This is a genomic window from Pseudomonas sp. GZJR-8 (assembly GCF_002916705.1).
GTDB lineage: Bacteria > Pseudomonadota > Gammaproteobacteria > Pseudomonadales > Pseudomonadaceae > Aquipseudomonas > Aquipseudomonas synxantha_A.
Map to the genome: position 1 here is coordinate 169,357 of NZ_JXSI01000012.1, position 55,178 is coordinate 224,534.

Below are 55,178 nucleotides of genomic sequence, written 5' to 3' on the forward strand. Positions count from 1 at the left end.
GGGTACGATCGATGAGCAGGGGTTTGGCGAGTTCATCGCGCAGGGTTGTCGAGGTTATGTCCAAGCCATGGTGCAGCAACAGATCACGCCAGCCGGTGGGAGCCAGGCGTGTGCAGGCGCGTTCGACAGCGTTGATCAGCGACATCCCGAGTGCTCCGACAGGTTCAGAGGCCAGGGTACGTTAAAGGGGGCGGCGCGGTAACTGACCGAACGGCTAGGTAAGCGGGAAAGGAACCGTTGCACCGGGCCATCACGCGTTCAGCGCCTATCCATCGCTTTCATAGCCTGCGCCAGCCGTTGTGTTGCGTGATGGATCTCATCCCGGTCCAGGGAGGCAAAGCCCAGGCGCAGTGCGTTTTCCGCTTGGTCGCTGGGTGAAAACTGACGACCGCTGCGTACCACCAGCCCATGCTCCAAGGCGGTGTGCACCAAGCGATCCACGTCCAGGCTATCCTCGAAACGAACCCAGAGCGCCAAGCCACCTTCGGGCTCGCGTATCTGTATGCGCTCACCGAATGCCTGGTCCAGGCAGTCGCGCAGCACGGTGCGGCGCGCCCTGTATTCCTTCGAAACGCGGCGCAGGTGTTTTTTCAACTCACCGTGATTGATCAAGTCCGCCAGCATGGTCTGTGCGACCGCATCGGCATCGCCCAGCATCAGTGCGGCATTGCGCTGCAGGGCTTCAATCACTTGCGTGGGGGCCACGATGTAACTGCAACGAAACGTCGAGCCCAGCACCTTGGATAACGAGCCGATATAGATCACATGGCGCTGGCCGCGGTCACTGGCCAGCGGCAGGTAAGGGCGGCCGCTGAAGTGATATTCGTGGTCGTAGTCTTCTTCGATCACGCAAAAGTCATGTTGCGCGGCCAATGCCAGCAAGTGTTGTCGACGTGCGGCATGCAGGCTCACGGTGGTGGGAAATTGGTGGTGGGGCGTGAGGTAGATCAGGCGCACCGTGTGCTCGCGGCATAAGCGCTCGACCTGGTCGGTGCGGCAACCTTCATCGTCGATGTCGACCGTGACCAACTGCGCGCCGAGCTTGCGGAAAATTTCCCACGCCGGCGGGTAGCTCAAACGCTCCACCAGTACCACGTCGCCAGGCTTGATCAGCAGGCTGGCGCTCAGGTACAGGGACATCTGCGTGCCTTGGGTCAGGCAAATATTTTCGGCAGTCACTGTCAGCCCGCGGTTATTGCGCAGCATCTCGGCCAGGGCGCAGCGCAACTGATAGCCGGTGCCCTCACTGCCGTAGCGCACCGTGTTGGAGGCGAAGCTGTTACGCAGCGCATGGCGATAGTAGCGATGCAACACGGCCTGGGGCAGCAAGCGGTGGTCGCTGGTGCCATTGTCGAAGAACAGCGCACTGTGCCGATGTTGAAGCGCGACCACCTGGGCGTTATGGGTGAAATACGGTACCACCGGCTGGTCCAGCAGCAGTGGGGCGAAAGACGGTTGCACCGCACAGGGCAAGGGCTTTGGCGCCAGTTGCGCATTGACGAATGTGCCACGGCGCGGCTCGCTGATCAGCCAGCCTTTGGTCATCGCTTCTTCATAGGCCAGGATCACCGTCTTGCGGTTGACGTCGAGCATTTGTGCCATTTCCCGTGTGCCCGGCAGCAACGTCCCAGGCGGCAGGCGCCCTTCGACAATCGCGGTGACCAAGCCTTCGGCAATCTTGCGATAGGACGCCTGGCGGGTGTCGTCGTCAAGCTTGAGCAGGGGGCGCCATTTACGCAACTGGACCATCTGAAGTATCCAAATCTGGAGGTTTTAATGGTCCTAGTCTAGCGTAACAATCCAGGCCTCACTTACCCCGAGGTCTTTATGAACACACGCCATGTCATCGAACTGTCTCCCTCGGGAAAAACTTTTGAGACCGGCGACGAACTGTTGCTCGACGCCATGCTTGCCAGCGGCCTGGCCGTGCCGTTCTCGTGCCGCCGCGGCGCGTGCGGCTCCTGCAAGGTGGTGGTCGCCGCAGGTGAGTACCGGGCCAAGCGCCTGGCGCCGGATGCGCCGGCGCCGTGTTACCCCCTGGCCGCCAATGAAATGTTGCTTTGCCAGAGCCATGCCTGCACCGACATGCGCCTGGAGATTCCCGGCTGGTCCCTGGATACGCCTGCGTTGGTCGTTGGCGCTCAGGTTATTGGCAAGCGCGCGCTCGGGCCTGATGTCATTGAGTTAATGCTCAAGCCCGATACACCGTTGAAGGTGCGAGCTGGCCAATACCTCAAGTTCCACCTGGCAGACGGCGACACGCGTTGCTTCTCGGTTGCCAACCTGCCAACAGAGGACGAGGGGCGTTTGGTCTTCCAGATTCGTCGGGTGCGCGGCGGGTACTTTTCCGAGGGCGTACTGGATGGCTTGGCCGTGGGGGCGCGGATGCAATTGGAAGGACCGTTTGGCGCCTGCACCTGGCAGGACGATGACGCAGCGCCCGTCGTGCTGTTTGCCACGGGTACCGGTTACGCGGGCATCAAGCCGATCCTGTTGACCGCGCTCAAACGCAATGTCGAGGTGACGTTGTATTGGGGCGGCGCGCAGTCAACCGACTTTTATGACGGCGCCTTTCTGGATGAATCGATGCTCGAGCACCCCCGTTTTCGCTGGCATTCGGTGCGATCATCCGAGGGGCGGGTGCAGGAGGTTGCATTGAGCCACGGGCATCATTGGGAGGCGGCCCAGGTCTATGCGTGTGGTAACGGCCCCATGCTTAGCCAGGTGCGTGCCCATTGCGTTGAGGCGGGGTTGCCGAGCCATCGGTTTGTCGCGGAGGCGTTTGTCGCCAGTGGCCGGTCAAGCGCGCAGGCGGTGTCGCTGTCGTTCGACCCGATCTGGGAAAAAGTCGGCCCGCGCTATTCCCTGGACGGGATGTTGGCGGCGCGAGAAAAATCCATACGCGCCCTGGCGGCCATCGCCAGCCGGTTGACGGTCGGCATGACCACCGGCGAAGCCCTGGAGATGGCCGCCCAGCAACTCACGGCCATGGGCGCCTCGCACACCTGGCACCCGACTTACATTCGCTTTGGCCCCGACACCATCCGGCCCTCCCGCGAAGGTGTTGATCGTCAGCGCAAACTGCGCGCCAGCGATATCATCGTGGTCGACCTGGGGCCGGTATGGGACGGCTATGAAGGCGACTACGGCGACACGTTCATCTTCGGTGAGTTGCCGCTGCATCTGGCGTGCAGGACTGCGTTGCATGAGGTGTTCGATGAGACCCGCCAAGCGTGGCTGCGTGGGCTGACCGGGCGCGAGCTCTACGACTTCGCCGAACAGAGCGCCGTGTCGAAAGGCTGGAGGCTGGCACGCAATCTGGCGGGGCATCGCCTTGCGGATTTCCCCCATGCCTTGTTCGAAAGCAAGGAGTTGGCTGACCTGGAGATCCCACCGAGCGAAATGGCCTGGGTGCTGGAGATCCAGTTGTGCCATCCCACTGAGCCAGTGGGTGGGTTCTTTGAAGACATGCTGATGTTGCAAGCCTGAAGAGCCTGCCATTGCTGCCGAGAATTGTGCTTGGCGCGATGGCCATGCCAACCGAGATCAACCCAACACCACCAATCCCCTGTGGGAGCTGTCGAGCTTCAGCGAGGCTGCGAAAGCGGTGGTTCAGGCGATGAAAATGTTGCCTGTGCCGCCGCCATCGCAGCCTCGCCGGGGCTCGACAGCTCCCACATTTGTGCGGTGTTGTTGTCGGGAGTTGTGCTTGGCGCGATGGTACTGCCAACCGAGATCAACCCAGCACTGCCGATCCCCTGGGGGAGTTGTCGAGCTTCAGCGAGGCTGCGAAAGAGGTGGTTCAGGCGATGAAAATGTTGCCTGTGCCGCCGCCATCGCAGCCTCGCCGGGGCCCGACAGCTCCCACATTTGGGCGGTGTTGTTGTCGGGAGTTGTGTTTGGCGCGATGGCCCTGCCAACCGAGATCAACCCAGCACTGCCGATCCCCTGTGGGAGTTGTCGAGCTTCAGCGAGGCTGCGAAAGCGGTGATTCAGGCGATGAAAATGTTGCCTGTGCCGCCGCCATCGCAGCCTCGCCGGGGCCCGACAGCTCCCACATTTGGGCGGTGTTGTTGTCGGGAGTTGTGCTTGGCGCGATGGTGCTGCCAACCGAGATCAACCCAGAACTGCCGATCCCCTGTGGGAGCTGTCGAGCTTCAGCGAGGCTGCGAAAGCGGTGGTTCAGGCGATGAGCATGGGTCAGAGCTTCGGCAACTGCCCGACGCGGCCCATCATTTCAGTGACGATCTGCAGGTCCAGCAGGAACTGCTCAACCGTTTTGAACTCACTGTCGGTGTGCCCGGTGTACTTCTCTTCCGGACGGGCCAGGCCAAACTGCACCCCATTGGGCAAGTCGTGCACCGAGGTTGCACCGGCCGAGGTGCCGAACTTGTGCGGCATGCCCAGGTTTTCCGTGGCGACCGCCAGCAAGGCTTTGACCCACTCACCTTCAGGGTTGCGGTACATCGGTGTATCCAGCGAATAGGCGAAGCTCACGTTGACCTTGGCTTGCTGGTTCCAGGCATTCAGTTTCTGTTCGATCTGTGCCTTGAGTGCCTCCGGGGTTTTACCCTTCGGCGCCCGCAGGTTCACCGCCAGCTTGAAGGCTTTGTCATCCAGGCCGACAAAGGTCGGCGAGGTGGTCAACGGCCCCATGAAGTCATCGGCGAAGCCCACGCCCAATTTGCCGCCCAGGTAATCCAGGCCCCAGTTGTCCGCTGCATAACGCGCCGCATCAGTGATGTGGTTGTGCTTGAGGGCAATCTTGCCGTCGACGCCGTGGATCAGTTCCAGCATACGAGCCACCGGGTTGACCCCGGTTTCGGGTTCGGAGGAGTGGGCGGATACGCCGGTGACAGTGAGTTTGACGTCCTTGCCATCGACCTTGGCGCTGACCTGGAAATTGCCGCCGTTGCGCTTGGCATAATCATTACCGGCCTGCTGCAGGCTGGCCGCTAACTCAGCAGGCTTATCGCTGACCAGCGTAGCGACCGAAACCGATGGAATCTGGTTGGTGGCCTTGCCGCCGGTCATTGCGATGATTTCTGCGCCTGTGCCTTCACCTTTGCGCACCGGGAAGGTCGCCATGACGGTGCCCGAGCCTTTCTCGGCGATCACCACCGGGTAGCCGCCATCCAGCGCCAGGTTGTATTGCGGCACGGGGTTGCGTTCGAAGTAGTAGGGAATCGCGTCACCGGCGGTTTCTTCGGTGGTGTCCACCAGCAGCTTGAACGTGCGCGCCAGCGGCAGTTTTTCTTCCTTGATCACCTTCATGGCATACATCGCCACGACGATGCCGTTCTTGTCATCTTCGGTCCCACGGCCATACATGCGGTCGCCGATCAGCGTGACCTTGAATGGGTCGAGCTTGGTGCCATCTTGCAGCACCCAGTTTTCCGGCGTGACCGGCACCACATCGGCATGGGCATGTACGCCGACGACTTCATCACCGCTGCCTTCCAGGGAGATTTCGTACACACGGTTATCGACGTTACGGAAGTTCAGGTTGAAGGATTTGGCCAGGGCCTGGATCTTGTCGGCGATCTTGAGGAATTCCGGGTTTTTGTACTGTGGCAGCCCGTCTACGTTGAAGGTCGGAATCTCCACCAGTTCGCGCAAGGTTTCCAGGGCAGCCTTGCCGTACTTCACACGGGTGTAGATACCGAGCAGGCGATTGATCTCGTTCTGTTGCTCGGCGTTCAGGGTTTTGTTGTCGAGAAAGGCGCTGATAGCCGGGCCGACGTCAGCCGATTTACCCAGCTCGCCCTTGGCCAGGTTGCCGAGGAAGCTGCGGAAATCGGTGACCGATTTCTCGCCGAAGCTCTTCACAATCGCCGCGCTTTGGTCTGCGCTGATGTTGGCGAAAGCGGGGGTTGAGAGTGCCGAAAGGCTAGCCGCGAACAGGGTGGCAACGGTCAATTGCTTGAGTGGAAAGTGCATTGTTTAAGGCATTCCTTTGCAGGTAGTGAGTAGGGTGTTTCTGACAGGCAAGTCGGAAACATTTCCACACACTACCACTACTCAGGTGCCCAAGGTCAATGCTGGCCAGGATGGGGCTCAGGGTATTCATCCGTCACGCTCAAGGCTCTGGCGTAGGGCCCGTCCCACAGTTGCTCATGCAATTGCCCTACACGCCTGGCCATCGCTTCACTGCGCATCACCACCTCCAGATTGCGCGAGTTATCCAGGTAACCGCCCAACCAGTTGCTGGTGCCGATCCACGCCACTTGCCCGTCGATCTCCATGGTCTTGCTGTGGATCACTCGGGCATAAGGGATAAAACCTTGCTTGGCTTCGGGCAGGGTGACGATCTTGATTTCGACGTTGGGCAATACCGCCAGGCTCTTGAGGTAGGGCAGTTCCAGCTTATCGGTGTTCCAGTTGGACACCATCAGTTTGATCGACACCCCACGGGCAGCAGCGGCACGCACGGCGTTGTCGATCACCGCGTAGTACGGGCGGGTTCGATCAGGCCCGTAGGACAGTGGCGCGTAATCGAGCAATTGCACACGCACTTCTTTTTTGGCTTCGCCCAGCAGGCGTGGCAGTTCCAGCTGTGAGTCGCCTACGCCTGGCGGGTTGTAGCGTTGCGGGCTGGCCACCAGGTAGTTGCCGGTACGCAAGGGAACCTGGCCGGGGGCGGGCAGCGGTACCGGTTGTTTATCGGCGAGCGCGGCCTGGGCTTGCCAGTCTTGATCGAAGATCGCCTGCACCTGGCCCACGACGGCTGCGTCACTGATGCGCAGCCCGGTTTCGTGGATATGTTCCAGGGAGCGCCAGTCGAAATTCTGGCTGCCGATAAACGCCTGCGTGCCATCCACCAGCAGGTATTTGGCGTGGATGATGCCGCCGCTCAGTTGCCCGTAGGGCAGCACCCGCAAGGTCAGGTTGGGGATCGCACGCAGGCGTTCCAGGGTGGCAGCTTCCGACAGCCTGAGGCCTTTTTCTTCCAGCAAAAAACGAATTTTCACGCCGCGCTTGCCGGCAGCCTCAAGGCGTTCGATGACCGTGTTCATCACCGAGCCGGGATGATCGACGGCGTAGAACTGGCCGATATCAATGCGGCTCTTCGCACTGTCGAACAGCTCGATCCATACCGGGCCAGTCTGGCGCAAATCGGCGGTGACCAGGGCGGTATCCACCGGCACGGTGTGCACCAGCTCAAACCCCGGAATGGAAAAGTCCGCCTGGGCCAGCGGACTGAGCAACACGCCGGCGAGGCTGGCGATACGCAACTTCATCGAAAGGGACATAGGCGTCTCATCGGACAAAACAAAGGGGCGGGCGTATTACGCGCCCGCCCGACGGGTCACGCTGTGCGGCTGTGCAAGGAGGTTGGTACAAGGTGCGGTACTTCGCCTTGTACGCGGGCTCCGCTGGCCGCGCGGATCAACAGGATCTTCAACTGGTCGTTGATGCGTTCCAGGCTGTCCTGGAAAAAGTTGTGGAACACCACGCAGAACAGCGCGATGGCAATACCCAGGCCGGTGGCGAACAACGCCGTGCCGATACCACCGGAAATCTGCCCTGGGTCGGAAACACCCGCCGTGGCCAGCGCCTTGAAGGTGTCGATAATGCCGAGGATGGTACCCAGCAAGCCCAGCAGCGGGGCGGCGGTGGTAATGGTCTCGATGATCCACAGGCTGCGGGCCAGCGGGGCGCGTGTCTTGAGGTATTGGGTGTCGATTTCGTCGTCCAGGTCCTTGCGTGAACCGTTGGAGGCTTTCTGCGCCAGCACCGGCAGGATCATGTTCAGCGGCAGGCTGTCGCGACGGCTCAGGTTTTCCGGCAGGTCACGCTCGCTGTGCACGGGGGCGCCGAGGGCGTCGATCAACGCCCGAGCCTGGCGGCGCACGTAGGCGAAGTAGATACCGCGTTCGATGGCGATGAAGATCGCAATGGCCATCGCCGCGTACATCACATAGAAGGTGACGTCGTGGAGCAGGTTCATATCCATGCTGGTGTTCCTCTTGGGTCAGTCTTAGAAATTCGCTTCCAGCGAAACCGTTACGGTGCGGTCCAGGCCAACGATGTAGGCCGGGTCGCCATCGCGAAAACCGCTGTAGCTGGCCGCGTTGGTCTTGGTGGTGTACACGCCGTCCAGGTACTTCTTGTCGAACAGGTTGTCGACGTTCAGGCGCAGGGTCGCGTCCTTGACGACTTTCTTGTCCACCGGCAGGTAGATACCGGCGCCAAGGTTGAACACGGTGCGTCCGGAAATGGCTTCGTCGTTGGTCAGGTCGCCATAGAGCTTGCTGGTGTACTTGCCGCCGAAGGTGCCGTAGAAGCGCCCGTCGTCGTAACCAACGTTGGCCGCCAGCATGTTCTTGGGCACGTTGGCGAACTGCTTGCCGCTGGTGGGCAGCACGATGGGCTTGCTGGCGTTGTAGACGGTCAGGTCATCCTGCTGCTCGGCCTTGGTGTAGGTGTAGGAGGTGTAGTAGTTGAAGTGGTGGGGCAACTGGCCACTCCATTCCAGCTCCAGGCCTTTGTTGACCACGGAGCCCGCGTTGATGTCGGCAAAGTCGCCGTTGATGTCCCGGGACGAAACCTGGCGGTTCTTGAAGTCCATGTAGAACAGGGTGGCGGCCAGGGTCATGTCGTCGCCGCTGTAGCGCCAGCCCAGTTCATGGTTCCAGCTGGTTTCCGGTTCGGCGTCGATCGAGCCGGCGCCTTTGTCGTAGAGCACGTAGTTCTGCGGTACCCGCATGTTGCGCGACAGGCTGTAGAACAACTGGTCACGCTCGTCCAGCTGGTATTTCAGGCCGGCGTTGGGCAGCAGTTTGTTGTAGGTCTGGTTACGTTTTTCCGGGCGTTCGTTAAGGCTGCCATGGTTGGTGCCTTCACGCTCGACGTTCATGTAGGCCAGGCCGGCGATGAAGGTCCAATCCGGGTTGATGTACCAGGTGTCCTGGGCCCAGACCTTTTGCGCCGGGGTCACGGTGAAGCGGTCGCGCCCCTGGACCTGGTTGCCGTTGGCATCGACGATGGCACTGTTGGAATCCGGCCAGGTATCCACTGGCTTGCCGTTGCTCTTTAGGGGAATAAACGGCTGGGTCTGGCTCTGGCGTGCGCGCTCGTACCAGTAGCCGAATTGCAGGCTGTGGTCGCCCAGGTCCCAGGTCAGTTTGGTGGTGATGCCCGGCCGCCAGGTTTGCGTGCGTGAAGGGCGGTAGTACACGCCGCTGTTCGGTGTGCCATCGGCGTTGTACTGGGCGGCGGTGGGCAGGTTGCCCAGATCGAACACGCCACCCTGGTTGGAGCCACGGTTGAGCGCATAGGCGGACGAGCCGACGCCGCTGCCGTTGCCCCAGTAGTAATACGGGATCACCGACAGCGCCAGGTTGTCGGCCAGTTTGAACTGGGTGTTGAGCACGGCGGTGAAGGTCTGGAACGGGTTCTGCGCCAGGGCGTAGTAGCTGTTGTACTTGCCGTTGCTGCCCACGCTCGGCGTGGCCGGGTAGGGATCGTACTTGCGGCCGTTCTGCTGGAACTGCGCCTTGGTCAACTGGCTGTAACTGTTGTTGTCCTGCTCGTGGTACTTGAGGATCAGGTTGGCGGTGTTGCCGTTGCCGGCGTCGAAGAAGCTGTTCCACTCCACCTTGTCCGCACGCACCGCGCCTGAGCCACGCCACATCTGCCCTTCGGTATGGGACACCGACAGCCAGTTGCTAAGACCGTTGATTTCACCGGTATTGAGGCGGGCGAAGGTCTTGCGCGTGGCGTTGCTGCCGACCACCTGTTTGACGAACGCGCCGGTTTCCTTGGTCGGGCGAATGGTCACGATGCCGATGTTGCCGCCGCTGGAACCAATGTGCGGGCCGTCGGATTCCGAAGCACCCTGGGTGACGAAGATCTGGTCGATGTTTTCCGGGTCGCCCAGCAGGTTGGAGTACAGCGCGTAGTTGCCGGAGTCGTTGATCGGCATGCCGTCCACCGACATGCCCACCTGGTCGGAGTTCATGCCGCGCATGGTGAAGCGAAAACCCGAGAGGCCGGTGTTGTCTTCACTGGAGATGTTCAAGCCTGGGGTGTACTTGAGCTTATCGATGGCATTGCCTGTTGCTGCCTGCTTGTCCAGTGCTTCCTTGGTCACCGTGGAGCGGCCCTTGATGCTTTCTTCCGGGACCATGTAACCGCCCCCTGCGCTCGCCTTGCCTTGTACCCCAATGGTGCCGACATCACTGTCGCTGGTCTCTGCCATGACCAGTCCCTGGCTCATGCTGGTCGCGGCAACGAGTGCCAGATGAATGCGGGTGAACTTCATCACTGTCGTCCTGATGTCGGGTGCTTATTGCACGCTGTAGTTGAAGGTGGCGGTGAAGCGCTGCTCATTGCGGCCCCCGAAGGCTTGTTCGGGGAACGGTTTGACTTGCTTGATGCGACGCAAGCTGTTGGTGGCGGCCCGGTTGAGCAACATGCTTGAGGCCTGAGTCTGCAAGCCGGAATCGAGCACACGGCCCTGGCGGTCCACCAGCAACCACACCACCACCTCGCCGCTGGGGCGTTCGAGCGACGCCTGGCGCCCGGTGGGGTACTGCTTGTAGGTGTCCAACTCGTTGCGCAAGCCTTTGAGGTAACCGCCTTCCAGGGCCTGGCCGTCGACCTTCGGTGGCGCCGGTGGGGCGGGCGTCGGTGCCGTTTGGGCGACGGCGACCGGGGCTGGCTTGGCGGCCACCGGTGGCGGCGTTGGCGCGGGCTTGGCGACCACGGGCGCCGGCTTGGGCACAGGTTTTGGCTTGGGTTTGGGTTCGGGTTTAGGCAGCGGCTTGGGCGGTGGCGGTGGCGCCAGCGCGGCCTCTTCCTCTTCTATTACCGGCGGTGGCGGTTCTTGTTCCACCACCGGTTCCGGTATGACTTCCGGTTCCGGCTCGACCAAGGCCAATTCGACCGCCGACTCGTCATACACCGGCTCGACCTTCAAGGTCTGGGACTGGATACCCAGTGCAATCAGCACCAGGGCGATCAGGGCCGGGACACTGCCCAGCAGCTGACGCGCACGAAACAGAACGTACATGATCAAGACTTACGCGTAGCAATGGACACGGAGGTGAAGCCACCCAGGCGCAGGGTGTCCATCACTTCCACCAGGCGCGAAACCTCTACGCCTTTGTCGCTGTTGACGATGATCGTCGACTTGGTGTCGGGCTTCTCGGCCGCCTTCAAGGCCGGCACCAGGGCATCCACCGTCAGGTCCTTGCCGTCCAGTTGCAACTGGCCTTCCAGGCCCAGGGTAAGGATGAATTTGTTTTGCGGTTTGAGCTGCTGCGAGCTGCTGGCGCTGGGCAATTGGGTCTTCATGCCGAGCGCGGGAATCACGTTCAGGCTCACCAGTACGAAAAACACCAGCAGGAACATCATCACGTCGATCATCGGGATCAGTTCGATGTGCGCCTTGCGTTTCTTGGGTTCGTCCCAGGTTCTCATTCCGTTACCCCGTTATTGAATTAGGGGCAACACGCTAGCAAGCAAAAATGACCGAATGGTTAACTTTAATTGACGGTTTGAAGGCTCTAGGACGGGTCTTTCAGAAAACTTACCGGTCAGTTTTGGCACGTAATGAAACTGACACTCGGGGCGTACATGCTTGAGAAATTTATCTTGAGAGCCAGCTTCCATGGACACAGCATTGCCTCAATTGACTACCGCACGCCTGCTGTTACGAGCGCTTGAAATGCGTCAGACCGAGGTGCTTTTTACCCTTGCCGCCGTGCGTGACGACTGGGAGCGCTGTCTGTGAGCGGCGGGGTAGACCACGACCGGCGCCGGATACTTGGCGGGCTGGCGGTCGCTACCGCGTTTTCGATCCTCAGCCCGTTTGCGCGCAGTGCCGGGGTGGATTATCCGTTCACCCTCGGCGTGGCTTCCGGCGACCCGTTGCCGGATGGCTTTGTGATCTGGACGCGCCTGGCGCCGTTGTTCAACGCCGCGGATGGCCGTGGCGGCCTGAGTCGCTCGGTGCCGGTGCGTTGGCGGGTGGCCAGCGATGCGGCGATGACGCGTATTGTTAGGCAGGGGGAGGTGCTGGCGACGCAGCGTTTCGCTCACGCAGTGCATGTCGAAGTGGCGGGGCTGGCGGCGGATCGGCCGTATTGGTACCAGTTTGAAGGGCTCGGTGCGCAGAGCCCGGTGGGCCAGTCCCGCACGATGCCGCCGCTGCAGGCCATGGCATCGGCCCGGCTGGGGTTTGTGTCGTGCTCGCACTGGGAGCGCGGTTACTTCAGCGCCTACAGGCACCTCGCCGCGGAGCAGCCCGACCTGGTGTTTTTCCTCGGCGACTATATCTATGACAGCTCCTACGCGGCGGATTCGGGCAAGGTTTTTCGTGCCCACGGCAGTGGCAATGCGCAAAGCCTGAGCGACTATCGCAACCGCTACGCGTTGTACAAGACCGATCCGGACCTGCAAGCCCTGCACGCCGCCGCACCCAGCGTGGCGACCTGGGACGATCATGAAGTGCAGAATGACTATGCCAACCGCTGGTCCCAGGATCCCAAGGTTGCGGTGGCGCAGTTTCTCCAGCAACGGGCGGCGGCTTACCAGGCGTTTTACGAACACATGCCCTTGCGCGCCAGTAGCGTGCCCAAGGGCGCGGACATGCGTATTTATCGACGTCTGGACTACGGTCGGCTTGTACGTTTCCATGTGCTCGACGGGCGTCAGTATCGTTCCGAGCAACCGTGCATCGCAGCCAATGGCAGCCACCAGGGGCATGTTGTCACCACCCCTTGCAGCAACTTGCGCGACCCCGCCCGCACGTTGCTCGGCTGGCAACAAGAAGCCTGGCTGGACCAGGGTTTTGCCCAGTCGAAGGCGCAATGGAATGTGATCGCCCAGGATTTGCTGGTGGCGCCGCTGATCCAGCGCGATCTCACCAACCACAAGCCGGGGCGCTGGACCGATGGGTGGGATGGCTACATGGCTAACCGCTCACGGATGCTGGCGTCGATTGTGCGCAATCGCGTGAAGAACCCGGTGTTCTGGGGCGGGGACATTCATTCGTTCTGGGCCACTGACCTGCATGCTAACGCCGACAATCCGGACTCGGCGGTGGTTGCCACCGAGTTCGTTGGCTCGTCGGTGACCTCTGACGGCCCGCCCTATGACGCGTTCATGAAGATCATGCCGCTTAACCCCCATGTGAAGTTCTTCGACAGCCGCCAGCGCGGGTATGTGTCGGTGGAGTTGGCGGCCGACAGCATGTTGACGAATTTTCGGGCGATCAGTGACCCGCGTGACCCGGCGGCGACGGTGTCGACGTTGAAGTCGTTCGTGGTCGAGCCGGGCAGGGCAGGGGCGATTGCCGTCTAGCCTATTTCTCTGTGGCGCATCGGTCCACTGTGGGAGGGGGCTTGCTCCCGATAGCGGTGGATCAGTTACAGGTAAGCTGACTGACACCCCGCTATCGGGAGCAAGCCCCCTCCCACATTAGTTTCAATGTCATAGCGCACCGACAATGCGCCCTTTTTCTCCGATAGCGCCAGGATCGTCACCTGGCCCAGCTCGCTCAACGCTTGCACATGAGTGCCGCCACAGGCGTAAGCCGGCAATTCACCGAAGCCGACTTCGCGGGTGCCTTCATCCAGCGTCATATGCCGTGGATAGTCAGCGGCGATCCATTGGTTGACCCATTGCTGGAGCGTTTGCGCATCCATGTCTTGCGCGCTTTGGCCACGGATAAAGGTGATCTTGCCTTCGCCCGGCCAGTGGTGGGCCTTGATCGGCATCCAGCCCAGACGTTCGCCGGCGTTGCCGATCAAATGGCCCGCCGAATGCAGGCGGCTGTGCAAGGCTCGACGCTGTGCGTCGACTCGTGCAATGACCGGTCCAGGTTCCAGAGGCCGGTCGACGTAATGCACCACCTGTTCGGTTTCCTGCACGACCCGCAGTACCTGGCTATCGCCGAGCCAGCCGGTGTCGAACGGCTGGCCGCCGCCTTGGGGATGAAAAATCGTCGACTGCGCAATCACGGCGAATTGCTCTTCGTGCGGGGTGCAACTGAGCACTTCCAGCTCGGCTGTCAGGTGGTCATGGGTAAAAAACAGGCGCTCGGTCATGGTCTACATCCGCATCAGGGTTCTGTGGGCAGTATAAATAGTGCGCAGATGAGTGATAATCCGCTCAATTATCAATGGACCTGTGCGTCATGAGCATCAATCTTCCTTTGCCGTTGTTGGGTGAAATGGCGATTTTCGTCAAGGTCGTGGAAACCGGCAGCTTCTCCGAAGCGGCGCGGCAACTGAGCGTCTCCCCCTCGGCGGTGAGCCGCAGCATTTCACGCCTGGAGCAGGCCCTGGCCACGCGCTTGCTGCAACGCACAACGCGCAAATTGCGCCTGAGCGAGGGCGGTGAAGAGGTATTCAAGCGTTGCCAGGAGATGGTCAGCGCGGCCCGCTCGGTGATGGAAATCAGCGGCCAGTTCACCGATGAAGCCGAGGGCCTGGTACGGGTCAGCGTGCCCAAGGCCGTGGGGCGGTTCGTGGTGCATCCGCATATGCCGGAATTTCTGCGGCGCTACCCCAAGGTGGATGTGCAATTGATCCTTGAAGATCGGCATGTGGACCTGATCGACGACAATGTCGACTTGAGCATTCGTATCACTGACAGTCCACCTCCCGGCCTGGTCGGGCGCCAGCTATTGCCCATCGAACACCTGCTGTGCGCGACGCCGCAGTACCTGGCCGAGCATGGCACCCCAAGCCATCCTCATGATTTGCTCGAGCACAGTTGCATTTACTTGGGGGAAACGCCCGGCGATTCACGTTGGAAATTTCGCCAGGCCGGCAAGGCGGTGACGGTTGGCGTACGCGGGCGTTATGCAGCGAACCACACTGGGGTGCGGTTGGATGCGGTATTGCAGCATGTGGGGATTGGCAGCTTGCCGTATTTCACGGCGCGGCATGCGTTGGCGGCGGGCCAGTTGGTGCAAGTGTTGCCAGCGTGGGACTTTATTGCGTCTTACCATGGCGAGGCGTGGTTGCTGCATTCGCCAACGCGGTACTTGCCGCCGAAGTTGCGGGTGTTTATCGATTATCTGGTGGAGTGCATGGCCAAGGAGCCAAAACTAAATGTGGGAGGGGGCTTGCCCCCGATAGCGGTCTGTCAGTCACCTTTACATTGACTGACCCACTGCTATCGGGGGCAAGCCCCCTCCCACATTTGAATCTCAGTGCTTGAAAAGTCAGTGCTTGCTCTGGTCCTGGGGCATGGCCAGCAGTTGCTTTTCCTGGTTCCAGTCGAACGGTTCGTCGTTCTGTTCGGCCTCATAGCGACGTTCTTCCAGGGCCTGGTACAGGTCCAGTTCTTCGTCGGGCATGAAGTGCAGGCAGTCGCCGCCAAAGAACCACAGCAGGTCGCGTGGCACCAAGTGGGCGATTTGCGGGTAGCGCAGGATGACCTGGCTCATCAGGTCCTGGCCCAGGTACTGGCTTTCGATCGGATCGATCGGCAACAGGGCGCGCAGTTCGTCGAAACGCTCCAGGAACAGCGAGTGGCTTTCCTCGGGTACCTGTTCGGCTTCGCCGACGGCAACCAGGATGCTGCGCAAGTGGTCGAGCAAGACGAGATGATCGGCAACGACGTTGGACACGAGATAAGGCCTCTAAAGCAAAAACGGGCGCGAGAGTATAAGCCTCTCGCGCCCGTTTTTATATGACCGCTCGACTCAGCGGACTTTACCTTCTGCCTGCATCAGCTCTTCCTTGCTGAAATCATCCACGTCGATCACCTTGCGTCGCGCTGCTTCGGCATCGCGCAGGGTTTGCGCTTCACCTGGTTGCAGCACGCCGGCGTGCAGCGCGGCATCGATGGCAGACTCACCGGCAGTCGGTTTGACCTGCCCGCTTTTAAGCGCGGTATGCAGTTTTTTCTGCAACGGATGGCTGGCGCCGAGCAAATCGTAGGCATGTTGCAGAGCGCCTACTGGATCTTCCGCCGCTTGCGGTCGATAGCACCCGGCTAGCAGTTCTTCCAGGGTCGGGTCGCCCTTGGCACGACCGATTACTGCCGCCACTTCGGCATCCAGTGCATCGGAGGGCCCGGTATGCCGACGCCCGAACGGAAATACGATCACCCGCAGCAGGCAGCCGAGTACCTTGTTCGGGAAGTTGCTCAGCAGTTCATCCAGTGCGCGTTCCGATTCACCCAGGCTCTCTTCCATGGCCCAGGCAAACAGCGGCTCCAGATGGTCTGGCGAATCCAGGTCGTGATAACGCTTGAGCGCTGCGGACGCCAGGTACATATGGCTCAGTACATCACCCAGGCGGGCGGACAGGCGTTCGCGGCGCTTGAGCTCACCACCCAGCAGCATCATGCTCAGGTCGGCCAGCAGGGCAAATGCAGCCGCCTGGCGGTTCAGGGCGCGGAAGTAGCCCTGGCTCAAACGGTTGCCGGGGGCTTTTTCGAAATGGCCGAAGCCCAGGTTCAGCACCAGGGTGCTGGCGGCGTTGCTCACGGCAAAACCGATGTGTTGCATTAGCAGGCCGTCGAACTCTTTCAACGCCTGGTCATGGTCTTCGCGACCGGCCAGGGCCATCTCCTTGAGCACGAAAGGATGGCAGCGAATTGCACCCTGGCCGAAGATCATCAGGTTGCGCGAGAGAATATTCGCGCCTTCCACGGTGATGAAGATCGGCGCACCTTGCCAGCTGCGGCCCAGGTAGTTGTTAGGGCCCATGATGATGCCCTTGCCACCGTGCACATCCATGGCGTGGCTGATGCACTCGCGGCCGCGCTCGGTGAGGTGATATTTGAGGATCGCCGACAACACCGAGGGCTTCTCCCCCAGGTCAACGGCATTGGCGGTGAGCATACGCGCGCTGTCCATCAGCCAGGCATTGCCGCCGATGCGCGCCAGGGCTTCCTGGATACCTTCGAAGGCTGACAGTGGCACATTGAACTGCTCGCGCACCTGCGCGTATTGCCCGGTCACCAGGCTGGTGAACTTGGCGGCGCCGGTGCCGACGGCAGGCAGGGAGATCGAGCGGCCTACCGACAGGCAGTTCATCAGCATCATCCAGCCTTTGCCGAGCATTTCCTGGCCACCGATCAGGTATTCCAGGGGAATGAACACGTCCTTGCCGGAGTTGGGGCCGTTCATGAAGGCAGCGCCGAGGGGCAGGTGACGACGGCCTATTTCTACGCCGGGCGTATCGGTTGGAATCAGCGCGAGGCTGATGCCCAGGTCTTCTTCTTCGCCCAGCAGGTGGTCTGGGTCATGAGCCTTGAACGCCAGGCCGAGCAAGGTCGCGACCGGGCCAAGGGTGATGTAGCGTTTTTCCCAGTTCAGACGCAGGCCGAGGGTTTCCTTGCCTTGCCATTCGCCTTTGCAGATCACCCCGGTGTCGGGCATGGCGCCTGCATCGGAACCGGCCAGCGGGCCGGTGAGGGCGAAGCACGGGATGTCGTCGCCACGCGCCAGGCGCGGAAGGTAGTGGTTGCGTTGTTCTTCGGTGCCGTAGTGCAGCAGCAACTCGGCCGGGCCCAGGGAATTGGGGACCATCACGGTGGACGCAAGGTCACCGCTGCGGGTCGCAAGCTTCATCGCAACCTGAGAGTGCGCATAGGCAGAGAAGCCCTTGCCGCCATACTCCTTGGGAATGATCAGGGCGAAGAATCCGTGGGTCTTGATGTGCTCCCAGGCCGCTGGCGGCAGGTCCATGGCTTGACCGATCTCCCAGTCGCTGACCATGGCGCAGAGTTCTTCGGTGGGGCCGTCGATGAACGCCTGTTCTTCTTCGGTCAATTGAACCTTGGGGTAGGCCAGCAATTTATCCCAGTCGGGGCGCCCGCTGAACAGTTCGCCGTCCCACCAGACGGTGCCGGCATCGATCGCATCGCGTTCGGTCTCGGACATCGGTGGCAGTACTTTCTGAAACCAGCTGAACAGCGGCTTGGTGAAGTATTGGCGGCGCAGGTCAGGCAGCAGCAACGGCGCGGCCACCACGGCGATGAGCACCCAGAAGATCAGCAGCAGCCAGCCCGGCGCGTGGCTCCAGGCGCCCATCGCCAGCAGGTAGACGGCGACCACGCCCAGGGCGGGCAGGGGGGCAGTTCGGCGGTGTGCCAGGTAGGCAATGCCGACCACCAGCACCAGTATCCACAACAACAGCATATGCAATCCTCCGTGAAACCAGGGGCGAAACCACCAGGGAGCTTAGTCCGCATCCGAACAAGCCGGGTGATCAGGGTGTTACAAGTTGTACTGGGGATACCCATCAGCAGGCGCCGACATTTGGCGTAATCGTCGTTATCTCTGTGGCAGGCCTGTCGTTAAACTCCAGGCTCACTTCGGAGATCAAGCTTATGAATGCGTACTTGAGTCCCAGCCGCTTCATCGATAGTGACCACCCTGCGGTGGTGGAGTTCGCCGAAAAACATCGCGGAACCCGCACGGATTTAAGTGACCAGGCAGTCAGTCTTTATTACGCCGTACGTGAGGCGATTCGCTACAACCCCTACACCTTCAGCCGCGACCCCAACACATTGAATGCCAGCTTCGCACTGGCTGCCGGCGAAAGCTATTGCGTGCCCAAGGCCACCTTGCTGGCCGCCTGCGCCCGTCACTGTGGCATCCCCGCGCGCATTGGCTTGGCAGACGTGCGCAACCACCTGTCCACACCGCGCCTGCTTGCCCTGCTCAAAAGTGACGTGTTCGCCATGCACGGTTATACCGAACTGTACCTGAACGGCCGCTGGGTCAAAGCGACTCCGGCGTTCAATCAGCAACTGTGCGACGTGTTTGATGTGCCGCCACTGGAATTCGATGGCTTGCATGACAGTGTCTTCCACGCGTTCAATCGCCAGGGCCGTCGCTCAATGGAATATGTGGTGGATCACGGGCAATTTGCTGACGTCCCCGAGGCATTCTTTTTCGCGCATATCCGCCAGTGTTACCCGCACTTGTTTGCCGACAATGCACCGACCCTGCTGGGCGATCTGCAGGACGATTTAAGCCGTGGCTGATCCGGCGTATGCTGCTGCCTTCATCCAGCCAAGTTCATCCACAATAAGGCGCGGTCATGCTGAAAATCTGGGGTCGTAAAAATTCATCAAACGTCAGGAAGGCACTGTGGTGCGCCGAGGAACTCGGCCTGGACTATGAGGCAATTGATGCGGGCGGGGCTTTTGGTGTGGTCGACACCCCGCAATATCGGGCCCTGAACCCCAATGGCCGGGTGCCGATGATCGAAGATGGCGATTTTGTGCTGTGGGAATCCAACACCATCGTGCGCTACCTGTGCGCCAAACAGGCATCGGACTTCTACCCCAGCGACCTGCAAGCCCGGGCCAATGCCGAAAAGTGGATGGACTGGACCACCTCCACGCTCGCCGACCCGTTCAAGGCGGTGTTCTGGGGGATCGTGCGCACCCCGGCTGACAGGCAAAACTGGGACAGTATCAATGCCGGGCGCCAAGCCTGTATCGACGCGCTCAAAACCGTCGACCAGGCCCTTGCCGAGCAACCCTACCTGTCCGGTCAGGCGTTCGGCATGGGTGATATCCCTCTGGGTTGCTTCATCTATGCCTGGTTCGAGATGCCCATCGAGCGGCCGGCAATGCCCCATCTGGAGGCCTGGTACCAGCGCCTGCAACAGCGCCCGGCGTATCGCAAAGCGGTGATGACCGCGTTGACTTAATACACACTATTAATACGGGTGACTGTACTTGTGCGGCATGGGCAAGCACCATGCACGCATTGCATCGTCGGTTGAACTACCTGCGCTGCGCCCTCATCTATTCTTTCTATTCCCTTCTTTGGTGCGTATTCCGATATGAGTTCCGCTCTGTCCATCCGGCAGCTAACCAAAACCTACGGCAACGGTTTCCAGGCCCTGAGTGGTATCGATCTGGACGTCGCCGAAGGTGATTTCTTCGCCTTGCTCGGCCCCAACGGCGCCGGCAAATCCACCACCATCGGCATTCTCTCCACCCTGGTCAACAAGACCAGCGGCACGGTGAACATCTTCGGCCACGACCTGGACAAGTCCCCGGCGGCGCTCAAGCGCTCCATCGGTGTGGTGCCCCAGGAATTCAATTTCAACCAGTTCGAAAAGACCTTCGACATTGTTGTGACCCAGGCTGGCTATTACGGCATCCCGGCGAAAATCGCCAAGGAACGCGCCGAGCAGTACCTGACCCAACTGGGCCTGTGGGACAAGCGCGATGTGCCTTCGCGCTCGTTGTCCGGCGGCATGAAGCGGCGCCTGATGATCGCCCGTGCGCTGGTGCATGAGCCGCGCCTGCTGATCCTCGACGAACCCACTGCAGGCGTGGACATCGAACTGCGTCGCTCGATGTGGACCTTCCTCACCGAGCTGAACGAGAAAGGCATCACCATCATCCTCACCACCCATTACCTGGAAGAGGCTGAGCAGTTGTGCCGCAACATCGGCATCATCGACCACGGCACCATTGTCGAGAACACCAGCATGCGCAACCTGCTGGGCCAGTTGCATGTGGAAACCTTCCTGCTCGACCTGAAGAACAATCTGTCGGTGGCGCCGCACCTGCTGGGTTACCCAAGCCGCCTGGTAGATAGCCACACCCTGGAGGTGCAGGTGGACAAAGCCATGGGCATCACCGCGCTGTTCACCCAGCTGGCGACTCAGAACATCGAAGTGTTGAGCCTGCGTAACAAAACCAATCGCCTTGAGGAGTTGTTTGTGTCCCTGGTGGAGAAAAATCTGGCGAAGGTGGCGGTATGAGTTCCGAACTGCAACCCAACCTTGTCGCGCTGCAAACCATCGTTTATCGCGAAGTGAAACGCTTTACCCGGATCTGGCCGCAGACCCTGCTGCCGCCGGCGATCACCATGGTTCTGTACTTTGTGATCTTCGGTAACCTGATTGGCCGGCAGATTGGCGACATGGGTGGTTTCACCTACATGGAGTACATCGTGCCGGGCCTGATCATGATGTCGGTGATCACCAACTCCTACGGCAACGTGGTCTCCAGTTTCTTCGGCAGCAAGTTCCAGCGCTCCATCGAAGAACTCATGGTCTCGCCGGTGTCACCGCACACCATCCTGATCGGCTATACGCTGGGCGGTGTGCTGCGTGGCCTGATGGTCGGGGTGATCGTGACGCTGCTGTCACTGTTCTTTACCCACCTGCAAGTGCATCACCTTGGGGTCACCATTCTGGTGGTGGTGCTCACGGCGACGATTTTCTCGCTGCTGGGCTTTATCAACGCCGTGTTCGCGCGCAACTTCGATGATATTTCGATCATCCCGACGTTCGTGCTGACGCCGTTGACCTACCTGGGCGGGGTGTTTTATTCCATTACCTTGCTGCCGCCGTTCTGGCAGACCGTGTCGCTGGCCAACCCGGTGCTGCATATGGTCAACGCCTTCCGCTACGGCATTCTGGGCGTGTCGGATATCAAGATCAGCGTAGCGATCACCTTTATGATCGTGGCGACCGTGGTGCTGTATATCGGTTGTGCGCGGCTGCTGGTGAGTGGGCGCGGGATGCGTACATAAGTACTGAGCTTAATGCAGTAAAAATGTGGGAGGGAGCTTGCTCCCGATAGCGATCTTTCAGTCACTGCATGTTTGACTGAACCACTGCTATCGGGAGCAAGCCCCCTCCCACATTTGGTTTGTGTAGGTTTTTAGTTTTTCAGGGCCAGCTCTATCAGGGCATGCAGTTCTTCAACCGCCAAAGGCTGGGCCGAAAACAGAATACGAAACACCGTCGGCGCCGCGAGCAGGTTGATCAGCCGGTCCACGCTCGGTGGCGCTGATAGCGGATAGCGATCAACCATCACCTGCAACTGCCCGCTCAGGATGCTCACGCAATACCCCGGCGTCGGGCTGCTTTGCACGTCGCGCATCATATTGCGCCCAACGTCCGAACTCATCTCATCCAGATATTGCTCAGCCCAGGCTTGCAGGTCGCCGCGCAGGCTACCGGTGTTGGCCGGTTCGGTATCGGGGCGCATACGTGCCAGGGCGACGTCGGCGAGCAGTACTGACAGGTCGCCCCAGCGCCGGTAAATGGTCGACGGCGTGACGCCTGCGCACGCCGCAATCATTGGCACGGTGACACCGGAACGCTCATGGGTTTCCAGCAATTGGCGCACCGCCCTGTGGACGGATTCTTGTACCCGGGCACTACGGCCCCCCGGGCGGAGGCCTTCTTTGATTGCCATGGGTAAAACCTTAACACAAAGAATTTGCTTTAAGCGCCAGCGAGTAGCACACTCCACAAAAGCAAAATATTAGCTTTAGCGGAGTGTGCCATGATCAGCGTCAATTCCCAGCGGTCCAGCCTGACGTTCCTCGTGATCACAGTGTTGACCTTTCTCGCCGCCTCCAGCGCGCCGACGCCGTTGTACCAGGTGTATCAGGACAACCTGCATTTTTCGGCCGCGATGCTGACGGCTATCTTTGGCGTCTATGCCCTAAGCCTGTTGGCGGCGCTGCTGACGGTGGGTTCGCTTTCCGATTACCTGGGGCGCAAGCCGGTGATCTTTGCCGCGTTGCTGCTGAATATCGTAGCGATGCTGCTGTTTATCAACGCGGACAGTACGGCCTATCTGCTCGCTGCACGTGCATTACAGGGTTTTGCGACCGGTACTGCCACAGCGGTGCTGAGTGCGACGCTGCTCGATACTGACCGGGTGCGCGGCCCGATGCTCAACAGCCTTGCGCCGATGCTGGGCATGGCCAGTGGCGGGCTGGGTAGCGGTTTGCTGGTGGAGTACGCGCCACGGCCGACGCAATTGATCTATCTCACTCTGCTGGGTTTGATGGTGCTGCAGGCCGTGTATGTCTGGCGGTTGTCCGAGACGGTCAGTCGTATACCGGGGGCCTTGAAGTCCCTGGCGCCCACCCTGCATGTGCCACCGCAAGCGCGTCGGGCCTTGTGGTTGGCGATGCCGTTGAATGTGGCGGTATGGGCGCTGGGTGGGTTCTTTTCTTCTTTGGCGCCTTCGCTGGTGCGGGTCGCCACCGGGTCGACCTCGCATTTGATCGGCGGGGGGCTGGTCGCGGTGGTCACGTTAAGTGGCGCGGTCATGATCTACAGCCTGCGCAACCGTGCGGCTGACAAGGTCATGCGCCTGTCGGCGGCGCTGCTGGCCGTCGGCATGGGGCTGTTGCTGGTTGCCGTACAGACGGCCAGCCTGCGGTTGTTCTTTGTCGCCAGTGTGATCGCCGGTTTTGGTTTCGGCGGCGGCTTTATGGGCAGCGTGCGCAGTATCGTCGGGTTGGCGTTGCCCCATGAGCGCGCGGGGTTGATGTCGGCATTCTATGTACTGAGCTACCTGGCATTCTGCGTACCGGCGTTGGTGGCGGGCAATCTGAGCCGGGAGTTTGGCCTCGTCGTCACCACCGATGGCTACGCTGCGGTCCTTATTCTGTTGGCGTTGGGGGCTCTTGGCGGGCAGTTGTGGCAGGGCTCTGCCCGGGGCCGGGCAGCTGCGTAGATATGGCAAATATCTATAAAGTAGATAACAGTTAGAGATATTACCCGTTATATAGATATTCATTCAGGTTCTACCATGACCTCAACCTCATGCGAGGAAGAGGATCAAATCATGACCTGCTCGACCACCCACCGTTACAAACCTTTCAGTCACCTGACCCGTCCCCGGGAAGTGATTCGCCAGTTCACCCCGAACTGGTTTGCCGCCACCATGGGCACCGGGGTGCTGGCGCTGGCCCTGGCTCAGTTGCCGGTCACTTTGCCAGGCTTGCACGCTGTCGCTGAAGGCCTGTGGATGTTCACCATCGGCCTGTTCGTGTTGTTCAGCGTGTTGTATGCCGCCCGTTGGTTGATGTTTTTCCACGAGGCGCGGCGCATTTTCGGGCACTCCACGGTTTCGATGTTCTTCGGCACCATCCCCATGGGGCTGGCGACCATTCTCAACGGATTGCTGTTGTTCGGCCTGCCACGTTGGGGCAGTGATGTCATCCCGTTGGCCGAAGCCCTGTGGTGGCTGGACGTGGCCATGTCCCTGGCCTGCGGCGTACTCATCCCGTTCATGATGTTCACCCGCCAGGAGCACAGCATCGACCAGATGACCGCCGTCTGGCTGTTGCCCGTGGTGGCGGCCGAAGTGGCGGCGGCCAGCGGCGGCTTGCTCGCGCCGCACCTGGCCGATGCCCATGCGCAACTGGTGATGCTGGTGACCAGCTACGTACTATGGGCGTTTTCCCTGCCGGTGGCGTTCAGCATCCTGACCATCCTGATGCTGCGCATGGCCTTGCATAAATTGCCCCACGCCAATATGGCGGCGTCGAGCTGGTTGGCGCTGGGGCCGATTGGTACCGGTGCCTTGGGCATGTTGCTGTTGGGGGGCGATGCGCCAGCGATCTTCGCCGCCAATGGCCTGGAGAATGTCGGTGAAATGGCCCATGGCCTGGGCCTGATTGCAGGTATCACCCTATGGGGTTTTGGCCTGTGGTGGATGTTGATCGCCGTGCTGATCACCCTGCGTTACCTGCGCGCCGGGATCCCGTTCAACCTGGGCTGGTGGGGCTTCACCTTCCCGCTGGGGGTTTACGCCTTGGCCACGCTGAAACTGGCGAACGTGTTGCATTTGGGGTTCTTCAGCATCTTCGGCAGTGCGCTGGTGGTGGCGTTGGCGTTGATGTGGCTGATCGTGGCCAAGCGCACCGTGCAGGGGGCTTATAAAGGCGAGCTTTTTGTTTCGCCCTGCATTGCAGGACTAGCGAATAAGTAAGCAGGATTAGGTAAAGTCGTGGCCTGATAAATAAAGGCCACGCAGGAACACGGACGACGATGAGCCATCCTTCCCAATTCACCTTGCTGCGCACACGGCGTTTCTTGCCGTTTTTCATCACCCAGTTGCTGGGCGCGTTCAACGACAACATCTTCAAGCAATCGCTGATCCTGGCCATCCTTTACAAGCTCAGCATCGAGGGCGACCGCTCCATTTGGGTCAACCTGTGTGCGTTGTTGTTTATCCTGCCGTTCTTTTTGTTCTCGGCACTGGCCGGACAGTTTGGCGAGAAATTCAACAAGGACGCGTTGATCCGTGCGATCAAGATCGGCGAGATCGTGATCATGGCCGTCGGTGCGGCGGGCTTCCTGACCAATCATCTTGAATTGATGCTGTTGGCGCTGTTTGCCATGGGCACCCACTCGGCGCTGTTCGGCCCGGTGAAGTACTCGATCATGCCTCAGGCATTGCACGACGACGAGCTGGTCGGCGGTAACGGCCTGGTGGAAATGGGCACGTTCCTGGCGATCCTGGCCGGCACCATTGGTGCCGGGATCATGATGTCTTCCACCCATTACGCGCCGGTGGTGGCGGTGGCGATTGTCGGCGTGGCGGTGCTGGGTTACCTCGCCAGCCGCAGCATCCCGCGCGCGGCGGCTTCGACGCCGCAACTGCGCCTGGACTGGAATATCTTCACCCAGTCCTGGGCGACGTTGCGCATGGGCCTGGGGCAGACGCCGGCGGTGTCGCGTTCCATTGTCGGCAACTCGTGGTTCTGGTTTGTCGGTGCGATCTATCTCACGCAAATCCCGGCGTACGCCAAGGAGTGGTTGTACGGCGACGAAACCGTGGTCACCCTGATCCTCACGGTGTTCTCGGTGGGCATCGCCCTGGGCTCGATGCTCTGCGAAAAGCTTTCCGGGCGTAAGGTGGAAATCGGCCTGGTGCCGTTTGGTTCGTTTGGCCTGACCGTGTTCGGCCTGCTGCTGTGGTGGCACTCCGGCGGCTTCCCGCAGAACGTGCAAGCCAACGATTGGCTCGCGGTGCTCAGCTACGGCCAGGCCTGGTGGGTGTTGTTCGATATCCTCGGCCTGGGCGTATTCGGTGGCTTCTATATTGTGCCGCTGTATGCGCTGATCCAATCGCGCACTGCCGAGAACGAACGGGCACGGGTTATCGCGGCCAACAACATTCTCAACGCATTGTTCATGGTGGTCTCGGCCATCGTTTCGATCCTGCTGTTGAGCGTGGCCAAGCTGTCGATCCCCGAGTTGTTCCTGGTGGTGTCGCTGCTCAATATTGCGGTCAACACCTACATCTTCAGGATCGTCCCCGAATTCACCATGCGCTTCATGATCTGGCTGCTCAGCCATTCCATGTACCGCGTGGAGCATCGCAACCTGGAGGCTATTCCGGATGAAGGCGCGGCGTTGCTGGTGTGCAACCATGTGTCGTTTGTCGATGCGCTGTTGATCGGCGGCGCGGTGCGTCGGCCGATTCGCTTTGTCATGTACTACAAGATCTACCGTTTGCCGGTACTCAACTTTATCTTCCGCACCGCCGGGGCGATTCCGATTGCCGGGCGCCATGAGGATATGGAGATCTACGAACAGGCGTTCTCGCGGATCGCCCAGTATCTGAAGGAAGGTGAGTTGGTGTGCATCTTCCCGGAAGGCAAGCTGACAGCCGATGGCGAGATCAATGAATTTCGTGGTGGGGTGACGCGCATTCTGGAGGAGACACCGGTGCCGGTGATTCCGATGGCGTTGCAGGGGCTGTGGGGGAGTTTCTTCAGTCGCGATCCGCACAAGGGCTTCTTTCATCGGATCTGGTCGCGGGTGGTGTTGGTGGCTGGGGAGCCGATTGCTGTGGAGACGGCAACGCCTGTGCAGTTGCAGGCAGTAGTGGGTGGTTTGCGGGGGAGTGTCAGGTAGTTTTCGTTGTTTGTCAGGGCCTCATCGCAGGCAAGCCAGCTCCCACCTTTTGAATTGTGAATACAGTCAAATGTGGGAGCTGGCTTGCCTGCGATAGCGTAGTGGCTTAAGTGGAAATCTTGAGTCCAATCAGCCCGCAAATAATCAACGCCACACTCGCCAACCGAAACAACGCCATGGACTCCCCAAACAGGATAATCCCGGCAATCACAGTGCCCACGGCACCTACGCCTGTCCAGATGGCATAGGCGGTGCCCAGCGGCAGCTCTTTCATGGCCAGCCCCAGCAACCCAAGGCTGACGGCCATGGCGGCAATCGTCAGGGCGGTGGGCAGTGGCTTGCTGAAACCGTCGGTGTATTTCAGGCCGACGGCCCAGCCAACTTCAAACAACCCGGCAAAAAACAGAATGATCCAGGACATGATGACCTCGCTTCTACAAAGTGGGGTCGTCCCCTGGTTAGCGCCTGATAGCGTCGCGAGGTCGTCCTCGCGAAGCTTGGTAGAGTGCCGAAAATGGATCAGGCGATCAAGTTTACGGAGCGGTTTCCAATGCGCGGCGGTCTTCTTTCTCGCTCATGCGGCGGAAATAAGTCGACAGCAATGCGCCGGAAATATTGTGCCAGACACTGAACAACGCACTGGGAACCGCCGCCAGCGGCGAAAAGTGCGCACTGGCCAGCGCGGCACCCAGCCCGGAGTTTTGCATACCGACTTCCAGCGCCAACGACTTGCGTTGCGCCAGCGGCAACTTGAACAAGCGCCCGGTGAAGTAGCCCAGCAGGTAACCGAAGCTGTTGTGCAGCATCACCACCGCCATGATCAGCAGGCCCGATTCGGCGATCTTCGCCTGGCTTGCGGCGACCACGGCCGCGACGATGATCACAATACTGACCACCGACACCAGCGGCAGCACGTCCACCGCATGACGAACCCGCTCGCCCAGCACCCGTTGCGCCACCACGCCGAGCACAATCGGCAGCAGCACCACTTGCAGGATCGACCAGAACAGCTCCATGAACGATACCGGCAGCCAGGCCGAGGCCAGTAGCCAGATCAACGCAGGTGTGAGCAGTGGGGCGAGGAGGGTGGTGACGGCGGCAATCGCCACCGACAACGCCAGGTCGCCGCGGGCCAGCCAGGTCATCACGTTGGACGAGGTGCCGCTTGGGCAGCAGCCGACCAGGATCACGCCGACGGCAATTTCCGGTGGCAGGTGAAAGACCTGGCACAACAACCATGCCACGCCCGGCATGATCACAAAATGCGCGACCACGCCCAAGGCCACGCGCCATGGATGGCGAGCGACTTCGGCGAAGTCTTCAAGTTTCAAGGTCAGCCCCATGCCGAACATCACCAGGCCCAGCAGCGGGACGATGGCGCTTTTCAGGCCGATGAACCAGCTGGGTTCGAGGAAGGCGAGCACGGCAAATATCAACACCCAGTAGGCGAAGGTATTGCCGACGAAGCGGCTCAAGGCAGCGAGTGCACGCATGGGGATGTCCTTGTTATTAGAGTGTTGAATAGGGCGACGCGATCAAATGTGGGAGCTGGCTTGCCTGCGATAGCGGTGTATCAGTCGGCACTACTCTGGCTGACACTCCGTTATCGCAGGCAAGCCAGCTCCCACACTGACCGTGCCCACATTGGATCGGTGTTGTTTAGATGCCCTGTGGGGTTTCTTCCCCGCCCAGCGCTTCCACCAACGCCGGCAGGAACTCACCGAAGGTCAGCATCATCAAGGTAAAGCTGGCATCCAGTTGGCCCAGGGCTTCGTCGCCGCCGTCCTGTTCCGCCTGGTCTTGCAGCAGGTCTTCGAATTTCAGGCGTTTGACGGTCATCTTGTCATCGAGCATGAAGGACAGCTTGTCCTGCCACGCCAAGGACAGTTGGGTCACGACCTTGCCGGTGGTCAGGTGCAGTTGGATCTCTTCGCCGGTCAGGTCCTGGCGCTTGCAGCGCACGATGCCGCCGTCTTCATGGGTGTCGCGCAGTTCGCATTCGTCGAGGACGAAGAAGTCATCGGCCGGTTTCTGGGTAGTGACCCAGTCGGTCATGATTGCGGTCGGTGCGGTTTTTACCGTCAGCGGACGGACGGGCAGGGTGCCGATCACTTCACGCAAGGTCGACAGCAGATCTTCAGCACGCTTGGGACTGGCCGAGTTGACCAGGATCAGGCCCTGTTTCGGCGCGATCGCAGCAAAGGTCGACGAGCGACGAATAAAGGCACGCGGCAGGAAGGCCTGGATGATTTCATCCTTGATCTGGTCGCGCTCCTTCTTATAGACCTTGCGCATTTGCTCGGCTTCGATCTCTTCGACTTTCTCTTTCAGTGCGTCACGCACCACGCTACCTGGCAGGATGCGTTCTTCCTTGCGCGCGGCGATCAGCAAAAAATCTCCGCTGACGTGAACCAGGGGAGCGTCTTCACCTTTACCGAAGGGTGCAACGAAACCGTAAGTGGTCAACTCCTGGCTTGCACACGGGCGCGCCAGCTTGGTGGCCATGGCCGCTTCCAACGCCTCGGCATCAACAGGCAGATCTTGGGTCAGGCGATAGATAAGCAGGTTCTTGAACCACATGGGGTGAGTCTCTCCTCTATACAAAGGGGGGCATTATTCTCTTGATCACGCCGTAGGCCAACCCTGCCTAAGCCATTGGAAGGGCTGAAAAAAAAGATTTAAGAAAGTGCTTGCCAGACATGGGGTCGCTACGTAGAATGCGCGCCACACCGAAACGAAGGGTGATTAGCTCAGCTGGGAGAGCATCTGCCTTACAAGCAGAGGGTCGGCGGTTCGATCCCGTCATCACCCACCATTCGCTTCATGTGTTACGCGCAGCGGTAGTTCAGTCGGTTAGAATACCGGCCTGTCACGCCGGGGGTCGCGGGTTCGAGTCCCGTCCGCTGCGCCATATTCGGTCACCTGGAACGCTGAACGCCAGGTCACCACAGAAAGCCCGCTTAATCGCGGGCTTTTCTTTGTCCGGAATATGGCAAAAAATCGTACGCGGAACTTTTTTTAAATAAATTGCATTTAAATCAAGACATTACGATTTTTTGGTGTATGATGCGCCCACACCGAAACGAAGGGTGATTAGCTCAGCTGGGAGAGCATCTGCCTTACAAGCAGAGGGTCGGCGGTTCGATCCCGTCATCACCCACCATTCGCTTCAAGTGTTACGCGCAGCGGTAGTTCAGTCGGTTAGAATACCGGCCTGTCACGCCGGGGGTCGCGGGTTCGAGTCCCGTCCGCTGCGCCATATTTTGCTTCCAGGCCCACTGAACACCTGGAGACTACGAACAAAGCGGCCATTGGCCGCTTTTTTTGTGCCCGGATTTTTTCTCGCCGTTGCTCTCCAACCATAGCGTTCGCTCGCCCATCCTAGCGTCCTCATCGTCTTATTTGGGTCGCCAATCCTGCGCTGTCAATCGTCACGCCTTCAGGGTTCGTGCGCAGCCTCTATCCCTATTGAAGAACCTTGTCAATCCTAAGTGCTGATAGGAGTGCCAGTTCGTCTTGCTGCGGTAAGGTCTCGTGGACATTGGTTCTAACGGAACGGCCGAAGATGAATCGCACCTGCATGGCCATGCCTTATTTCGAAATCCCCGAACGTCACCTTGAAGCGTTCAAGGCGTATTGCGCCGTGTTTATCGAAAAGACCTCTAAAGAGCCCGGATGCCTGTACTACGGTTTCAGCTTCAATGGCACCCAAGGCCATTGCCGGGAGGTCTACAGCGATGCCCAAGGGCTTTTGAACCACTTGGTCAATATCGCTGAGCTGAATTCCGAGGCGTTTCACCTGGCTTCAATTGTTCGCTATGAAGTGCATGGGCCCCGAGAGGAGCTGGACAAGTTACGTGGCCCCCTGGCGTTTATGAAGCCGCAGTTCTTCGAACTGGAACAGTGTTTCAGCCGACCGTCTGTGGTGGCGTGAACCCGATGTATCTACAAGAGGCCTCAAGACATGTCAGTTGAACAATTACTCGGCCTGGGTGTGACGAACGCTGCGCGTGCGCCGCGTCAGCCTGCCTTCAGCCTGTTGTTTTTTTCCGATGTGCGCGAAGACATCAGCGCCAGCGAGAAATATGAGTTCGCTCGGTCGTTGACGTTGTTTGGCGATGCGCAGGGTTTTGAGGCCGTGTATTTTCCTGAGCGTCATTTCCACGAGTTTGGCGCGATTTACCCCGATTCCGCAGTAATGGCGGCGTCACTCATCCCCCAAACCCGACACATTCGTTTTCGCACCGCAGGCATCAGTTTGCCCCTGCATCACCCGGCGCGCGTGGTCGAAAGTTGGTCGATGAACGATGTACTCTCTGGCGGAAGGGTAGACCTTGGGTTCGGCTCAGGTTGGAGCCGGCCTGATTTTCTCTTGGCGCCGCACGCCTACGAGGACCGGCGCGAGGTGATGTGGCAACGCATTGAGCAGGTACGTCGCTTATGGGCGGGTGAGCGCCTTTCATTCCCGGGGCCTGGTGGCGATCCAGTGTCGGTCGTCACCTTTCCCCGACCCCTACAGACCAGCCTGAATGTCTGGATCCTGGTAGCGCAGAATACAGAGTCGTTCATTGCCGCTGGCAAGGCGGGTTTCAACGTCTTCACGATGTTGTACGGCATTGACCTGCCGGACCTGGCCGAAAAAATTGGGCTTTATCGCCAAGCGCGCCGCGATGCGGGATTCGACCCGGCTTCCGGGCGCGTCACCCTTATGCTGCATACCCTGGTCGGGCCCGATAGCGCCTGGGTTCGCCGAGCCGTCGAAGCACCGTTCAAAGACTATATCCGCAGCTCACTGGTAGCCCACATGAAAGCACGGGCGACGCCTGACGGTCGTCCCCTGGATGCCACAGAGCAGGAAAACGTCCTGCAATACGCATTTGAGCGGTATTACGAAACCGGCGCGTTGTTCGGTACGGTCGATGAGGTTCGGTATCGAGTCGGCCAAGTGCTTGAGACCGGCGTCGATGAGATTGCCTGCCTGATGGATTTCGGCGTGGACTACGCCGTGGTGCATCAGTCCTTGCCCTACCTTGAACAACTCGTAGCCTCGTTCCAGGAGCGGTCAGCACAGTGAATATCGAACGCAAGAAAGCTCGCCTCGCCGCCGCCATCAATGCCTCGCTCAAGGCCCAGCCTGCCCCGTCCTTTCCTGAACCGGTGGCGATCATCGGGTTGTCCGCCAACGTCGCGCAGTCGGCTAGCGTACGTCAGTTCTGGCAGGCGCTGGATGATGATCGTTCGTTGATCGAGGAGATCCCGGCGACGCGCTTTGACTTCACGTCCTGGTACGCCGGATCGAATATTGAAGAAGGGAAAATGCGCACCCGTTGGGGCGGGTTTATACCCGCCATCGATCAATTCGATCCGGTCTTTTTTGGCATGTTGCCGGCGGAGGCGCGCAAGATGGATCCGCAACAACGCTTGTTGCTGATGTCGGTGCGCCAGACGTTTGAAGACGCCGGTTATCGCCACACTGACTGGAAAGGCTCGGCCACCGGTGTATTTATCGCCGCCGAGCGTAACGAATACCACCTCAACCTACTCCAGGCCCAGATTGATCCCGGCGAAGGGCTGGACCAGGCGGCCAGTATGCTCGCCAACCGGGTGTCACATTTCTATGACCTGCGTGGGCCAAGCGAACGAATCGATGCGATGTGTGCCGGCGGTGCCGTCGCGCTTCATCACGCGGTCACCGCGCTGCGCAGTGGCCAGATCAATGCTGCGATCGTCGGTGCCTGCAACTTGCTGCTGCGCCCGGACGTGTTCGTGACGTTGTCGCAAAGCGGGCAAATGAGCCCCGAACCGACCGTGAGATCCTTCGGCGCCGGCGCTGACGGCTACCTGCGCGGCGAAGGCGTGTGCAGCCTGTTGCTCAAGCCGTTGTCGAAGGCTGAGGCCGACGGCGATCATATTTATGGGCTGATCCGCAATACGGCGGTCAATTACAACGGCGGCGACGCGGCGTCAATCGCTGCGCCCAGTGTGTCCGCACATTCAAGCCTGGTACAGGATTGCTACCGACGGGCGGGGATCGATCCACGCCACGTCAGCTACATCGAAGCCCAGGGCATGGGCAACCCCGTGGCAGATATCGCTGAGTGGGATGCCCTTAATCATGGCTTGCTGGCCTTGGGACGGGAGCAAGGCGTGCAGTTGCAGGAAGGCCAGTGCGCTATCAGCACGCTCAAGCCGATGAGCGGACATATGCATGCCGCTTCAGCCATTGGCGCGCTATTCAAGATCATCCGCAGCTTGCAGACCGAAAAGATTCATAAAATCCTCGACTTTGAGCAGCCCAATCTCCACCTGCATACCGCCGGACAGCCTTGCAGGCTCGCTACCCATACCGTTGATTGGCCACGCCAGGCTACCCCGCGCCTGGCGGGTTTGCATTCCTATGGCGCAGGCGGAAACAACGCACACATTCTAGTCGAAGAATACGTGCACCAAGCGCCCGGTCGTGTGGTGCCGAGTCAGGCCCCATTGCTGTTCCCCCTTAGCGCGCCGACCCCGGCGCTGCTGGCGCTGCTCGCGGCACAAATGCACCAGGCCTTGATCGATGAGCCGACGCTGTGCCTGGAAAGTGTCAGCGACACGCTCAAATTCGGGCGCGAGAAATTTGCCGCCGCCGTGGTCATCGTGGCCATGGAGCGCCCAGGCTTGCTCGATGTGCTAGCCCAGTTACACACGGGCGATCTTACGGGCGCAGTTGTCTTCGCCAAGGACGTCGCAGCGCCTACGGACGCGGCGCTTGACCCTTGGGCCGAGCTCTGGCTGGCGGGTGAGCGCCCGATGGCGAAGGCCACCCGCGCACCACGGGTGCCCCTGCCGACGACTCCCTTTGATACCCAGTCGTTCTGGTATGACGCGCCTGCACCCATGGCGGCGTATCCGGCTCCTGGTACATCGCGTACAGGGCGCCGAGCCTGGAGCCCGGACGCCGCCGAGCAAGCGGTACGTGAAGCATTGGCCCAAGCGCTGGAACAGCCTGCGGCATCACTGGATCTGGACGCGCAGTTCAGTGAGTTGGGTTTTGATTCGATGATGGTGCGTCAACTCTGCCGGCATATGCGCGACCAGGACATCGTGGTCGAGCCAGCGGTACTGTTCGAGCACGCTACGCCGGCGCGACTGGTGGCCTGGCTGGCTTGCGCGCCTGCGCAGCGCATTGCCGCCCCTTACCACCTGCCCAGTCCGGGCGCGCGTGGGCAGATCGCGATAATCGGCATGGCCGGGGTATATCCCAAGTCAGCGGATTTGTCGGCGTTCTGGGATTGCCTGGCAAACGCAGGGGACTGCATCGAAACCGTGCCCGAGCAACGCTGGAGCCTTGACGAGCATTTTAACGCGGACCGCCAGCGTGCGATCCAAGAGGGTAAAAGCTACGGTAAATGGGGTGGTTTCATCGAAGGCCTGGATGACTTCGACCCAATGTTCTTTAACTTTTCCCTGGCCGAAGCTACCTACATGCACCCCAAGGAACGTCAATTCATCCAGTGCGCATGGCATGCCCTGGAAGATGCCGGGTATACGCCTGCGTCTCTGGAGCAGGAGAAGGTCGGCGTATTCGTGGGAGTGTCCAAGGCCGGGCACGATAACTATAAAGATTCGTTTTTTTCGATCGCCAACCGCGTGTCTTATCGCTTCGGGTTTACCGGGCCTAGCCTGCCCGTGGATACCGCCTGTTCTTCTTCGCTGACCGCGGTGCATGAGGCCTGCCTGCACTTGCAGGCAGGCGAGTGCACCGTGGCGGTTGTCGGTGGCGTCAATGCCTACACCCACCCTTCCACCTTTGCCGAGTTCGCACGACTGGGCGTGTTATCCGCCGATGGCAAGTCGCGAGCGTTCGGTGCGGGGGCCAATGGGTTTGTTCCCGGCGAAGGAGTGGGGGCGCTGTTGCTAAAGCCGCTGGAACGCGCGCTGGCGGACGGTGATATGGTTCACGGCGTCATCGCCGCCAGTGCGGTCAACCATGGCGGCAAAGCCAATGGCTACACGGTGCCCAACCCCGAAGCCCAGCGCGCCATGATTCGCCTGGCATTGGACCGGGCCGGCGTCAGTGCTGACCAGGTTACCTATGTGGAGGCCCACGGCACCGGTACGGCGCTGGGCGATCCCATCGAATTTCGCGGCCTGGTCGAGGCGTTTCGCCAGGACACCGAGCGCACCGGCTTCTGTCGCCTGGGGTCGGTCAAGAGCAACATCGGCCATCTTGAAGCTGCGGCTGGTATTGCCGGCCTGAGCAAGGTCCTCCTGCAGATGCGCCACGGGCAAATCGCGCCCTCGCTGCATTCGCAGCAGATGAACCCGGATATCGACGCCAGCCTCTCGCCTTTTCGCGTGCCTCAGGCGCTGGAACCGTGGGACGTCGACGGCGAGGGCGCGCAAGAGCGCATTGCATGCCTGTCATCCTTCGGTGCCGGCGGTGCCAATGCCCACGTGATCCTGCGCCAGGCCCCTGTGCGTGCCGAACCCGCCGAAGATGTGCGGGCCGACTACCTGATTGTCCTTTCGGCACGCCATGAGGCTGCACTTGTACGACAAGTGGACACCTTGTTAGTGTTTCTGGAACGCAATCCGTCGCTGCCCTTGCGTGACATTGCCTACACGCTGCAGGTGGGCCGCCAGGCCATGAATGCGCGATTGAGTTGCATCGCCACGTCGACTGCCGACCTCATGGATGCATTGCGTCGCTATTGTGCCGGTGAGGCCCACCCGGGCGTGCAGTCCACGACGCTCAAGGACGCCGACCGCCTGAGTTTGTTCGGTCAAGATGAATCAGCGCTGACGTTGCTTGATCAGTGGTATGCCGAGAGCAAATGGGCGCAATTAGCCCAGTTATGGAGAGCGGGGGAGGTGATCGACTGGGCGCGCCTGGTGGCGCCGGGTACTGCCCGTCGTATCAGTTTGCCGGGCTATTCGTTCGACCGTGAACCCATCCCCAGGGCACCGCAACTGGTGCCGCTTGGCAGCGTGGCCCGGCCCCCGGCGCAGCCTGGCAGGGCGCTCGTACCACCTACCACCGCCGCGACATTATTGGTGCGCCCGCGCTGGCAGCCGGTGCAGGCCTCACCGGCGGCGGCGCCGCCTCGGCGGCGCCACGTCATCCTGTGTGAGTGGCCTGGAGAACGGTCGGATCATCCAGGGTGGCAGGTGCTGACGCCAAAGGGCTTGCCGACAGAGCGCTACGTGCACTGTGTCGGGCAAATTGCTGAGCATTTGCGCCAGATCATTGTCGATGCGGCGCACGAAGTTATCTCGGTACAAGTGGTAATACCCGTCAATCGGTCTGCGTGGCTGAGTGGCATTCATGGGCTGCTGAGGTCGGCGCAACTTGAAAGCAGCAAGCTGCGAACGCAGTTGGTTGAAATCGACCAGAGCTTCACTTTTACGCAGGTTCGGCACGCCGTGGAGCAGGCTGCGGCCCTGGAGGTTCATCCGTGGTTGCGGTTCGACGCTCAAGGTGGTCATGCCCGTCAGTGGACGCAGGCGACAGTACTGGATGATACGCACCGCTGTAGGTGGAAGAACGCGGGTGTCTATCTGCTGACAGGGGGAATGGGCGGGTTGGCGCAGTGTTTCGCCGCCGATATTCTCAGCCGTGTCGAAGGCGCAACCGTGGTACTGGTGGGGCGCTCCCCCTTGGGCCAGGCCGGCCAGGATCGGCTGGATGCCCTGCGGCGCATGGGCGGCAAGGTCAGCTATGAGCAAGTCGATATCAGTGACGAGGCGGCTACCGAACGGCTCGTGGCTGATGTGCAAGCCCAGTACGGTGCGCTCAATGGTGTGCTGCATTGTGCAGGAACGCTGCACGATGAGTTCTTGCGTAATTTCAAACACCAACACGGCGATGGGGTGCTGGCGGCCAAGGTGGGCGGTACCTGGTCGATCGATCAGGCGACGCGTCACTGCGACCTGGACTGTTTCGTGCTGTTTTCATCCGCCGCGGCAGCCGTCGGGCACCCGGGCCAGGCGTTCTACGCGGCGGCCAACGGCTTCATGGATGGGTTCGCCGAACAGCGCACCCAGCAGGTCCAGATGGGCGAGCGTCGAGGCCGAACCGTTTCGATTGCCTGGGGGCTGTGGCGCGACGGCGGGATGCAATTGGATGCACAGGCCAGTGCGTTGCTGGAGCGTGAGTCGGGCATGATCCCGTTGAGTCGCGAACACGGCGTTGCGGCGTTTCATCAAGTGATGGACAGTGATGCGTGCCGAATCGTGGTGATAGAAGGGGATGAACAGCGCCTGCGCCGGCGTCTGCATCCGCTGTCGAACGAGGCGACGCTGCCCGCTGATACACGCATGCTTGACGTGGTGAAAAGGTTGGCGGGGCAAGTGCTCGGCATCGCGACCAGCGAGCTTGAGGGTGACCACGACTTTGATAGCTATGGGTTGGATCAGGCGCGCTTTAATCAATTGATCCAGGCACTTGAGCGCGAATGCGGGCTTGAGGTGTCGCCATTGGTTTATCGGCAAGTGCGTTGCCTCGACGATTTGGTGGCCCACCTGCCTGCCCAGCCACGCGCCGGCACTGCGCCGCGTGCCGTGGCCGGCACCGCCTCAGCGCAAGTGCTGCTCGAGCATGCGTTGCAAGTGCTCAAACGGGTGCTATCCCCTGTGGTGCAATGGCCGGAGGATCGTCTGGACAGTGATGAGCCGCTGGAGCGCTACGGGCTGGACTCGATGATGGTCATGACGATCACCGCCGCGCTGGAGGCGCAATTCGGCGCGCTGCCCAAAACCTTGTTCTTTGAGTATTCGACGCTGCGCGCCTTGGCCGCATACCTGTGTCGCGAGCATGCATCGACGTTGGTGGCGCTGGTCGCCGACGTAGCGGGCACGCTGGCGTCAGGCCCCGATGAGGCGCGGGTGGCCGGTATTGCCAGCCACGACCCCGTGCCTGCCGACGCCGCGCAATCGCCTGCATCCGCCAAGGAGACGTCGCAACGCTTTGACGTCGCCATCATCGGCCTTGCCGGGCGCTATCCCCAGGCCCGCACCCTGGAAGAGTTTTGGCAGGTACTCAGCCAAGGGCGCGACTGTATCAGTGAGATTCCCACCGAGCGCTGGGACCACTCCCGTTATTACAGCGCTGATGAAGACGCGCCGGGCAAGACCTACGCGCGCTGGGGCGGGTTCATTGATGGAGTGGCTGAATTTGATCCGGCGTTTTTCGGTATCTCGCCGCGTGAAGCGATGGCCATGGAGCCCCAGGAGCGCTTGTTCCTGCAGACCGCTCACGAGGCCATTGAAGACGCCGGTTATACCCGCCAGGGCCTGGCAGCCAGCGCCCGTCACGAAGATGCCGAGGGCATGGTCGGTGTATTCGTCGGCGTAACGTACGAAGAGTACCAACTGTATGGGGCGCAACAGACTGCCGAGGGGCGGCCGCTGGTGCTGTCCATGAGCCCATCGTCGATTGCCAATCGCGTTTCGTTCGTCAACGGTTTCCATGGGCCAAGCATGGCCATCGATGCGATGTGTGCGTCCTCACTGACGACTATTCACCTGGCCTGCCAGAGCCTGCACAGTGGCGAATGCCAAGTAGCGCTGGCCGGAGGCGTGAATGTATCGATTCACCCCGCCAAGTTCCTCATGCTGGGGGCAGGCAAATTTGCCTCCCGACGTGGCCGCTGTGAAAGCTTCGGTGCCAGTGGCAGCGGTTACGTGCCCAGTGAGGGTGTGGGGGCTGTACTGCTTAAACCGCTGCATCAGGCCCAGGCCGATGGCGACCGTATTTATGGAGTGATTCGCGGGAGTGCCATCAACCATGGCGGGCGAACCAACGGTTATGCAGTGCCTAATCCGGCAGCCCAGGCCGCGGTGATCAGCCGTGCCTTGCGCCAGGCGAACGTGCAGCCGCGGCAGATCGGTTATGTAGAAGCTCACGGCACGGGTACGGTGTTGGGCGACCCGATCGAGGTGGCCGGCCTGTCCCGTGCGTGGCGGGCTTACACGCCGGACCGGCAGTTCTGCGCCTTGGGGTCGGTCAAGTCCAATATCGGCCATTGCGAAAGCGCTGCGGGCATCGCCGGGTTGACCAAGGTATTGCTGCAAATGAAGCACGGACTGCTGGTGAGCTCACTGCACGCTGAAACGCTCAATCCCAATATCGACTTCAGCGAAACCCCCTTTCGTGTGCAGCGTACGCTGGCACCCTGGGAGCGCCCGCTCGGCTCCGATGGCGTCCCGGGCCTGCGCATGGCTGCCATTTCCTCCTTTGGCGCCGGCGGGGCCAATGCTCACCTGATCGTCAGCGAGGCGCCGCTGGCCCAAGCTGCTCACGCGGCGATGACAGTGACTGCGCCGTTACCCATCGTTCTCTCTGCACGCTCTCGCGAAGCCTTGCTGGAGGTGGCGCAGCGGCTCGTGGACTGGTGGTTGGACGCTGCGGCCAATCGCGAGCCGGACCTGCAAGCCCTGGCCTACACGCTGCAAGTGGGGCGCGAGGCCTGGGAGTGGCGGGTGGCGCTGTTGGTCACTTCGGGCGACGAACTGGTGCGTGAGCTGCGCGCCTTTATCGATGGCGCGCTAGAGGGGCCGTCCTGGTGGTCCGGCTGCCTTCCCGAGGCGCACAGCCTGGCGACGCGTCCCAGTGAGCAAGCCTGCGCCGCCATTCGGCAGATGTTCGACCAGGCTGACTTGGGGGGCATCCTGCGTCGCTGGGTGCAAGGCGAAGCGGTTGACTGGTCACCGCTGTATCACTCGCACCGTCCAGCGCGCCTTGGCCTGCCGACGTACCCGTTTGCCCGGCAACGTTATTGGGCGCCGAGTGAGGTGGCGGTCTCGGTTGAGTCTGTGGCGTCCGTGGCGCAGGGCGGCAAGATTCGCCTGCGTGCACTGGATACTTTGCCTGTGGCTGATAGCGCACCCATCGTGCCGCCCGCGCCGCGGATACTCAGCCAACCCGCGCCTTTAGCGGCCAAGGCGGCGCCGGTCGTCCCAGTGGCCGACGACGAATGTGCACAGTTCCTGCGCCAGAGCCTGGCGGCCATGCTGTATTGCGAGCCAGGCCAAATACGCGACGGCAGCCGCTTCCTGGAGTTGGGCCTGGACTCGGTGATCGCCGCGCAATGGATCCGTGAAATCAACAAGCACTACCAGTTGAAGATTCCCGCCGACGGCATTTATACCTATCCGGTATTCAAGGCCTTTACGCAATGGGTGGGCACCCAGCTTCAGCCAACTCAAGCAACGGCTGCGCCGGTCCAGCGCGAGCCAGTGGCATCGGCACCGCAGCCTGGCGCGCAGGCAAGTGCGCAACGCGAGTCGATCCAGGACTACCTCAAGCAAAGCCTGGGTGAACTGTTGTTTCTCGACCCTGGGCAGTTGCGCAGTGGCGCGCAGTTCCTGGACCTGGGAATGGACTCGGTCACAGGCACACAATGGATGCGCGGGGTCAGCCGGCACTTTTCCATTCAACTAGCGGCCGACGCGATCTACACCTGGCCCACGCTCAAGTCCCTGGCGGATGAGGTCGATCGCCGGGTGCAGGTTGTACACAGCTCCGATGACTTGCTCGATACGATCCTGAACCAGGTGCAGAGTGGCGCCTTGGCGGCTGACAGCGCTTGCGCAGTGGTCGAAGACGTGTTGGCGCAGCGGTAGCAACCATGACTTTCAATGTCGCAGGTAAGTAACGATGAGAACTGCCTATTTGGCCTCCACCGCCTATGTCTTGGGTGAACAGGCCCATGATTATCGCGACGCGGCTTCTTTCGAGGCGGTGTGCAAGCAACACAGCATGCCCGATTTCGCCAGTGTGTTTGGCTGGGGCACCTACTGGCGTACGACACGCTCGGTCGGCGAACTGCTGGTTGAGTCAGTCGCTGGCACATTGGCCAGCAGCGGCTTACGGGGCTGTGACATTGATGCGCTGGTGGTGTGCAGCAGCAATTTCGAGTCGGGCCAGGTGGTGGACTATCTGCCGCTGCTGCGCGAGCTGCAACTGGCTCGCGCCTTACCGCTGGGCGTGACATGGGGCGATTGCACCATGCTGTTGGCAGGCCTTGAGGTCGCCCGCGCCCAGGTATTGGCCGGGCTGGACAATGTGCTGGTGGTCTCGGCCAATCGTATCGAAGACGAAGCTTTCCGGTTCCAGCATTACGCGTTGTTCAGTGACGGTGCTGCCAGTTGCCTGGTGACTTCAGGGCGCCGCCGCGGCTTCGAGATGCTCGGCAGCCTGGCCAGGTCAAATGCCGGGCTGGCACACGACCCCAAGGAGGATGACACCCGGCTGTTCCGTGAGGTGCATGAGCAGTTTATGCACCGCCAGCAGATTAATACGGCGGACCTGGAACAGGTGGTGTGCAGCAACGTGTTCCTGCCAGTGCTCAAGATCAAGGAAGGCCGGCAGGGGGTGAGCGGTACACAGTTGTATGTGGATAACGTGACGCGGGTGGGGCATTGTTTTTCCGCTGATTCGCTGATCAACCTGTGCGATTACCAGGCGCGTGCGCAGCAGGTGCATGGCGGCCTGGTGATGTTGACTGCCAATGCCGATGGGCTGCGCTGCCAGACATTGTTGCAACGGGTGAGTGATGCCTGAAACCGGCGGGCTACCTTGGCTGTGTGGGCAAACCTATAACCGCTCATAGGTTTGGTCAGGATCGAATTCTTGTAAGTTGAGAATGATGTGGGGTCGCCTGGCGGCCATTCCTCAAGAATTCTCCAAGGGTCGATACTGAACATGGTCAAAGACTTCGACAGCAATGAGAATGCCGGCAATGCGTCCGGGTCGGATACCCACCCGCATGCTTTCGACATTGCGATTATCGGGCTGGCGGGCCGCTATCCCCAGGCCGAAAATATCGAGGAGCTTTGGGAAAACCTCAAGCTGGGTCGCGATTGCATTACCACGGTCCCTTCGCAACGTTGGGACCACGACGCGATCTATGACCCATCCAAGGGTGTCTCCGGCAAGACCTACAGCAAGTGGGGCGGCTTCCTGCGTGGAGTCGATGAATTCGATCCGCGCTTTTTCAACATTTCACCGCGTGAAGCCGAGATCATGGACCCGCAGGAGCGCCTGTTTCTGCAGTGCGCCTACCACGTGCTCGAGGACGCCGGCTACACACGCCAGAGCTTGAGCGCCAAAGGCCGGGTTGGCGTCTATGTTGGCGTTCAGTACACCGAATACACCGCCTTCAGCACCGCACAGACGCTGGTCGCCGCACTGCCTGCCTCCATCGCCAACCGCGTGTCATTCTTCTGTGATTTTCGCGGCCCCAGCCTCACGCTCGACAGCATGTGCTCATCCTCGCTGACCACTATTCACCTGGCGTGTCAGAGCCTGCGCAGTGGCGAGTCGGAGTACGCCATTGCCGGTGGCGTTAATGTGTCGATCCATCCCAACAAGTACCTGCTGCATGCCCAGGGCCGTTTCGCGTCCAGTGTGGGTTGCTGCAAGACCTTTGGCCAAGGGGGCGACGGCTATGTGCCGGCCGAAGGCGTGGGCGCCGTGTTGCTCAAACCGTTGCCCCAGGCCATCGCCGACGGCGACCGTATCCATGCAGTGATAAAGGGCAGTTCAATCAACCATGGCGGACGGGCGACCGGGTTTACCGTGCCCAAATCGTCGGCCCAGGCCGTGGCCGTGCGTTCGGCGTTGCACCAGGCCGGCCTGGCGTCCAGCGACCTGAGCTACATAGAAGCGCATGGCACCGGCACGGCCCTAGGCGACCTGATCGAAATCGAAGGTTTGCGCACCGTGTTCGAAGCTGACGGCTTTGAACCGCAAACCTGCGCCATCGGCTCGATCAAATCGAATATCGGCCATTGTGAAAGCGCCGCGGGGATAGCCGGCCTGACCAAGGTCTTGTTGCAGCTCAAGCACCGCCAGTTGGTGCCGTCGCTGCACTCCACGCAGCTCAATCGCAATATTGATTTTGCCGGCAGCCCGTTTCACGTCCAACAAACCCTGGAGCCCTGGCTACCCAAGGGCGCCGCCGATGCTGTGCAACCGCGCCGTGCAGGTATTTCGTCATTTGGTGCCGGCGGTTCGAACGCGCACCTGGTGGTCGAGGAGTATTCCCCCCAGGCGCAGGCCCACACCCACGTACCGACGTTGCCGAGCGACGTCCTCATCGTGCTGTCGGCACGCACGCATGAGCGCCTGCAGGCGGTAGCGGCGCTGTTGCTGGGGCGCCTGGAGCAAACGCCACTGGCCTGCGACCTGGCGGGTTTGCATGATCTTGCCTACACCTTGCAGGTGGGCCGCGAAGCCTTGGACGCGCGGGCCGCGTTCACGGCCCAATCAGTGCAGGTGCTCAAGGAACGCTTGGTTGCGTTGGCAGACGGGGCCCAGCATCCCGACGTGCTCATTGGCCAGGCGCTCAAGCCGGTACGCCTGCGTGCGGGCGAAACGGCGGTGCCAGTGCAATCGCCGGCCATGGACGATAACCAGGCGGTGATGCGTCACTGGGTCAGCGGCGGTCAGGTCGAGTGGGCGCAGTTGTATCAAGGGTTCCAGCCGGCCCGAATCAGCCTGCCGCTGTACCCGTTCGTTCGGGAACGCTGCTGGGTGCCACCTGCGCCGCAGACTGCAGTGCCCGGGCGCTTCGCTGCACCCGGCGACGGCCCGCATCCGCTGCTGTCACGACAGATCACGGCAGGTGACAGCCAGCAATTTGAAGCGCAGTTTTGCGGCGACGAATTTTTTCTCGACCACCACCGTGTCAACGGGCGCAAGGTGCTGCCGGGCGTGGTCTACCTCGAAATGGCGCTGGCGGCGCTTTCGCGGGTTTCTGGGCAAGCCGACCTGGCCCTGAACAGCATCCTGTGGGTGCGCCCCTTCGAGTGCTTTAACGATCCAGTCACCCTTACCCTGGCTGTGGAACAGGCTCGTAAGGGCAGCGGTTGGGAGTTCGAGTTCTTTGCCTGGCTTACCCGTGAGCCGGGGGGCGAACCGGTGCGCCAGGTCTATTGCCGCGGCCAGGCGTCGGTGCCTGCAGAGCCCGCCCCCCTGGCCCACCTGGACGTGAACGCACTCGCGGCGCTGGCGCAAGGCGCGGCGTCGACCACCGAGTTCTATCGCCATTTTGCCGCCGTGGGTATCGAATATGGCCCTGGCCATCAGGGCCTGCATGCCTTGCGTGGCGGCGCCGAGCAAGTGCTGGGGCATGTGCGCTTGCCAGACTTCCTCAAGCCGGGTGATGAGTTCCGCTTGCATCCTTGTCTGCTCGACAGTGCACTGCAGGCAGCCATGGGTTTCACCACAGGCAGTGAGTCATCGCAAGGGCCCCAGGTGCCTTTCTCCCTGGAGCAATTGACCCTGGGCCGTTCCAGGCGCACACCCGCCTGGGTGAGGCTTACTGCACACACATCGGGTGGCGGTCGTGGCAGCTTTGCCTTCGATGTGGAGGTGTTCGACGCTCAAGGCGAGCCCTGTGTGCATCTGCATGGCCTGCGCTCACGGGTCATGGCACGAGCGCCTGCGCCGCCCAGCCTGGCCTTGATGACACCCGGCCTTGAGGCATTTGTCGAACCTGCTTGGGCCGGCCTTTCACACGCTCACCGGATTTACCTGTGCCCGGGCAGCGAAGCTTACGCCGCCCAGGTTGCCGAGCACTTTCCCCAAGCCCAATGCGTACTGCTCGAATCCGGCGATGATCAGGGGCTGACATTGCCTGAGCGCTACTGCCGGGCCGCGCAAGCATTGAGCGAGCACCTGCGCCAATTACCGCACGACGGGCAAGGTTGCCTGGCGCAACTGGTCGTCGCCGACGACGATAGCTCAGGCCTGTTCGCCGGGTTGTTCGGGCTGCTGCGATCATTTGCCCGCGAGCAAACTTCATTGCGGGTGCAACTGCTCCACCTGCAGCCGGGCGATGCGTTGCCGCCACTGCTGCAGAGCGCCTGCACCGCAGATGCGGAACTCGCCCTGCACCGTCGTGATGGTCAACTGTTCAGCGCCAGCTGGCAGCGCCGGCCTGACGAACAACTGCCGGCCGAGCCGGGTGCCGCGCCGTGGAAACCTACGGGGGTTTACCTGCTCACGGGAGCTTCTGGCGCCCTGGCACGCAGCATCGCGCTGGATATCGCCCGCGCAGCAGAGGGCGTGAGCCTGGTACTGGTGGGGCGTGGAGTGCCGGATGACGACATGGCGGCCCATATCGAGCAACTCGAGAGCTTGGGCGCGCAGGTGTTGCATCGCACGGCCGACCTCGCGGACGCGACAGCTTTACGCGCACTTGTGCAGGAAGTATCAGCTCGCGTGGGATCGCTCACGGGTGTGCTGCACATCGCCGGCTGTCGTCAGGATGGGTTGCTCAGGAACAAATCGGCCGAGCACCTGCGCCAGGTGTTGCTGCCCAAGGTTGACGGCCTGTGGAACCTGGACTGCGCGACGCAAGACCAGCCCCTGGAGTTCTTCCTGGCCTTTGCCTCCATCGCGGGTGCCTTGGGGAATGCGGGTCAAAGCGACTATGCCTGCGCCAACGCGTTCATGGATCAATTCGCTGAATATCGTAATCGACAGGTGGCTGACGGCACTCGACAGGGCCATACCATCGCGATCGACTGGCCGCTGTGGGAGGACGGAGGCATGCAGTTGAGCCCTGAGCACATGGGCGCGATGACCAAGGCAACCGGCCTGCGGCCTTTGGCGACGACGCAGGGACTACAGGTGCTGCGCCATATCATCCACCAAGGCGGCGCACGCTGGTTGGTACTGCCAGGGCAGGGCGCCACCTTTGAGGCACTGGTAGCCGGGCTTGGCGTGGGGGTTGCCGCTGCCGTGGCACCGCGCAGTCAGGTGGACCCAAGCGATACTTTGCGTGGGCTGGTCGGGCAGATCCTCAAAGTCGACGCGCAAGAGATCGACGACACCACGGCATTTTCGGACATGGGCTTTGACTCGGTGATGCTGACCGAGCTGGCAACCGCCATCAATCGCACCTACACACTCGAACTGGGTACCGCGGCGCTGTTTGAGCATCCGACGCTGCAAGCACTGGCGGCGCACCTGCAAGGGGCGCGGATGGCCGAATCGCAGCCGCCGGCACCGGGCTTGACCCGGGCGCAGGTTGCCCAGGGCGTGCGGGAAGTGGTCGCCGAGGCCCTCAAAGTGCGTTTGGAGGACATCGGCGATGATGATCCCTGGAGTGACTACGGGATGGACTCGGTGAGCAGTGTCCAAATGACCGGGCTGCTCAACGAACGCTTCGATATCCAATTGGCCGCCGATACGTTCCAGGCTTTTGGCAACGTGCTTGAATTGACCACCGCGATTGCCGACATCCAGGTGGTGATGGCGTGTGCCGATATCGAGCGCCAGCCCAGCGCTGGCGGTGGGGTAATTGCTGATACAGCGCTGCTCGATGAGTTGGTGGCATTGGTGTGTCAATTGTTGAAAACCGTCGCGGGCGATATCGACCCGCACACCGATCTGCATGACTTCGGTTTCGACTCGGTACTGCTGACTCAACTGTTGGCACAGATCAGCAGTACCTACGGCGTCGAACTCGACCCCGGGAGTGTTCTGGAAGATGCGACCGTGGCCGGTTTGGTGGCTCAGGTACAGGCGCAGCGCCATGGCGCAGAGCCGGCTTCGCTGCGGGTGCCGCAGGTGCAGGAGCGCCCGGCTCCTCAACGCGTGGTTACCCTGGCGGAGCCTGAGCAACGGGCCGACCGGCAAAGCCCGGTCGTGGTGCTGTTATCGGCCGGCAGTGCAGCGCAGTTACGGCAGGTGGCGGACAACTTGTTGCACCTGATCGACGGCCAGGCCGACCATGACGTGGACCTGCACACCCTCGCCAGGGTGACCCAGGCCGGCAGTGGCTTGATGCCCGTACGGTTGGGGCTCAGTGTGGTCAGCCTGGAGGCATTGGCCGAGCAGTTGCGCGCCTATCTGCAAACCGATGAGCACAGCGCTTACGCTCAAGTGGGTAACGCCGAGGTCGATGCCAGTGTGCTCAATCGCGTCATGGCATTGCCAGGCCTGGCCGATCAAGTGCAGGGCTGGCTGGATCAAGGCGGCACCTTGCCGTTATTGCAGCTGTGGTCCCAGGGCCTGGACGTGGATTGGCGTTCGCTGGCGGGCGCGGACTCGCCAGCGTCCGCGCTCAGCCGCATGCCTGCGTCGCCGTTGCGTGAGCCCGCCCCGGTCGTGACGCTGCTCAATCACGCTGGCGAGCAAGGGCTCTTCTGTTTCCCCGCCGCGGGTGCGGGCGCGCAGTCTTTTCATGCATTGGCCGCGGCCCTTGGCGATGTCGCGCAGTTGCAGGTGCTGGAGTACCCACCGCTGGATACGCAGGCACCGCCAGATCTGTCGATGCAGCGCATGGTCGCTGCGCATGTTCATACCGTCACCCGTCGCTGCCCCGCTGGTGTCGTCCGTTTGCTCGGACACTCTTTTGGGGCCAGCGTGGCTTTCGAGGTGGCGGTTGAACTCCAGGCACGCGGACGCCAGGTGCAGTTGTTCATGCTCGACAGCTTTTTCTATGTGCCTCAAGAGCTTCAAGGTGAGGTGTTGACCAGCGCGCAGTTGCGCTACTTCCTGGGTGATACACCGCTCTGCGCACGCCTGCTGGACGCCCAGGACAAAGGCGCCGTGGTGTCCCTCAAGCAGGTACGCGAGCTGATGCGTGATGCCAGCCTCAACCAGGGCCCCGCACAGGGTCCGGGTGCATGGCTGGCGGCGCAGATCGCCATGAGTGTCGACTATCGCCCCACCCACACCTTCACCGGCGACACCTGCGTGATCATCGCGGCGCAAAGCATTCTCGGCGCAAGCAGTCTTCCCCACACCCTGGCGCGCTATTGCGCCTACCTGACCGCGAGCCCCCATGTGGCCACGGTGGACGGTGGCCATATGTCGATGCTCAACCCGGGCAACGTCCATACCTTGGCGCGTGCGCTACGCCTGCACCTTGATACACCGGGTGGTAAGTCCCAAGGGCGACGCGCAGGCGAATTCTGAAGGTGGAGCGGCAAGGCTCCGCCTCAAGGGCGCGGCCGTGCCCGGGTTTGAGCAGTTCATAGGAGAAACCAGCGTGTCCATTGTTTTTATGTTTTCAGGACAGGGGTCGCAATACCGTCACATGGGGCGGGCGCTGTATGAGCGGCACGCCGGGTTTGGCCGGCACATGCGCGCGCTGGATGAGGTCGTGCGACAAACCGGCGGGTATTCGGTGCTGGATGGGTTGTATGGCGACCAGCCCCAGGCAGCGGCGCTGGACGACATTCTGGTGACGCACCCGGCCATCTTCATGGTCGAGTATGCGTTGGCGCAGTCGCTGATCGAGCACGGTGTATACCCCGACCATGTACTCGGCTCCAGCCTGGGAGAAGTGGCTGCGGCGGCTGTGAGTGGTGCGCTTGACGCCGAGCAGGCGTTGGGCTTTGTGGTTCGTCAGGCTCGATTATTCCATGAGCATTGCCCGGCGGGAGGGATGACCGCCGTACTGGCCGATATCGCCGTGTTCGAGCAATTGCAGGCCGACGGCATCGAGGTTGAGCTGGCGGCGATCAACTATCCGCAACATCTGGTCATCAGCGGGACAGTCTCTGCATTGGCGGCGGCGGAAATGCAGTTGGCGCGGCGCAACGTGGTGTTTCAGAGGCTTGATGTGAACCGCCCATTTCATTCTTCGCACATGGATCCATTGCGCGACGCATTCATTCAAACCAGCCAGGCATTGCAACTGCGCACACCGCGGATGGGCTATGTCTCGTCAACCCTTGGCGGCCCCGTCAGCCAGTTCGCCCCCGAGCACCTGTGGCATGTGGTGCGCTCGACACTGCAGTTGGCCCCCGCCATTGAATACCTTGAAGGCCTGGGCCCCCATGAATACCTCGACGCCGGCCCGTCCGGATCGATGGCCAATTTCGCCAAACGCTGTCGCAGTGCCCACTCGGCATCCACCGACAGCCTCATTCTGAGTCCCTTCGATACCTCGGCACGCTCCTTCGAGCGGCGCATCACTTCTTCGGCACAGCGCGTTGTCAGCGCGGAGATCATGGCTATGAAACAAAGCAAAACGGTGTACATGTTTCCCGGGCAAGGCTCGCAGTTTCGCGGAATGGGTGAGGGCTTGTTCGAACGCTTTGCCGAACTGACGGCCTGTGCCGATCGCGTGCTGGGCTACTCGATCCGTGAGCTGTGCGAAAACGATCCGCGCAACGAACTTGGCCAGACCCGCTTCACCCAACCTGCCCTGTATGTGGTCAATGTACTGTCGTACCTGGCTCAGGCTGGCGATGCCGCGCACCCCGACTATGTGCTCGGGCACAGCCTCGGCGAGTTCTGCGCTTTGTTTGCCGCCGGCGCCTATGACTTCGAAACCGGATTGCGCCTGGTCAAGCGGCGCGGCGAACTCATGTCCGAGGCCACCGGGGGCGGCATGTCGGCTGTGCTGAATCTGGATCTTGCGACGATCAAACAGGTGTTGCGCCAGGCTGGGAGTACACAGCTGGATTTCGCCAACTTCAATGCCCCGCAACAGACCGTATTGGCCGGACCGCTCGACGCACTGGAAAGCGTGCGTACGCAGATTGAAGACGCCTCGGGTATTTGTGTCGCGTTGAATGTCAGCGCGCCTTTCCACTCCCGCTACATGCGTGGCGCCCAAGAAGCGTTTGCGGCTGAGCTGGCCCGTGTGACCTTCAAGCCCCTGACGCTGCCGGTGATCGCCAATGTCGACGCACGCCCTTATGAGCAGGAAGCTATCGCCAGCCAGTTGGCGCGGCAAATGACGTCATCGGTGCAGTGGGTCGAAAGCATCGAGTATTTACTGCAGGCCGGCATCACCCAGTTCAAGGAGATCGGCCCCGGCAATGTATTGACCAATCTGCAAGCGAAAATCGAAAAAAACCGTTCGCCAGCCCAGCCAGTCGTGGCATCTGCCGTGGTTGCACCGCTGCCTTTGGCTGCGCGGCATGACGACGGCGTGCCGGGCCTGGCGCTGACAGCCGAGGGGTTGGGGAGCGCCGCATTCCGCCAGGCCTACAACCTGCGGTATGCCTATATGGCCGGTGGCATGTACAAGGGCATCGCGTCGGTGGAACTGGTGGTCAAGCTTGTCAACTCAGGGTATCTGGCGTTCTTCGGCGCGGGCGGCTTGAGTACCGCAGCGGTCGAACAGGCCATTGTCGAAATCGCTCAACGCACCCAACCGCGCGCTTTCGGCATGAACCTGGTCTGCAACCTGTCCAACCCCCACAAGGAAATCGAGCTGGTCGAGTTGTTCATGCGTAAAGGCGTTACGGTGATAGAAGCCGCGGCCTTCATGCAAATCACCCCGGCGCTGGCGCTGTACCGGTTGCGCGGCCTGATCAAGGTGGGTGACCGGATCGAGGCGCGCCACCGGATCGTCGCCAAAGTCTCGCGGCCGGAGGTGGCCCAGCAGTTTCTTGATCCGGCTCCTGCGCGGGTGATGGAAAAGCTGCTTGCGCAAGGGCTGGTGACGCCCGAGCAGGCGCAGTGGGCGCAGTCGGTGCCGATGGCGGACGATCTGGTCGTAGAGGCCGATTCCGGTGGTCATACCGACATGGGCGTCACCGTGGTCTTGCTGCCGACGATCATCCGTTTGCGTGACAGCCTATGCCAGGCTGCCGGGTATACCGAACGGGTACGGGTGGGGGCCGCAGGCGGCATCGGCTCACCCGAGTCTGTGGCGGCGGCCTTCATGCTGGGGGCCGACTTTGTGGTGACCGGTTCGATCAACCAATGCACGCCCGAGGCCGGTACCAGCGATGTGGTGAAGACTCTGCTGCAGGACATCAACGTGCAGGACACCGATTACGCGCCTGCCGGTGACATGTTCGAACTGGGTGCCAGGGTACAGGTACTCAAGCGCGGGGTGTTTTTCCCGGCACGGGCCAACAAACTCTACGACCTGTGGCGTCGTTACGACTCACTGGACGAGCTGGATGAAAAGACCGCCCGGCAGATTCAGGACAGTTTCTTCAAGCGTAGCTTTGATGAAGTCTTCGAAGAAACACGTGCCTACTACAGCAAGGTTGCGCCGCAGGAAATCGACAAGGCTCTTAGCAACCCCAAGCACAAAATGGCGCTGGTGTTCCGCTGGTATTTCATTCACAGCACACGCTTGGCCATGACTGGCAGCGAGGCGCAGCGCGTTGATTACCAGGTGCATTGCGGGCCCTCGATGGGCGCGTTTAACCAATGGGTCAAGGGTACCGACCTGGAGGACTGGCGCAACCGGCACGTCGACCTCGTGGCCGAGCGGCTGATGAACGCCGCCGCCGCTTATTTGAACACCCGCTTGCGCGCCATGCTGACGCCCGCAGCGCCGGCGCAGACGGAGGGGCGGCCCGCCTACGAGGGCGCCCCCTTACGCATGGCCGGGAGTGTGCGGACATGAAGAATCGACTGTCATCCTTGATTCGTCGTCTGGCCGGGCACACGCACACTGAGGGAGGCGTCGGCGATGCCGCGGAGGCCGCCAAGCATCGTCACCCCGGTGATATCGCGATCATCGGGATGGCCTGCCGGGTACCGGGCGCGGGCGACTACCAGCAGTTTTGGGAGAACCTGGCGAACGCGCGGGACAGCGTCACGGAGATTCCGGCGAGCCGTTGGGATTGGCGAGCATTCTGGGGCGACCCCACGAGTGAAGACGATAGAAGTCACGCACGTCACGCCGGGTGCATCGATGCGGTCGATGCGTTCGACGCACGCTTCTTCGGCATCGCGCCTGCCAGTGCGCGGATCATGGACCCCCAGCAACGCATCATGCTGGAGCTGAGCTGGGCCTGCCTTGAAGACGCAGGCGTGGTGCCGTCCGCGCTGGCCGGCTCGCGCACCGGGGTGTTCGTTGCCGCGTTCAATTATGACTACAAGCAACTGCTGGAAAGCGCCGCGTTGCCCATCGATGCCCATCACTCCACGGGCAACGCAGCGGCCGTGATTGCCAACCGTATTTCGCACTTCTACGACCTTCACGGCCCCAGCGTGCTGGTGGACACCGCCTGTTCCGGTTCGCTGAGTGCCATCCATCATGCCGTGCAGTCACTGCGCCTGGGTGAAACCGAGCTGGCCCTGGCTGGCGGGGTCAACCTGCTGCTGACACCAACCCGGCATATCGCGTTTGCGAAAACCGGCATGTTGTCCCCCACGGGGGCCTGCAAGAGTTTTGATGAAGCGGCGGACGGATATGTGCGCAGCGAGGGCGCCGGTTTGCTGCTGCTCAAGCCCCTGGCCAAGGCGCTGGCGGACGGTGATCCGATCCACGGCGTGATCAAGGGCAGCGCGGTCAATCACTGTGGCAAGACCCATACGCTGACCTACCCCAGCTCTGCGGCACAGGCGCAGGTGATAGAGCAGGCGCTTGGGGATGCGCACATTCCGGCGTCGAGTGTCAGTTATATCGAAGCCCATGGCACCGGCACCCCCAAGGGTGACCCTATCGAGATCCAAGGCCTGCGCCAGGCATTTTGCCCGCAGGCAAGCGAACCGCAGACCTGTGGGGTGGGCTCGGCCAAATCCAATATCGGCCATTTGGAGGCGGCGGCGGGCGTCGCGGGGGTGATCAAGGTCTTGCTCTCGTTCAAGGCCGGGCAACTGGCTCCCCTTTGCCATTTTTCTGCACTCAGTTCGCGGATCGACCTGCAAGGCAGTCCCTTCTACCCGGTGACCCGCCTGCAGCCTTGGGAACCAGCGTCAGGGGTACGCAGGGCAGGGGTCAGTTCCTTCGGATTCGGGGGGACCAACGGTCACCTTATCCTGGAACAACCTCCCGCGTGTGCCGAGGTCGACGTGGCGGCCCGTCCCGGCTGGCTCATCGCATTATCGGCCAAGACACCGGCCAGCTTGCGCCGCCAATGCAGCGCGTTGCATGACTGGCTGCAGGGTGCCGGCGCATCTGCCAGCCTGGCGCAACTCAGCCAGGCATTGCTCACCGGCCGCGAACACCTGGCCTGCCGGCAGGCCTGGGTGGTCAGTGATCGCGACACGCTGATTGCTCAACTACTGGCTGCCTCGCAGGCCGAGGTCCAGGCACCTGAGATGGACGAGGAGGGCGCAGCGGTGCGCCAACTTGATGCCGCACGCCTGATCAAGGCACTGCCGACGCTGGCACACGAGCCGTCGGCCTACCTGGCCCACCTGCAAACGCTGGCCGAGCATTATTGCTGCGCGGTGCCGGTGAAGTTCAGCGTGCTGTTCAGTGACCAGACGCGCCACCACCTGGGCCTGCCGAGTTACCCGTTCGCCCGTGACCGCTTCTGGTTGCCCACCGCGCCGACCGATCTACTGGAGTACCACCTGCAACGGCATGACCCGTCGATTGGTGACCATGTGATTGCCGACCAGCATCGGGTCGCCGGGGCTGTGACGCTGGCGGTCGCGGCTCGCGCCTGGGGGGCGCTGCCGGCGGGGGGCTGGTGCGCCAGCCAGGTGGCGTGGCTGCAGGCCCTGGACGTGCCGCTACAGGGTTCGCTGCTGCGTGTGAGCCTGCGACCAGCAAGCGCCGGGGCAACCGATTTCGAGGTGCGCGTCGAGGGCCTGGTGCATCCGTTGTGCAGCGGCACACTGGCGCCCGGCCAGACTGATGAGGTGCGGCGTGACGTGCACGCGTTGAGGCGGGCTCACCCTGACGCCTGGCTGACGCGGGAGGTGCTGTATGAACAATTACGCAACGTCGGCATGGCATATGGGCCAACATACCGGGTGTTGCAGGACAGCCACCTGCAAGGTGATCAATCGTTGCTGGCGTTGGTCGTGGTGCCTGCGGGTGCGGCCGATGACCTGCCGTTTTCTCCCGCCGCTGTCGATGCGGCTTTTCAAGCAGCGGTGCTTTTGGCCATACGTCAATCCGGTGAGCAAGCCAGGCTGGGATTTTCGGTCGGCCAGTTGCAGCTGTCGGCTCCGTTGCCTGAGCGCTACTGGGTGCATGTCAGCGCTGCCACGACGGGCGCGCAGCAGTGCCGATTCAATATTGAATGGATCGCCGAGGACGGACGCGTTTGCGCCACGGCCAAAGATTTTGTACTCAAGGCCACCCCAGTCCAACAAGAGCAATCGCCCAAGGCCAAGGTCCACAGCGTCGAATGGCGTGTGCTGCACCCTGTTGAAGAAGGGCATGCAGAGGCACAGCGCCGCACGTTGATTATCAGCGCCGACCCGGCACAGGCACAGGCCTGGTCAGCTGGCAGCACCCAGGCCAGCGTGCTGGCAGGCCAATCGGATTGGTCGGCAGAGCAATGGCGGGACGCGCTCGGCAATGCCGGCGCTTTCGAACGCCTGATCTGGCTGGCCCCGATCCCGAGCGGCGAAGCCTGGTCTGCACAGGCTGCCACTGCTGCGCAGGAACACGGGGTAATGGCGCTGTTCGCGCTGTGCCAGGGGCTGTTGATGCTGAAGGTGCGCGAGCACCCGCTGGAGTTGCTGGTGGTGACTCGCCAGGCACTGCAGGTGCTGCCGGGCGAGCGCCATGACCCCACGCATGCGCCCGTGCACGGTCTGGCGGGCACGCTGGCGAACGAGTGCCCAACGTGGCAGGTCCGCGTGGTGGACCTGCCCCTGGCGCCGATGGCGGCTTCACCGTCGCTTGCGCCACTGGCTGCCCTGCCGGTAGGCGCGAGCGGGGCGTGGCGCGAAGGTCAGTGGTATTGCCAGGTGCTGCGGGAGGTCAATTATTGCGCGGCGCCTCCGGTCTACCGAAAGGGTGGGTGCTACATCATCATCGGTGGTGCCGGCGGGATCGGTGTGGCCTGGACGCGACGCCTGATCGTCGATTACCAGGCTCAGGTGTACTGGATAGGCCGGCGACCTCTGGACGAAAACATCCGCGCCGACATCGAGCGTCTGGCGAGTGAAGGGCCGGCCCCGATTTACCTGCCTGTCGATGCGGGCGATCCGCAAGCGTTGCGCGAGGCTCTGGACTGGGTGCACGGCCAGCACGCCCAGGTGCATGGCGTGATCCATGCAGCCATGGTCATGCGGGGCAAGAGTGTTCAACGTATGAGCCGCGAGGAGTTCAGCCAGGTGCTGGCGGCCAAGGTCGCTACCGGCGCTGCGCTGGAGCAGGCGCTGCAACGACCGCCCTTGGATTTCCTGGTGTTTTTCTCCTCGATCAATGCCTTCGAGCGATCGCCCAATCAGAGCAACTATGCAGCCGGGTGTTGTTTCATCGATGAACTGGGCGGCTATTTGGCGCAGCACTTGCCTTGTGCGGTCGCCGTTATCGACTGGGGTTACTGGGCGGACGCAGGCGCATTGGCCGGTTCGCCTGCTCTGCAAGTGCTCCGTGAGAAAACAGGCGCCGGCTTGATCGGTTTGTCGGCGGCAATGGAGGTGGTTGACCTGGCGTTGTCTCGGCCATGGCTGCGCGTTGCAGGGACGGGGCGGGAGGCGCGCACGCCGCTGGCATTGGAATGCCCGCGGCAACTGATCAGCGTGATGCCTTGCGAAACACAACGGATGGCAAACATGCTCGCGCTGTTTGCCATGGCCGTCGAAGGTCGTGGCTCGCTGCAATTGCGTGGCGGGCTAATGCTGGAGCCTTTGCAGACACTATTGTGCCAGGTGCTGTTGGTGCAATTGCAGGCAGCCGGGCTGTTCGACCAACCCACACCGCAGACCACCCAAGC

The 55,178-nt window shown here is 61.4% G+C and carries 33 protein-coding genes and 4 tRNA genes (1 of these 37 running past the window's edge); 22 read left to right on the plus strand and 15 right to left on the minus strand.

Annotation, left to right across the window (positions count from 1 at the left end; genetic code table 11):
• Nucleotides 1–145 carry the 5' portion of a hypothetical protein gene (locus TK42_RS21825; RefSeq protein ID WP_103735103.1) on the minus strand. 2,036 nt of this gene lie to the left of the window's left edge, so the window shows 145 of its 2,181 coding nt (coding positions 1–145); it begins with the start codon at nt 143–145; its stop codon lies beyond the left edge, outside the window.
• A 113-nt stretch (nt 146–258) separates the two neighbouring features.
• The gene (locus tag TK42_RS21830) at nt 259–1,749 is read right to left on the minus strand and encodes a PLP-dependent aminotransferase family protein (protein ID WP_103735104.1); all 1,491 of its coding nucleotides are present in this window, start codon (nt 1,747–1,749) and stop codon (nt 259–261) included.
• Nucleotides 1,750–1,827: 78 nt separating this feature from the next.
• On the opposite strand from TK42_RS21830, the gene TK42_RS21835 reads away from it, so the two are divergent.
• Nucleotides 1,828–3,489, plus strand: a complete 1,662-nt coding sequence (locus tag TK42_RS21835; protein ID WP_103735105.1) for a M24 family metallopeptidase — start codon at nt 1,828–1,830, stop codon at nt 3,487–3,489.
• Between the two features lie 711 nt (nt 3,490–4,200).
• Here the strand turns inward: TK42_RS21835 and TK42_RS21840 are convergent.
• The 6 genes from TK42_RS21840 to TK42_RS21865 form a co-directional block, all read right to left on the minus strand.
• Nucleotides 4,201–5,940 carry a dipeptidase gene (locus tag TK42_RS21840; RefSeq protein ID WP_103735106.1) on the minus strand — a complete coding sequence of 580 codons (1,740 nt, stop codon included), beginning with the start codon at nt 5,938–5,940 and terminating at the stop codon, nt 4,201–4,203.
• A 95-nt stretch (nt 5,941–6,035) separates the two neighbouring features.
• A complete protein-coding gene (locus TK42_RS21845) occupies nt 6,036–7,253 on the minus strand; it encodes a phospholipase D-like domain-containing protein (RefSeq protein ID WP_103735107.1) in 1,218 nt (405 codons plus the stop codon).
• 56 nt (nt 7,254–7,309) lie between these two features.
• Complete coding sequence (locus TK42_RS21850; protein WP_005786664.1) at nt 7,310–7,957, minus strand: MotA/TolQ/ExbB proton channel family protein; 648 nt, start codon at nt 7,955–7,957, stop codon at nt 7,310–7,312.
• A gap of 24 nt (nt 7,958–7,981) precedes the next feature.
• On the minus strand, nt 7,982–10,267 hold the full coding sequence (locus tag TK42_RS21855; RefSeq protein ID WP_103735108.1) for a TonB-dependent receptor: 2,286 nt from the start codon (nt 10,265–10,267) through the stop codon (nt 7,982–7,984).
• 24 nt (nt 10,268–10,291) lie between these two features.
• Nucleotides 10,292–11,017 (minus strand): energy transducer TonB, encoded by a 726-nt coding sequence (locus TK42_RS21860; RefSeq protein WP_103735109.1) that lies wholly within the window; start codon nt 11,015–11,017, stop codon nt 10,292–10,294.
• A gap of 2 nt (nt 11,018–11,019) precedes the next feature.
• Nucleotides 11,020–11,427: a biopolymer transporter ExbD gene (locus tag TK42_RS21865; RefSeq protein ID WP_005786670.1), complete on the minus strand. Its 408-nt coding sequence runs from the start codon at nt 11,425–11,427 to the stop codon at nt 11,020–11,022.
• A 190-nt stretch (nt 11,428–11,617) separates the two neighbouring features.
• Here TK42_RS21865 and TK42_RS21870 point away from each other — a divergent pair, with 190 nt between their 5' ends.
• Together TK42_RS21870 and TK42_RS21875 are read left to right on the plus strand one after the other, a co-directional pair.
• Entirely contained in the window at nt 11,618–11,740 is a 123-nt protein-coding gene (locus tag TK42_RS21870; protein ID WP_256584633.1) for a hypothetical protein, read from the plus strand.
• Nucleotides 11,737–13,311, plus strand: a complete 1,575-nt coding sequence (locus TK42_RS21875) for an alkaline phosphatase (protein WP_103735110.1) — start codon at nt 11,737–11,739, stop codon at nt 13,309–13,311. Before TK42_RS21870 ends, TK42_RS21875 begins: the two co-directional genes overlap by 4 nt.
• A gap of 65 nt (nt 13,312–13,376) precedes the next feature.
• Here TK42_RS21875 and TK42_RS21880 read toward each other — a convergent pair whose 3' ends face one another.
• On the minus strand, nt 13,377–14,057 hold the full coding sequence (locus TK42_RS21880; protein WP_103735111.1) for a hypothetical protein: 681 nt from the start codon (nt 14,055–14,057) through the stop codon (nt 13,377–13,379).
• Between the two features lie 89 nt (nt 14,058–14,146).
• On the opposite strand from TK42_RS21880, the gene TK42_RS21885 reads away from it, so the two are divergent.
• Entirely contained in the window at nt 14,147–15,121 is a 975-nt protein-coding gene (locus TK42_RS21885) for a LysR family transcriptional regulator (protein ID WP_050549327.1), read from the plus strand.
• A 60-nt stretch (nt 15,122–15,181) separates the two neighbouring features.
• Here TK42_RS21885 and TK42_RS21890 read toward each other — a convergent pair whose 3' ends face one another.
• Entirely contained in the window at nt 15,182–15,589 is a 408-nt protein-coding gene (locus tag TK42_RS21890) for a PA2817 family protein (RefSeq protein WP_003190109.1), read from the minus strand.
• 75 nt (nt 15,590–15,664) lie between these two features.
• On the minus strand, nt 15,665–18,112 hold the full coding sequence (locus TK42_RS21895; RefSeq protein ID WP_005786682.1) for an acyl-CoA dehydrogenase: 2,448 nt from the start codon (nt 18,110–18,112) through the stop codon (nt 15,665–15,667).
• 191 nt (nt 18,113–18,303) lie between these two features.
• Between TK42_RS21895 and TK42_RS21900 the strand changes: the two genes are divergently transcribed.
• The 4 genes from TK42_RS21900 to TK42_RS21915 all read left to right on the plus strand — a co-directional run bounded on the left by TK42_RS21900 (nt 18,304) and on the right by TK42_RS21915 (nt 21,481).
• Nucleotides 18,304–18,963 carry a transglutaminase family protein gene (locus TK42_RS21900; protein ID WP_103735112.1) on the plus strand — a complete coding sequence of 220 codons (660 nt, stop codon included), beginning with the start codon at nt 18,304–18,306 and terminating at the stop codon, nt 18,961–18,963.
• A 56-nt stretch (nt 18,964–19,019) separates the two neighbouring features.
• On the plus strand, nt 19,020–19,637 hold the full coding sequence (locus tag TK42_RS21905; protein ID WP_005786686.1) for a glutathione S-transferase family protein: 618 nt from the start codon (nt 19,020–19,022) through the stop codon (nt 19,635–19,637).
• A gap of 135 nt (nt 19,638–19,772) precedes the next feature.
• Nucleotides 19,773–20,705: an ABC transporter ATP-binding protein gene (locus tag TK42_RS21910; RefSeq protein ID WP_032877040.1), complete on the plus strand. Its 933-nt coding sequence runs from the start codon at nt 19,773–19,775 to the stop codon at nt 20,703–20,705.
• Entirely contained in the window at nt 20,702–21,481 is a 780-nt protein-coding gene (locus tag TK42_RS21915) for an ABC transporter permease (protein WP_005786689.1), read from the plus strand. Before TK42_RS21910 ends, TK42_RS21915 begins: the two co-directional genes overlap by 4 nt.
• A gap of 131 nt (nt 21,482–21,612) precedes the next feature.
• Here TK42_RS21915 and TK42_RS21920 read toward each other — a convergent pair whose 3' ends face one another.
• Entirely contained in the window at nt 21,613–22,152 is a 540-nt protein-coding gene (locus TK42_RS21920; RefSeq protein ID WP_032877039.1) for a TetR/AcrR family transcriptional regulator, read from the minus strand.
• Between the two features lie 90 nt (nt 22,153–22,242).
• On the opposite strand from TK42_RS21920, the gene TK42_RS21925 reads away from it, so the two are divergent.
• From TK42_RS21925 to TK42_RS21935, 3 genes are all read left to right on the plus strand, one after another.
• Nucleotides 22,243–23,430 (plus strand): MFS transporter, encoded by a 1,188-nt coding sequence (locus TK42_RS21925; RefSeq protein WP_103735113.1) that lies wholly within the window; start codon nt 22,243–22,245, stop codon nt 23,428–23,430.
• Nucleotides 23,431–23,541: 111 nt separating this feature from the next.
• The gene (locus TK42_RS21930) at nt 23,542–24,690 is read left to right on the plus strand and encodes a TDT family transporter (RefSeq protein ID WP_103735114.1); all 1,149 of its coding nucleotides are present in this window, start codon (nt 23,542–23,544) and stop codon (nt 24,688–24,690) included.
• 59 nt (nt 24,691–24,749) lie between these two features.
• The gene (locus TK42_RS21935; protein ID WP_103735115.1) at nt 24,750–26,624 is read left to right on the plus strand and encodes an MFS transporter; all 1,875 of its coding nucleotides are present in this window, start codon (nt 24,750–24,752) and stop codon (nt 26,622–26,624) included.
• Nucleotides 26,625–26,730: 106 nt separating this feature from the next.
• Here TK42_RS21935 and sugE read toward each other — a convergent pair whose 3' ends face one another.
• From sugE to rdgC, 3 genes are all read right to left on the minus strand, one after another.
• Nucleotides 26,731–27,045: a quaternary ammonium compound efflux SMR transporter SugE gene (gene sugE, locus TK42_RS21940; RefSeq protein ID WP_010211634.1), complete on the minus strand. Its 315-nt coding sequence runs from the start codon at nt 27,043–27,045 to the stop codon at nt 26,731–26,733.
• A 112-nt stretch (nt 27,046–27,157) separates the two neighbouring features.
• Entirely contained in the window at nt 27,158–28,117 is a 960-nt protein-coding gene (locus TK42_RS21945; RefSeq protein WP_032877033.1) for a bile acid:sodium symporter family protein, read from the minus strand.
• A 166-nt stretch (nt 28,118–28,283) separates the two neighbouring features.
• Nucleotides 28,284–29,204: a recombination-associated protein RdgC gene (gene rdgC / locus TK42_RS21950; RefSeq protein WP_003172886.1), complete on the minus strand. Its 921-nt coding sequence runs from the start codon at nt 29,202–29,204 to the stop codon at nt 28,284–28,286.
• A 159-nt stretch (nt 29,205–29,363) separates the two neighbouring features.
• On the opposite strand from rdgC, the gene TK42_RS21955 reads away from it, so the two are divergent.
• From TK42_RS21955 to TK42_RS22015, 11 genes are all read left to right on the plus strand, one after another.
• Nucleotides 29,364–29,439, plus strand: a tRNA-Val gene (locus TK42_RS21955).
• 19 nt (nt 29,440–29,458) lie between these two features.
• Nucleotides 29,459–29,535 (plus strand) — tRNA-Asp (locus tag TK42_RS21960).
• Between the two features lie 176 nt (nt 29,536–29,711).
• A tRNA-Val gene (locus TK42_RS21965) sits at nt 29,712–29,787 on the plus strand.
• Nucleotides 29,788–29,806: 19 nt separating this feature from the next.
• Nucleotides 29,807–29,883 (plus strand) — tRNA-Asp (locus TK42_RS21970).
• A gap of 306 nt (nt 29,884–30,189) precedes the next feature.
• Nucleotides 30,190–30,558 carry a putative quinol monooxygenase gene (locus TK42_RS21975; RefSeq protein WP_032877032.1) on the plus strand — a complete coding sequence of 123 codons (369 nt, stop codon included), beginning with the start codon at nt 30,190–30,192 and terminating at the stop codon, nt 30,556–30,558.
• Between the two features lie 30 nt (nt 30,559–30,588).
• Complete coding sequence (locus tag TK42_RS21980; RefSeq protein WP_032877031.1) at nt 30,589–31,698, plus strand: MupA/Atu3671 family FMN-dependent luciferase-like monooxygenase; 1,110 nt, start codon at nt 30,589–30,591, stop codon at nt 31,696–31,698.
• Entirely contained in the window at nt 31,695–40,232 is an 8,538-nt protein-coding gene (locus TK42_RS21985) for an SDR family NAD(P)-dependent oxidoreductase (RefSeq protein WP_103735116.1), read from the plus strand. The genes TK42_RS21980 and TK42_RS21985 overlap by 4 nt, the downstream gene beginning before the upstream one ends.
• 34 nt (nt 40,233–40,266) lie before the next feature.
• Nucleotides 40,267–41,172 carry a hypothetical protein gene (locus TK42_RS21990; RefSeq protein ID WP_103735117.1) on the plus strand — a complete coding sequence of 302 codons (906 nt, stop codon included), beginning with the start codon at nt 40,267–40,269 and terminating at the stop codon, nt 41,170–41,172.
• A 141-nt stretch (nt 41,173–41,313) separates the two neighbouring features.
• Nucleotides 41,314–47,544 carry an SDR family NAD(P)-dependent oxidoreductase gene (locus TK42_RS21995; protein WP_103735118.1) on the plus strand — a complete coding sequence of 2,077 codons (6,231 nt, stop codon included), beginning with the start codon at nt 41,314–41,316 and terminating at the stop codon, nt 47,542–47,544.
• 73 nt (nt 47,545–47,617) lie between these two features.
• The gene (gene fabD / locus TK42_RS26850) at nt 47,618–50,950 is read left to right on the plus strand and encodes an ACP S-malonyltransferase (protein ID WP_158254346.1); all 3,333 of its coding nucleotides are present in this window, start codon (nt 47,618–47,620) and stop codon (nt 50,948–50,950) included.
• On the plus strand, nt 50,947–55,178 hold a 4,232-nt coding region (locus TK42_RS22015), incomplete at its 3' end, for an SDR family NAD(P)-dependent oxidoreductase (RefSeq protein WP_158254347.1). The genes fabD and TK42_RS22015, both read left to right, overlap by 4 nt.

Bases quoted from the DNA above. Each gene is read 5' to 3' on its own strand.
- TK42_RS21900 (WP_103735112.1), top strand. From the start codon at position 18,304: ATGAATGCGTACTTGAGTCCCAGCCGCTTCATCGATAGTGACCACCCT.
- TK42_RS21835 (WP_103735105.1), top strand. From the start codon at position 1,828: ATGAACACACGCCATGTCATCGAACTGTCTCCCTCGGGAAAAACTTTT.
- TK42_RS21850 (WP_005786664.1), bottom strand. From the start codon at position 7,957: ATGGATATGAACCTGCTCCACGACGTCACCTTCTATGTGATGTACGCG.
- TK42_RS21895 (WP_005786682.1), bottom strand. From the start codon at position 18,112: ATGCTGTTGTTGTGGATACTGGTGCTGGTGGTCGGCATTGCCTACCTG.
- TK42_RS21975 (WP_032877032.1), top strand. From the start codon at position 30,190: ATGAATCGCACCTGCATGGCCATGCCTTATTTCGAAATCCCCGAACGT.
- TK42_RS21910 (WP_032877040.1), top strand. From the start codon at position 19,773: ATGAGTTCCGCTCTGTCCATCCGGCAGCTAACCAAAACCTACGGCAAC.
- TK42_RS21990 (WP_103735117.1), top strand. From the start codon at position 40,267: ATGAGAACTGCCTATTTGGCCTCCACCGCCTATGTCTTGGGTGAACAG.
- TK42_RS21860 (WP_103735109.1), bottom strand. From the start codon at position 11,017: ATGTACGTTCTGTTTCGTGCGCGTCAGCTGCTGGGCAGTGTCCCGGCC.
- TK42_RS21935 (WP_103735115.1), top strand. From the start codon at position 24,750: ATGAGCCATCCTTCCCAATTCACCTTGCTGCGCACACGGCGTTTCTTG.
- TK42_RS21855 (WP_103735108.1), bottom strand. From the start codon at position 10,267: ATGAAGTTCACCCGCATTCATCTGGCACTCGTTGCCGCGACCAGCATG.
- TK42_RS21840 (WP_103735106.1), bottom strand. From the start codon at position 5,940: ATGCACTTTCCACTCAAGCAATTGACCGTTGCCACCCTGTTCGCGGCT.
- TK42_RS21995 (WP_103735118.1), top strand. From the start codon at position 41,314: ATGGTCAAAGACTTCGACAGCAATGAGAATGCCGGCAATGCGTCCGGG.
- TK42_RS21845 (WP_103735107.1), bottom strand. From the start codon at position 7,253: ATGTCCCTTTCGATGAAGTTGCGTATCGCCAGCCTCGCCGGCGTGTTG.
- TK42_RS21880 (WP_103735111.1), bottom strand. From the start codon at position 14,057: ATGACCGAGCGCCTGTTTTTTACCCATGACCACCTGACAGCCGAGCTG.
- rdgC (WP_003172886.1), bottom strand. From the start codon at position 29,204: ATGTGGTTCAAGAACCTGCTTATCTATCGCCTGACCCAAGATCTGCCT.
- TK42_RS21885 (WP_050549327.1), top strand. From the start codon at position 14,147: ATGAGCATCAATCTTCCTTTGCCGTTGTTGGGTGAAATGGCGATTTTC.
- TK42_RS21870 (WP_256584633.1), top strand. From the start codon at position 11,618: ATGGACACAGCATTGCCTCAATTGACTACCGCACGCCTGCTGTTACGA.
- TK42_RS21915 (WP_005786689.1), top strand. From the start codon at position 20,702: ATGAGTTCCGAACTGCAACCCAACCTTGTCGCGCTGCAAACCATCGTT.
- TK42_RS21830 (WP_103735104.1), bottom strand. From the start codon at position 1,749: ATGGTCCAGTTGCGTAAATGGCGCCCCCTGCTCAAGCTTGACGACGAC.
- TK42_RS21905 (WP_005786686.1), top strand. From the start codon at position 19,020: ATGCTGAAAATCTGGGGTCGTAAAAATTCATCAAACGTCAGGAAGGCA.
- TK42_RS21920 (WP_032877039.1), bottom strand. From the start codon at position 22,152: ATGGCAATCAAAGAAGGCCTCCGCCCGGGGGGCCGTAGTGCCCGGGTA.
- TK42_RS21930 (WP_103735114.1), top strand. From the start codon at position 23,542: ATGACCTGCTCGACCACCCACCGTTACAAACCTTTCAGTCACCTGACC.
- TK42_RS21945 (WP_032877033.1), bottom strand. From the start codon at position 28,117: ATGCGTGCACTCGCTGCCTTGAGCCGCTTCGTCGGCAATACCTTCGCC.
- sugE (WP_010211634.1), bottom strand. From the start codon at position 27,045: ATGTCCTGGATCATTCTGTTTTTTGCCGGGTTGTTTGAAGTTGGCTGG.
- TK42_RS21980 (WP_032877031.1), top strand. From the start codon at position 30,589: ATGTCAGTTGAACAATTACTCGGCCTGGGTGTGACGAACGCTGCGCGT.
- TK42_RS21865 (WP_005786670.1), bottom strand. From the start codon at position 11,427: ATGAGAACCTGGGACGAACCCAAGAAACGCAAGGCGCACATCGAACTG.
- TK42_RS21925 (WP_103735113.1), top strand. From the start codon at position 22,243: ATGATCAGCGTCAATTCCCAGCGGTCCAGCCTGACGTTCCTCGTGATC.